Raw genomic sequence first — 55,697 nt, forward strand, 5'->3', positions numbered from 1 at the left:
CCCCGGCACCGCGTCCATTCACTGGTCCGCGCGGACTAACGTCAGCATTCGACGAGATTCACCGACACGTTCACCGCGAGACCGCCGGTGGAGGTCTCCTTGTACTTCGAGCTCATGTCGGCGCCGGTGGCCCGCATCGTCTCGATCACCTGATCCAGGCTGACCCGGTGGGTGCCGTCGCCGCGCAGAGCCATCCGGGCGGCGTTGATCGCCTTGCCCGCCGAAATGGCGTTGCGCTCGATGCACGGAATCTGCACCAGGCCGCCGATGGGATCACAGGTGAGACCGAGACTGTGTTCCATCGCGATCTCCGCCGAGTTCTCCACCTGCTCCGGGCTGCCGCCGAGGATCTCGGCGAGCCCGGCGGCGGCCATGGACGCCGCGGAACCCACCTCGCCCTGACAGCCCACCTCGGCCCCGGAGATCGAGGCCCGTTCCTTGTACAGGGATCCGATTGCGCCTGCCGCCAACAGGAATCGCACCGACGTTCCGTCCGGGTCCGCCTTTCCGGCGGGGGTGTAGTGCAGCGCGTAATGCAGGACCGCCGGGATGATGCCGGCCGCCCCGTTGGTGGGGGCGGTGACGATGCGTCCGCCGGAGGCGTTCTCCTCGTTGACGGCGAGGGCCACCAGGTTCACCCAGTCCTCGGCGAACGCGGGATCACGACCCGGATCCTCCAGATTCAGCCGCTCGTACCAGCCGCGGGCGCGGCGGCGTACCCGCAGACTGCCGGGCAGGTACCCGTCCCTGCTGATTCCGCGGTGCTGGCACTCGACCATCACGTCCCGGATGTGCAGGAGCCGCGCCCGGACCGCCGGCTCGGGCCGGAGGGCGCGTTCGTGCTCGAGCATGACCTCGCTGATCGTGAGCCCGTAGTGCTCGCTGAGGTCGAGCAACTCGCGCGCCGACCCGAACGACAGCGAATTCGCGCCCGCGGCGACGGGCAGCTCCGGTTCGGCGCCGGTGACGACGAATCCGCCGCCGATCGAGAAGTACGTCTGCGCGTGCAGTTCACGGCCGGTCACGCCGGTGGCGGTGAGGGTCATGCCGTTGGGGTGAAAATCCAGGACCGTCAACGGGTGCAGCACCATCTCGTCTTCGGCGAGCGGGATGTCGACCGTCCCGCCGAGACGGATCCGCCGACTCGCCCGCACCTCGTCGAGTCGCGTCTCCATCTCCTCCGTGGCGATGGTCTCCGGCCGATACCCCTCGAGACCGAGGAGGATCGCCGACATGGTGCCGTGGCCGGCGCCGGTGGCCGCGAGCGATCCGTACAGATCGACACGGACACCGGCGACGTCCCCGAGAAGGCCGAGTGTGTCGAGGTCGTCGACGAACGTGCCCGCTGCCCGCATCGGCCCGACCGTATGCGAACTCGAGGGTCCGATACCGACCGAGAACAGGTCGAACACACTGATCGTCACGAGTTACAAGCCCGGGTAGAGCGGGTACTTGTCCGCGAGCACCCGGACCTGGGCGGCCAACCCGGACGTGTCCGCGTCGGCGGGCGCGAGCAGTGCCTGGGCGATCAGGTCGGCGACCGTCACGAAGTCGTCCCGGCCGAAGCCGCGGGCGGCGAGTGCCGGGGTGCCGATGCGCAGACCGGACGTCACCATCGGCGGCCGCGGATCGAACGGGACGGCGTTGCGGTTGACGGTGATTCCGATCGCGTCGAGGCGGTCCTCGGCCTGCTGCCCGTCGATAGCGGCATCCCGCAGGTCGACCAGGACGAGGTGCACGTCCGTGCCGCCGGTGAGGACGCTGATTCCGGCTTCCTTGACGTCGGGTCGGCTGAGCCGTTCGGCGAGGACCTTCGCACCGTCGAGGCAGCGTTCCTGACGCTCCGCGAAGTCGGGTTCGGCCGCCATCTTGAATGCCGTTGCCTTGCCTGCGATCACGTGTTCCAGTGGGCCGCCCTGCTGGCCGGGGAACACTGCGGAGTTGATCTTCTTCGCGATGGCGGCGTCGTTGGTCAGGATGATGCCGCCGCGGGGTCCGCCGAGGGTCTTGTGCGTCGTCGACGTGACGACGTGTGCGTGCGGGACGGGGGACGGGTGGAATCCGGTGGCGACCAGACCCGCGAAGTGGGCCATGTCGACCATCAGGTACGCGCCGACCTCGTCGGCGATTTCCCGGAAGCGGGCGAAGTCCAGGTGCCGGGGGTAGGCGGACCAGCCGGCGATGATCAGTTGCGGCCGGTGCTCGCGTGCCGCCTTCGCCACCTCGTCCATGTCGATGCGGTAGTCCTGTTCGGACACCCCGTAGGCGGCGACGTTGTAGAGCTTGCCGGAGAAGTTGAGGCGCATGCCGTGCGTGAGGTGGCCGCCGTCGGCGAGGGACAGTCCGAGGATCGTGTCGCCCGGTTTGATCAGCGCGTGCATCACCGACGCGTTCGCGGTGGCGCCGGAATGCGGTTGCACGTTGGCGTATTCGGCGGCGAACAGCGCCTTGACGCGGTCGATGGCGAGCTGCTCGATCGTGTCGACGTGCTCGCAGCCGCCGTAGTAGCGCCTGCCCGGGTACCCCTCGGCGTACTTGTTGGTCAGCACGGACCCCTGCGCCTGCATCACCGAAAGCGGTGCGTGGTTCTCCGACGCGATCATCTCGAGGCCGGTGCGCTGGCGCCCCAGCTCCTTGCCGATCAGTGCGGCGACGTCCGGGTCGAAATCCGCGAGGTCGCGGTTCAGGACGCTCATGCCTGCACCCCGTTCTTCTCGGCATACTCGGCCGCAGTGAGGAGCTCGCCGGCGGCGGACGGCTGGACGGCGAACAGCCAGCCCTCGCCGTACGGGTCGGAGGTGACCAGTCCCGGGTCGTCGACGGCGGCGGTGTTGATCAGGGTGACCCGGCCGCTCACCGGCGGATACAGCTCGGACACGGTCTTGGTCGACTCGACCTCGCCGCACGATTCGCCGGCGACGATGGTCGCACCGACCTCCGGCAGGTCGACGAAGACGAGCTCGCCGAGCGAGTTGACGGCGACCGAGGTGATGCCGACGCGGACCGGCTCGTCGGGGAGCGTGGCGCCCGGCTCCATCAGGACCCACTCGTGATCGTCGGTGTAGCTGCGGTCGTCAGGGAAGGCGTGCGAAGACATGTGTGACCCTTTCGGGGCTGAAGTGGGTGGGAACGGCTCAGGAGCGGCGGTAGAACGGCGACGGCGTGACCACGAACGGTTCCTTCTTGCCGCGGATGTCCACGGTGAGTTCGGTGCCGGGTTCGCGGAACGCGACGTCCACGAAGGCGAGCGCGATCGGATGCCCGAGCGTCGGGGACAACGCCCCGGACGTGATGGTGCCGACCGCCGATCCGCCGGACGCGTCCAACACGGTGTACTCGGCGCGGGCGGCCCGGCGCCCGCTTCCGGCGAGGCCGACGAGCACCCGCTGCGGGGCCTGATCCGACAACCTCTGCAGGGCATCGCGGCCGACGAATTCCTTGTTCAGCCGGACCACCTTGCCGAGCCCGGCCTCGTACGGATTCGTGCCGAGGTTCAGTTCGTGGCCGTACAGCGCCATTCCGGCCTCGAGGCGGAGGGTGTCGCGGCAGGCGAGGCCGGCGGGGACGCCGCCGCGGGTCGTGGTGGCGTCGAGCAATGCGCGCCACAACTGTACGGACAGCTCGTTCGGCACGTACAGCTCGAAGCCGTCCTCCCCGGTGTACCCAGTACGGGCGAGGAGGACGTCGATGCCGGCGACCACCGCGCGCGCGACCGCGTAGTACTTCAACTCCGCCACAGTGTCGACCTGCTCGGCGGGAACGAGGGACTGCACGATGCCCTGCGCGGCCGGTCCCTGCACCGCGATCAGTGCGGTCTCCGCGGACTGATCGTCGACGTTCGCGGAGAAACCCTCGACGCGTGCCGCCAGTTCGCGGTGCACCGTCGGCGCGTTGGCCGCATTGGCCACCACGAGGAAATGCTCGTTGGCGAGACGGTAGACGACCAGATCGTCGATGACTCCGCCGTCCGCATTGCACAGGAGGGAGTACTTGGCCCTGCCGACGCCGATCTTCGAGAGTTCGCCGGCCAGAGCATAATCCAGGACCGCTCCGGATTCGGGTCCGGTGACCGCGATCTCGCCCATGTGCGAGAGGTCGAACAGTCCGGCGGTCTTGCGGACGGCGTGGTGCTCGGCGAGTTCGCTGTCGTACTTCAGCGGCATCTGCCAGCCCGCGAAGTCGGTGAAATGGGCTCCCAGCGCGCCGTGCTCGCCGAGCAGCGGGGACGCGGGCGTCGTGGTGAGGGTCATGCGAAGGCCTCCTCGGGGGTCTCGGCGATGGCCGAAGTGTCGATGTCGGTGGTGTTCTCGAAGGCCTCGGGCGCCGGGCACGAGCAGACGAGGTTGCGGTCGCCGTGGACGCCGTCGATGCGACGCACCGGGGGCCAGTACTTGGCGGCGCGAAGCGACGCGACGGGGTAGGCGGCGAGGTGGCGGGGGTAGGGCAGGTCCCATTCGTCCGCAGTCACCTGTTCGGCGGTGTGCGGGGCCTGACGCAGCGGGCTGCGCTCGAGCGGCCACACACCGTCACCGACCAGGTCGATCTCGCGGCGGATCGAAATCATCGCCTCGATGAAGCGGTCGAGTTCGGCCAGATCCTCGGACTCGGTCGGTTCCACCATCAGCGTGCCGTTGACGGGGAACGACAGGGTGGGCGCGTGGAAGCCGTAGTCGATCAATCGCTTCGCGACATCCTCGGCGGTGACGCCGGTCGCCTTGGTGACCGGGCGCAGGTCGAGGATGCACTCGTGCGCAACCAGACCGGACGGGCCCGTGTACAGGACCGGGAACTGCTGATCCAGTGACCTGGCGACGTAATTGGCGGCGAGCACCGCGGTTTCGGTGGCGCTCGTCAGCCCGTCGGGTCCCATGAGTGCGATGTACGCCCAGGTGATGGGCAGGATGCCGGCCGATCCGTAATTGGCGGCCGACACCGGGGTGCCGAGGTCATCGCCGCCCAGCGGATTACCGGGCAGGAACGGCGCCAGATGCTCGCGCACCGCGACAGGCCCGACACCGGGACCGCCGCCGCCATGCGGGATGCAGAACGTCTTGTGCAGGTTCAGGTGTGACACGTCGCCGCCGAACTTACCTGGCTGTGCGAGGCCGACCAGCGCATTGAGGTTCGCGCCGTCGACATACACCTGCCCGCCGGCCTCGTGCACTAGATCGCAGACCGTCCGCACGTCGCTCTCGTACACGCCGTGCGTGGACGGGTAGGTCAACATGATCGCGGCCACCGTGCCCTCGTGCGCCGCGATCTTCGCGCGCAGGTCGCCCACGTCGATGTTGCCGTTCTCCGCGGTCGCGACGACGACGACCTTCATGCCCGCGAGAACCGCGGACGCCGCGTTGGTGCCGTGCGCGGACTGGGGGATGAGGCAGACGTTGCGTCCGAAGTCGCCGCGGGATTCGTGATAGCCGTGGATCGCGAGCAGGCCGGCCAGCTCGCCCTGGGATCCGGCGTTAGGCTGCAACGACACCCGGTCGTAGCCGGTGATCTCGCCGAGCCAGCGTTCCAGGTCGGCGACGAGCTCGAGGTAGCCGGCCGTCTGCGCGACCGGGGCGTACGGGTGGATGGACGCGAAGCCGGGCCAGCTGATCGGTTCCATCTCGACAGCGGAGTTGAGTTTCATCGTGCACGATCCGAGCGGGATCATGGTGCGGTCGAGCGCGAGGTCCTTGTCCGACAGTGTGCGCAGGAAGCGGAGCATCGCGGTTTCCGAGCGGTGATCGTGGAACACGGCGTGCTGCAGGTAGTTCGACGTCCTGGCGAGTGCCGACGGCAGTTCGGCCGCCGCGACGGTCGTCGGCTGCGCACCGAACACGGCGACCACCCGCCGGACGATGTCGTCGGTGGTGCACTCGTCGCAGGCGATCGCAACGTGATCGGCGTCGACGAGGCGGAGGTTGATGCCGTCCCGATCGGCCGACTCCACGATCGCCCCGGCACCCGCCGGGACCCGCACGAGAACCGTGTCGAAGAAGCTGTCGTGGACGATTGTGTGACCGGCGGCGCGCAGGCTTCCGGCGATGGTCGTCGCGTGGGCGCGCACCCTATTTGCGATGGCGCGCAGCCCTTCCGGACCGTGGTAGGCGGCGTACATTGCGGCGACGTTCGCGAGCAGCGCCTGCGCCGTGCAGATGTTGCTGGTCGCCTTGTCACGCCGGATGTGCTGTTCGCGGGTCTGCAGAGCCAGCCGGTAGGCCGTCTTCCCGTCGACGTCGACGGACACTCCGACGAGACGGCCGGGCAGCATGCGCTCGAGCCCGCCGCGCACGGCCATGTAGCCGGCGTGCGGTCCGCCGAAGAACAGGGGCACACCGAAACGCTGCGCCGACCCGACGGCGATGTCGGCACCCTGCTCGCCGGGCGGCGTCAGGATCGTCAGCGACAGCAGGTCCGCCGCGACCGTGGTCAGCGCGCCGCGCGCCTTCGCCGCGGCGATCATCGGAGCGAGGTCGCGCACCGTGCCGCTCACACCGGGCGCCTGGAAGACCACCCCGAACATGTCACCGTCGGGCAGTTCCCCGGACAGTTCCGCGACCACCACCTCGATGCCCACCGCCTTCGCTCGTCCCCGGACGACGGCCAGCGTCTGCGGCAGGCAGTCCGCGTCGAGGACGACGCGGTTGGTGGCGGACTTCGACTTGTTCGCCCGCCGCATCAGCAGCACCGCCTCCATCACGGCGGTCGCCTCGTCGAGCAGCGACGCGCCGGCCAGGGGAAGGGCGGTGAGATCCTCGATGACGGTCTGGAACGTCAGCAGCGCCTCCAGCCGGCCCTGGGAGATCTCCGGCTGATACGGGGTGTAGGCGGTGTACCAGGCGGGGGACTCGAGCATGTTCCGCCGCAACACCGCGGGCGTGATGGTGTCGGAGTACCCGAGGCCGATCATCTGGACGCGGATCTCGTTGCGCTCCGACAGTGCCCGCAGGTCGGCGAGCACCTGCTGCTCGGACCGCGCCGCGGGCAGATTCAAGGGCTGTGAGCTGCGGATCTGGTCCGGCACCGCGCTGTCGATCAGGTTCGCGAGACTGTCGTAACCGAGGGCGTCGAGCATCCGCCGCGACGCGGAGGCGTCAGGACCGATGTGGCGGGACGGAAAGTCGCTGGTGAGGGGCACGCCGTGGGTGGCGGTGCGGGGTTCTGCTGGCACGAGGTGACTCCGGTTTCGTTGAGTCCGGACCGCACCGGACATCGACAAGGGGGCACCTCCCCGCTCTGTCCTGAAACCTGAGAGTTTGGGCGCACCGCAACTACGGCGTGCTCTTCACCTTCGGTAAGTTCCGGCTTTACGGCCGATACTTTCTCCAGAGTTGCCTCTGCGCTGCGGTACTGGGGCCTGAGAGATTCCCGGGGAGGAAGTTGCTCCTACGGCGCCTCCGAAACGGAGGTTCTCCCGCTGCGCGTCAACGGCGTCTTCAGTTGTGATTGGCCAAACAGTACACAGACGCCGCGGGTTTGTCTCCTCGGACCGACGGTCTTGCCAAAAGTCCTCGTCGTTTGGCATCCTCGATGCATCTTCGCTCCGACGTGACCGCACACGCCGGACGATGAGAGCCCAGATGCCCGCAGCCGCAACGGTTGTCGAAGTGTGCTCGCTCTCCCCAATCGCCTGGCCCCGGTTCCGCGCTGTCCACCGCGCGGGTCCGACGACGCATACCGACCGGTTTCGACCGGCCCTAGGAGTTCCCCACATGACTGCACAGCCTGACGGCCGCCGACTGCTCCGCCTCGAAGTCCGCAACGCTCAGACCCCGGTCGAACGCAAACCGTCGTGGATGAAGGTGCAGATGCGGACAGGCCCCGAATACCGGGACCTCGCCGCCCTCGTCGAACGCGAGAACCTGCACACCGTGTGCCAGGAAGCGGTATGTCCCAACATCTTCGAATGCTGGGAGGACCGAGAGGCGACCTTCCTCATCGGCGGAAGCCAGTGCACCCGGCGGTGCGACTTCTGCCAGATCGACACCGGCCGGCCCGCCGCACTCGACCGGGGCGAACCCAGGAGGGTCGCGGAGTCGGTGCAGACCATGGGCCTTCGGTACGCCACCGTCACCGGGGTCGCCCGCGACGATCTGCCGGACGGCGGCGCCTGGCTGTACGCGGAGACGGTCCGGCAGATTCACGAACTGTGCCCGGGCACCGGCGTCGAACTGCTGATCCCCGATTTCAACGCCGATGCCGCGCAACTACGCGAGGTGTTCGACACCCGCCCGGAAGTACTCGCGCACAATGTGGAGACTGTTCCCCGGATATTCCGTCGTATCCGCCCTGCCTTCACGTACGAGCGGTCCCTCGAGGTGATCACACGGGCTCGGGAGGACGGCCTGATCACCAAGTCGAACCTGATCCTCGGGATGGGGGAGACCACGGACGAGGTGATTCAGGCCCTCCGGGACCTGCACGCGGCCGGCTGCCAGTTGATCACGATCACGCAGTATCTGCGGCCGTCGGCCCGGCACCATCCGGTGGCACGGTGGGCGACGCCGGACGAGTTCGTCATGCTCGACGGGATCGCCCGCGAGATCGGCTTCCTCGGCGTCCTATCCGGTCCGCTCGTGCGCTCCTCCTATCGGGCCGGCCGCCTCCACGCGGAGGCCGTCGCCGCAACCGCAGTTCACTGAACCCCACCCTCTTCCGTTCCAGCAAGGAGTTCCCATGTCCCACCGATCTGCAGATGTCGTCATCCTCGGCGGCGGTTCCGGCGGCTACGCGGCCGCCATCCGCTCGGCCGAACTGGGCCGTTCGGTCATCCTCGTCGAGGAGAACGAACTGGGCGGCACCTGCCTGCATCAGGGGTGCATTCCGACGAAGGCGCTGCTGCACTCCGCCGAGGTCGCGGACAGTGCCCGCACCGCCTCGCAGTTCGGTATCGACGTCACGTTCGACGGTGTCGACCTCGAGAAGGTCCTGAGCTACCAGAACACCATCGTCACCCGACTGCACAAGGGACTGCAGGGCCTCGTCGACTCGTACGGCATCACCGTCGTCAACGGCCGCGGCCGGTTGGTCGGACCCAACGGAGTGGAGGTCGACGACGAGCTGATCACGGGCGCCGCCGTCGTCCTGGCAACGGGGTCGTCGCCGAAGACGCTGCCCGGCATCAGCATCGGTGGCCGGGTCGTCACCAGCGACGAGGCTCTCGTGTTGCCGTCCGTCCCGAAGAAGGCGATCATCCTGGGCGGCGGCGTCATCGGCGTCGAATTCGCCAGTGTCTGGGCGTCGTTCGGTGCGTCGGTGACGATCGTCGAGGCGATGCCGCGGCTGGTGCCGAACGAGGACGAGACGAGCTCCAAGTACCTCGAGCGGGCATTCCGTCGTCGCAAGATCGTCGCGAAGACAGGTGTGCGGGTGACGGAGGTGACGCAGGACGAGGATGCGGTGTCCGTCACCCTGGACTCCGGCGACGTGCTCGACGCCGACGTCGTGCTGGTCGCAGTGGGGCGCGGACCCAACACCGCGTCCATGGGGTACGAGGAGACCGGAGTGATGCTCGACAAGGGCTTCGTGGTGACCAGTGATCGACTGCGCACCACGGTCCCGAACGTTTTCGCGGTCGGCGACATCGTCCCCGGGCTCCAGCTGGCCCACCGCGGGTTTCAGCAGGGCATCTTCGTGGCGGAGGAAATCGCCGGGCTCCGTCCGGAGGTCATCGACGAGACCGGCATCCCGCGGGTCACCTACTCCCACCCCGAGGTCGCGTCCGTCGGGTTGACCGAGACCGCGGCCCGGGAGAAGTTCGGCGAGACCGTCGAGACCGTCACCTACGACCTCGCCGGCAACGGCAAGAGCCAGATCCTCAAGACGTCGGGGGCGGTCAAACTCGTGGTGGCGCCGACCGGGGTCGTCGTCGGCGTGCACATGGTCGGCGACCGAGTCGGTGAGCTGATCGGTGAGGCGCAGCTGCTCTACAACTTCGAGGTCGACGCCGCGCAGGCGGCGAAGTTCGTGCACGCCCACCCCACGCAGGGCGAGGCGCTCGGTGAGGCACTGATGGCAGTGGCCGGCAAGCCACTCCACGTCCACGGCTGACCCCCATGTGAGTGGCAAAGTGTGCTGGCGCACGCTTTGCCACTCACATGGGGTGTTCGGTATGCGAACGCGCACTGGCGATTTCCGACCAGGAACTGTTGTGAGTTAACACGCCGGAACGGTGAAGTCATGCTTTCGTAATACGTCTGCGGAACAGTACGTCCCGAGTCAGTTCGATTCGGAACCATCTCGATGGTTTCTCCCTATGAGCCTGGCTGGAGAGTTCCGGGACCGAGTCCCGGGCGCCGAAGGAGCAAGTACCCACAAACTCTCAGGCACCAGGACAGTCCGGGTCGGGAACTCTGGAGAGCAGCGTGTCGCCTGTAACGGCACGTTCACCGACGGGGCACGATGACCACTCGCACGAGTGTGTCTCCAAACTCTCAGGTTACGGAACAGAGCGGGTGTCAGCCGAGGTGATCCACCGGATCACCCTCACATCGCTCGAGTGATCGTTTTGCCGGTTGCTCACTCTCCCTGGGAGATCCATGAATGTGACTGCTAGTGGGGCATCCACGGACATCATGGCTGTCGCCAACTCGCCTGTTCTCTGGGTGGCCGTTGCCGGCATCTTCGTCGTCATAGTCGTGCAGTCGGCGATCTACATGACCGCGGTCCGCAAGGTGGCACCCGTCGCGGACATGTCGCCGGAAGACATGAAAGTCTCGTTCCGCTCTGGCGCCGTCTCGGCGATCGGACCGTCTCTGGCGGTCTGCCTCGTGGCGATCGCCCTGCTCGCTCTCTTCGGCACGCCCGCCGTCCTGGCCCGCATCGGCTTGATCGGTTCCGCCGCGTACGACGTGTCCGCGGCCAGCATCGCCGCCGACTCCATGGGCGCGAAACTCGGCGCCGACACGTACACCCAGAACGTCTTCGTCGTCGCATTCTTCGCGATGAGCATCGGCGGCGTGATGTGGATGCTGTCCGCGCTCGTCCTCACTCCGCTGCTGAAGCGGGGTGACGCGAAGATTCGCACGGTGAATCCGGCGTTGATGGCGGTCGTTCCGTCCGCGGCCCTGATCGGCGCGTTCGCGTCGCTGGGCTTCCAGGAACTCACGAAGTCCAGCTATCACATCGTTGCGTTCGCCGCCTCCGCGGCCGCAATGGGGATCTGCCTGTTCGTGGCCCGGACGTTCGGCAAGGGCTGGCTCCGTGAATGGGGGCTGGGTATTTCGATCCTCGTCGCCCTCACCGTCACCTACCTGGTCACCTCCTGATTCACGACACGCACGGAAAGGACTTTTCGATGACTACCGACGAAGCCGTAACGGTGTCCACCGGCGCGCGTGCACTCGCCGAGTTCGACAAGACGACGTCCCGCTGGGGTCGGATCACGATGATCGTGGGGCTGCTCCTGTCGATCGGTGCGCCCCTGTACCTGGTGTTCTCGGGTGAGGTGGACGTCACCGCAGGCCAGTTGTGGACCGCGTTCGCCGCGGTGGCCGGGACATTCTTTATCATCTGGCTGGTCGAACCCCTGACCTATTTCCCCATCCTCGGCCCGGCCGCGATGTACCAGGCGTTCATGATCGGCAACATCGCGAACAAGCTGTTGCCGGCCGCGCTGATCGCGCAGACGAACATCGGAGCCAAACCGGGAACCAAGCGGGCCGAACTGGCTGCGGTCCTGGCGATCTGCGGCGCCGCGATGGTGCACCTCGTGTCCCTGGCCGTGTTCGTGGGGCTGCTCGGCACCTGGCTGATCAGCGTGATTCCCGCCGACATCGTGACCGTCACCCGTTCCTACATCCTTCCCTCGGTCCTGGGGGCGGTCCTCGTGCAGGCGATCGTGTCGATGAAGCAGCCCCGGGCCACAGTGGTCGCGCTGCTGGTGGCCGCGGTCATCACGTTCGTCGTGGTTCCGGCGATGCCGAGCCTCGCGCTGTCGTCCACCGCCATCGCGGTGATCGTGACGGCGGTCCTCGCCTGGTTCCTGCGGAACAAGAACGACCAGAGCCCGGCCGAGCTCGCGACCATCGAGTAAGAACCGATACGCGGAGATATCCCACATTCACCTGATTCGAAAGAAGGCTCCATGACCGACCTGCCGATCGCGCTCACCGACGAGCTGCGGACGAAGATGCACGACCTCTACTACCACCTGCACGCGCACCCGGAACTGTCCATGCAGGAACACAAGACCGCCGAGCTGATCCAGACTTCCCTCGTCGCCCTCGGGATCGACACGTTCGTCTGCGGCGGCACCGGAGTGGTGGGTGTCCTGACCAACGGCGAGGGCCCCACGGTGGCCTTCCGCGCCGATTCCGATGGGCTGCCGATCGCGGAAGACACCGGCGTCGACTACGCCAGCGCCGCCACCGGACACCTCGACGACGGCACCGAGGTGCCAGTGATGCACGGCTGCGGCCACGACACACACGTCGCCACCCTGCTCACCGTCGCCGAACTGCTCGCAGGCGCGCGGGAGGCGTGGGCCGGAACGATCGTGTTCCTCTTCCAGCCCGGCGAGGAAACGGCGGCCGGGGCGAAGGCGATGGTCGAGGACGGCCTGTGGGACCGGGCACCCAAGCCGGAGATCGTCTTCGGGCAGCACGTCGGGCCGATGTTGGCCGGCACCGTGCACGTCACGAGTGGCGACGCGATGGCCATGGCCGATTCGCTGAAGGTCACCGTCTACGGCCAGGGTTCACACGGCTCCCAGCCGCAGGATTCGATCGACCCGATCATCCAGGGCGTCAACATGATCAACCGAATCCAGACCATTGTGTCCCGCGAAGTGCACCCCCTGAAGCCGGCGGTCGTCACGGTTGCGACGTTCCATGCGGGGCTGAAGGAGAACATCATCGCGGACCGGGCCGAGTTCACGATCAACGTGCGCACCCTCGACCCCGAGGTGCGTGAGCAGGTCAATGCCGCGCTGCGCCGCATCATCTACGCCGAGGCCGACGCGTCCGGGGCGCCGAAGCCGCTGATCGAGGAGCTGTACACGTTCCCGCGCAACTACAACGATCCCGACGCCACCGCCGAACTCGTCGCCGAGCTGCAGAAAGTGCTGGGCGAGAACAACGTCACGCCGTCGTCTCCGATGATGGGTTCGGAGGACTTCGGTCTGCTCGCCGAGGTGATCGGTGTGCCGTCGGTGTTCTGGATGTTCGGTGGCCACACCGCGGAGACCCTCGAGAGCGGAAAGCCTGTGCCGGTGAACCACTCACCGTTCTTCGCCCCCGTCGCGGAGCCCACCCTGTCCACCGGCGTCCAGGCGGCGATGACGGCGATCCTGTCGAAGGTCGGGATCTAGGCCCTCCGGGCCCGTGCGCCTTTCTGGTTGTTCCAGCAACCAGAAAGGCGCACGGGTGGCGGAGCCGCCTCAGTGGGTGGTCAGCGGCGCATCCGCGGTGGCGTCCCCGGCGTCCACGCCGGTCTTCTCGAACCGCAGTCGCGACACGGCGAGTCCGGCGAGGACGAAGGACACGGCCACGAGGATGTACAGCTGGGTGGGCGACCAGTCGCGGTCGAGGAGGGCGCCCGCGACGATCGGGGACGCGATGGCGCCGACGCGGCCGATGCCGATGCCCCAGCCGACGCCGGTCGCCCGGACGGCGGGCGAGTAGACCGACGGCGTGATCGCGTACAGCCCGGCGATGCAGCCGTTGGCGAAGACGCCGATCAGGGCGCCGAGCCCGAACGCGATGACGATGGACGCGGTGGCGGGAACGAAGACGACGAGCAGTACGCCCGCGATCGCCATGTAGGCGATGAGCACACGCTTCAGGGCGAAACGTGCGGACAGCGCCCCGAGCAGGGTGGCGCCGAAGATGCCGCCGAGGTTGAGGAGCACTCCGCCGGTGACGCCCTGGTTCGCGGACATGCCCGCCTCGACCAGCAGTTTCGGGGTCCAGCTGGTGACGAAGTAGAAGCCGAACATCGCCATGAAGAACGCGAACCACACCAGGAGTGTGCTGCGCCGGCGCTGCGGTGACAGCAGGACGCGCATCGCGAATCCGGCGTCGGCGGTGGCGGCGGCACGCGGTGCGGGCAGCTCGTCGAGTCGCGGCTGACCGACCCGCTGGGCGAAGGCATTGATCCGGTCGAGGGCGTTGGCCGGTCGCCGGACGAGCAGGAAGTCGATTGATTCGGGGAGCCGGGCGTAGACGACGGGGATGATGGCCGCCGTGCACAGTCCGCCGAACAGGAACACCGAGCGCCAGCCGAGCGAGTTCTGCAGGACGACGGCGATGATTCCGCCGAGGGTGGCGCCGACGGCGTAGCCGGTGGAGTTGAGACTCACCGCGAGCCCGCGCCAGCGGTTCGACGCGTACTCACTGGCGATGACGTTGCTGCTGGCGAGGATTCCGCCGATGCCGACGCCGGTGAGGGCGCGGAGCAGGCCGAGTTGCATCGCGTTCTGGCTGACCGCCGACAGCAGCATGCCCGTCGACGCGAGTGCCAGGCACAGCAGGATCATGGCGCGGCGGCCGATGGTGTCAGCCCACGGCGCCAGGAACAGCGATCCCGCGGCCATGCCGAACAGTCCGGCGCTGAGCAGGAGGCCGACGACCGAGCCGGACAGATCCCACTCCTGCGATACCGACTGGGCGGTGAACGCCATGACGAGGACGTCGAAGCCGTCGAGCACGTTGAGTAGACCGCAGATGGCGATGGCGCCCCATTGGTAGCGCGTCATCGGGCTGTTGTCGATGCGTTCGCGTAGGTCGAATTGCATGCGCGGGACCTGTTCTTCCTCGGAGGTGGGCTGTGATGTGGCTCACGACTCACCTACCGTGGCGGACGGGTCACTCGTTTCCAACTTCGCTTCCGAATGTCGGAATACAGAAGTGGCGGTTGCACGCGGTACTGGGCCATGATTTCTCTGTTGACAACTGGAAGGGTCCGGGCGACCGGCGGTGGGCGAAAGGTCCATGGATGTGACTGGCTCGGGTTTCGGTAATTCCTGGTCGGCGGAGCGGTTGTTCGCCGGGCCGGGCGAGACACGGGAGCGGCTACGCCGCACCGATTGGGCGGCCACGCCGCTGGGCCCGGTCGAGACCTGGTCTGTCGAGTTGCGGGCGGCGGTACGCACGGTGCTGCCCTCCGAGGTCCCGATGTTGCTCTGGTGGGGTCCTGAGCTCGTGCAGATCTTCAACGACCCGTACACCCGGGTCCTCGGCGCCAAGTATCCCGCCGCGATCGGCGAACCCGGGGCGCAGTGCTGGGCGGAGATCTGGGACGAGGTGGGACCGCTCGCCGAGCAGGTGATGTCGGGCGGCGCGGCGACCTACACGGAGAATCAGCCGCTGTACCTGCTGCGGCACGGGTACCTCGAGGAGACGTACTGGACGTTCTCCTACAGTCCGGTGCAGGACGAGGACGGGAACGTCGCCGGCATCTTCGTGGCGACGACCGACGTGACCGCGACCGTGCTCGGGGAGCGGCGACTGGAGACGCTGCGGCAACTGGGCACGGTATCCACCGCGGGCGGCGACGATCCGCTCGTCGACGCCTGCCGTGCGGTCGTGCGGGTACTCGGCGACAGCGGACAAGACGTTCCGCTGGCCGCGATCTACCTCCGCCGGGAGGTCGCCGGCGGCTCGGGCGACGACGCCGCCGACGACCTCGTGCTCGTCGGTGCCGTCGGAGTGGACGACGACGGCGAGTTCAGGCCCGCCCGGATCCCGGCGACCGACGTCACCAGCCACCGTGTCCGGGTGCCGGGCGAGTTCGAGTCCGCCGGGTCGAAGGCGGTGACGGAGGTGCGGCTGTGTCCGTTGATCGTGACGGGTCACGCGGAGCCGGTGGGTGTGCTCGTGCTCGGGATCAGTCCGTATCGCGCGTTCGACGACGCGTATCGGGGCTTCGCCGAGTTGGTGACGGCGAAGGTGTCGACGCTGATCTCGGACGCTCTGGCCTACGAGTTCGAACGGGACCGCGCGGCTGCGCTGGCGGAACTGGACGCGGCGAAGACGCGGTTCTTCCAGAACGTCAGTCACGAGTTCCGTACCCCGTTGACCTTGCTGCTGGGCCCCCTCGAGACTCTGCGAGAGCGGACCGGGGACGAGTCGCCCGCAGATCAGCGTGACGCGATCGCGGCCGCCCACCGGGCAGCGGTCCGGCTACAGCAGCTCGTCGACGACCTTCTCGATCTGTCCAAGGCGGAAGCCGGCCAGCTGCTGCCCCGCCCGGAGCCGACCGATGTCGGCCGGTTGACCGCCGAATGCGTGAGCATGTTCGATTCCGCCGCCGTGCAGGCCGGACTCGCGCTCCGGGCCGACATCGACGAAGGCGCCGGTCCGGTCGAAGTGGACCGCGAGATGTGGGTGAAGATCGTGCTGAACCTCGTGTCGAACGCGGTCAAGTACACCCGGTCCGGATCCGTATCCGTGGCGCTCCGCCAGGATGCCGGCCGGCTGGTGCTGAGCGTGACCGACACGGGTGTGGGCATTCCCGCCGAAGAACGGGAACGCGTATTCGACAGGTTCTATCGCGTCGAGGCCGGCGGATCAGGCGGCGTCGGCATCGGGCTTTCCCTGGTGGCCGATTTCGCCGCTGCACTCGGTGGTTCCGTCGATCTCGACAGCGCACCGGGCAGGGGCAGCACCTTCACCGTCCGCCTACCGCGGGTCCCGGCGCCGGACGGCGTGACCCCGCGGGCAGACGACCGACCCGTCGGCGCGGTGAGGTCCTTCGGCGACATCGACCAGCGGGAACCGTTCGCCGAGGTCGCGCCGTCGACCGAACCCGGAGCGGACCGCCGCCGCATCCTGCTCGTCGAAGACCATCCGGACCTGCGGGCCTATCTCACACGATTGCTGCACGAGCAGGGCTGGCACGTCGACGCCGTCGCCGACGCGGAGTCCGCGCTGAAGCGCGTCGCCGTCCGCACGCCGCATCTCGTGCTCAGCGACATCATGCTTCCCGGTCGCGACGGCATCGACTTCCTCCGCGAGCTGCGATCGGAGCAGTCGACGGCACGGCTCCCGGTCGTTCTGCTCACCGCCCGAGCGGGAACGGAGTCGACCATCGACGGACTGAACCACGGCGCCGACGACTACATCGTCAAACCGTTTCAGCCGAGCGAACTCGTCGCGCGGGTGCGTGTTCATCTCGAAATGTCGTGGCTTCGTGAAACTCTGGTCACGGACAGCGAGCTCGAAACGGAACAACTGCGCAAAGCACTGGATACGCGAACAACCCTCAGCCAAGCTGTCGGGCTGACGATGGCCGCCTTCCAGTGCGACGCCGACACCGCCTTCGACAAACTCGCTTCCTATTCGCAGAACCGCAACGTCAAACTTCGGGAGATCGCGGCAGAGGTCGTCGCGAACTTCACCGCAGGCACCGACCGCGAATAAGGCCCCAGTTTCCCCGACCTGCGTTCCGGGTAGGCGTGACCGATGAACGACGATCAGCACGCCGAACCGGAACCCGACGATCCGCGTAAGCCGGATTCGCCCGCGGACCTGACGAAACCGTCCTGGTGGTACGTCATCAGGAAGACGGCGCACGAGTTCACGCGCGACCAGTGCACCGACCTGGCCGCCGCTCTGACGTACTACGCGGTCCTCTCGCTGTTTCCTGCGCTGCTGGCGCTGGTCTCGTTGCTGGGAGTGTTCGGTCAGGGACAGCGCACCACCGACGCGGTCCTGCAGATGGTCGACGACCTCGGGCCGTCCTCCGCCGTGGACACGTTGCGCGAACCCATCGCGCAACTGGTCGCAGCACCGACCGCGGGAATGGCTCTCGTCCTCGGCCTGCTGGGTGCGGTGTGGTCGGCGTCCGGCTACATCGGGGCGTTCGGACGCGCGATGAACCGCATGTACGAGGTCGAGGAGGGGCGTCCCGTGTGGAAGCTCCGGCCCCAGATGCTGGCCGTCACCATCGTCGGCCTGGTCCTGGTCGCGGCCGCTGCGGCGATGCTCGCCCTGAGCGGCCCCGTCGCACGCTCGGTGGGTGACACGATCGGATTCGGCGACACCGCCCTGACCGTGTGGAACATTGCCCGCTGGCCGTTCGTCCTCGGCATCGTCGTGGTGGCCGTGGCCATCCTCTACTACGTCACGCCCAACGTGAAGCAACCCAAGTTCCGCTGGATCAGCGCCGGCGCGTTCCTCGCCATCGTGACGTGGATCGTGGCGTCGGTCCTGTTCGGTCTGTACGTCGCCAACTTCGGCAGCTACAACAAGACGTACGGCTCCCTGGCCGGCGTGATCGTGTTCCTGCTCTGGCTCTGGATCACCAACCTGGCGTTGCTCTTCGGCGCCGAACTGGACGCCGAACTCGAACGCGGACGGGAATTGCAGGCCGGCATTCCGGCCGAGGACGAGCTGCAATTGCCGGCCCGCGATACGCGGGTCTCCGACAAAAACGCCGAGAAGTACGAGCAGTACGTGCAGGAGGGCAAGGCGCTGCGCGAGAGCGAGGCCGCGGGCCCGTGAGTACTTGTTAACCGCGGGCGGTTAACAAGTACTCACGGGCGGAACGCCATCGCGTCGTCCAGGATCTTGCCGTGCCGCAGTGCAACCAGGTCGCGGAAGTAGTTCATCCGCAGCCGCCACGGCGCTTTCGAACCCTGCTTCGGGAAAGATTCCACCGACCGCAGCACGTATCCGGCGGCGAAGTCGAGGAACGGCTCCTCCTCGACCGAACTGTCGCGCTCCGGGGCGCACTGCGTGAAGCCGTTCGCGTCCATGTGCGCGAGCAGACGGCAGACGTACTCGCACACCAGGTCGGCCTTGAGCGTCCAGGACGCGTTGGTGTACCCGATGACGAACGCGAAGTTGGGCACCCCGCTGAGCATCATTCCCTTGTACGCCATGGTTTCGGTGAGGTCGATGTCGTGGCCGTCGACGGCGAGCGTCATCCCGCCGAACGCGAGCAGGTTCAAACCTGTTGCGGTGACGACCACATCGGCGTGCAATTCCTCACCGGACTTCAGCGTGATCCCGGTTTCGGTGAAGGTGTCGATGTGATCGGTCACAATCGACACCTCGTCGTTCCGAATGGCGCGGAACAGATCCCCGTTGGGCACCAGGCACAGTCGCTGATCCCACGGGTTGTATCGGGGCGTGAAGTGGGTGTCGATGTCGTACCCCTTCGGCAGCCACTTCTCCTGGAGTTGCCGGATGCGGCCCTTCATGAATTCCGGGTATCGCTGGCACAGTTGGTAGATCGCGGTGGCGACCGATGCGTTCTTCAGGCGGGTGAGGTCGTAGGCGAGCTTGGCGGGCAGGTGACGTCGCAGCCTGTTGGCCAGCTTGTCCTTCGCCGGCATCGAGATGATGTAGGTGGGCGACCGCTGCAGCATCGTCACGTGTGCGGCGTCGGCAGCCATGGACGGCGCCAGCGTCACCGCGGTGGCGCCGCTGCCGATGATGACGACCCGCTTGCCCGCATAGTCGAGGTCCTCGGGCCACTGCTGCGGGTGCACGACGCGACCGCCGAAGCGGTCGAGCCCGGGGAACTCGGGGGTGTAGCCCTCGTCGTAACGGTAGTAGCCGCTGCAGGACATCAGGAAGTCGGCGGTGAGCCGGACCGTCTCGCCGGTGTCTGTGCGCTCGGCGTCGACCGTCCAGCGCGAATCGGCGGTGGACCACTCGGCACGAACGACCTTGTGCTGGAACCGGATGTTCCGGTCGATCCCGTGCTCGGCGGCGGTCGTGCGGACGTACTCGAGAATCGACGGCCCATCGGCGATGGACTTCTCACCCGACCACGGCTTGAACCGGTAGCCGAGGGTGTACATGTCGGAGTCGGAGCGAATGCCGGGGTAGCGGAACAGGTCCCAGGTGCCGCCGATCGATTCGCGGCTCTCCAGGATCGCGTAGGTCCGTCGGGGAAAATTGTCCTGCAGGTGGTACGCGGCACCGATCCCGGACAGTCCGGCCCCGATGATCAGCACGTCGACGTGTTCGACGGGAGCCTTCGCGCCGGTGGTCTCGGCGGCGGTATCGGTGTGTGACATGAACACTCTCTCGCTGGCGGGGACTGGTGGTTACTTCGGGTCTACGGCGACGTCGCCGAGAGCGACATTACGTGCGCTGGTGGACCGGCCGAGCTTCGCGACCTCCTCGTCCATCAGCGGAAGGATGCGGGGGACGTGGGGCAGCAGGCTGCGATCCCCGATCGGCGACGTCACCACCGCCTTCAGCCAGCCGACGAGCTCGACCCACCGCGGCACGTAGACCCGGCGCTTCCGCCCGGCCAGGCCGTCCACGAACGCGTCGACGCACGAGTCCACCGACGTCGTCTTGCCCAGTGGTCCCGGCAGAGCGGCGAGAAGTTGGTTGAACGCGGTGAGGTCGGCTTTTGCATCCTGAACGAGCGGTGTGTCGATCCACGACATGTGGGCCGAGCCCACGGTGACGCCGTGGTGCGCGACTTCGAGACGAAGGGTGTTGGCGAAATGTTCGATGCCGGCCTTGCTCGTGTTGTACGCAGCCAGCCCGGGTGCGGGCGCGAACGCGGCGAGCGACGACACCACCAGGATGTAGCCCTTGCGGTCGATCACAGACGGAAGCGCAGCTCGGACGGTGTGGAAGACGCCGAGGATGTTGATGTCGATGACCCGCTTGAACGTGGCAGGGTCGACGTGCATGACCGAGCCGTAGCTGGCGATGCCGGCATTCGCGAGCACGAGGTCGATGCCGCCGAACTTCGCGACACCGGCGTCGACTGCCTTCTGCACGGCGGCCAGATCGCAGACGTCGGCGGTCGCGGCGAGCGCGACGTCGTCGCCGAGTTCGGCGGCGAGGGCATTCAGCGGCTCGGCGTCCAGATCGATCAGAACCAGTTTGACGCCCTTGCGGGCGAGGGCGCGGGACGTTTCCGCGCCGATGCCACGCGCGGCTCCGGTGACGAGTGCGACTTTGTTCCTGAGCGTGGGCATGGGATCTCCTGGCGTGTGATCTGGCACCGTTCGGTGTCAGTTTGTATCTGGAACTGTGCGGTGTCAATATGGGGGCGTGAGTTCGCCCAAGCTCGACCAAACGGGCCGCACCTACCGCGGTGCGGGTCCACGCCAGCGTCAGGAAGAGCGCCGCGTGCGCCTCGTCGACGCGGCCGTCGAAGTGTTCGGGACCAGCGGATACCGGTCGGCAACGGTCGGCAAGATCTGCGAGACCGCCGGGCTCACCAAGCGCTACTTCTACGAGTCCTTCGACGGCAGCGAGGCCCTGCTCCTGGCCGCGTACGCGAGTGTGACCGACCGCCTGCGGGACAGCGTCCTGCGTGGTGCGGGGGACGGCGGCGCCGATCTCGACGCGCGGGTTCGCGGTGCGCTGACCGCGTTCTTCCGATCCGTCGCCGACGACCCACGAATCCCGCGGATCGCATTCCAGGAGGTCCTCGGTGTCGGGCCGGAGGTCGACAACGCCTATCGCCGCGTCACCCTGTCGTTCGTGGACGCCGTTCTCGTCGTCATCGGTCCGGCCGTCGACCGGACCGCCTTCCCCGACTTCCACCTGCGCACTCTCGCGACCGGACTGGTGGGAGCCGTGCTGATGATCGCCCAGCAATGGGTGCTGTCGGAGAACCCGCAGCCGATCGAGTCCGTCATCGGCAGCGCGCACACCATCCTCTCGGCCGTCCTGGGCCAGCTCGGTCCCCAGCCCATGTGAGTGGCAAAGCGTCCGGGGGCACGCTTTGCCACTCACGTGCGCTGACCTGGGATTGCATTGCGCCGGCGGCAATCCGGGCAAACCCCAGACACCATCACATATATGTTGTTAAATACCTGACATGCCCGGTGCTGTGCACTGCCAATCACCGTGGGTCCGCACCACGACGATCCGCGCGGTGCTCGTCGCGCTGCTCGGGGTGGTCGCGCTCGTGGCGCCGACGCCGATCGTCGCGCACGCCACCGACTATGAGGGCCTGCTCGACATCACACCGGCGAACGCGGCGGCGGAGACCATCGGCGGACTCGACCCCCGGCTGCCCACCGATTCCGCCGTACTCGGCGCCGCGCTGGCGGTCGCCCGCTCCGACGGTGTCGCTCCGACGCGGTATTCCGCTCTTCTGCAACAGTATTGGCTCGCTCAAGGATCCGAGGCGTCCGGCATCGACCTGGCCGCCTGGGATCCGAACGCAGGGCTGATCGCCAACGCAGCGGTGGTCGATCGGGTCTACGAGAACTACGGCCGGTACCAACTCCAGCGCACCGAGCTCTACTGGTCCGGCATGGCCGGGCTGGCGGGAGGGTCGTTCGCCGCCGGCTTCTGGGACCTCGACCTCGGCCGCACCGTGCTCGGAGTCGATGCCGTCCACACGCTCGGCAACGCCGTCGCGTCCACGGTCCGTGGGTTGCCTGGCCAGGCGATGACGCTCCTGCCTGCGGACCCGAGAACGCTCGCCACCGTCGGCCCGGCGATGACCGCCGACGACATGGACTGGTACCAGAAGCGCCTGCTGATGATGCAGAAGCACATCTACTTCGACATGGTGCCCATGCACGAGGCGTACCTGAACGAGGGCAGGGCCGCTGTCGAGGAGATGGCCGCCGCCGGACTGCTCGACGAGAACGCCGAGATCGCGTGGAGGGCCATCTTCTCCGGCACTCCGGCGGGGTACGCGGACGCGCTGTTCCGGATGGCGTCGCGCGAGCAGAATCAGATCATCGCCGATCAGTGGGACGTCACCGCGGCAGCCCGTGACGGCGTCGGTCGCGCGCTCACGTACGCCACCACCGTCGCGGCGCAACCGTCGGTTCCCGGCTCGCGCGCACCGGGTCAGGTTTCACCGATGTCGGTCGACGGCGACGTGAACGGCTCGGCCTATCGCCTCCGCACGCCCCTGCCCGGCTTCAACTGGGCCGATCGCGAACCGCGCTGGCAGTACATCGTCAGTGACATCGCGTCGTCCTACCAGCGGCTGGCCGAGGGTCGTCCGGGAGAGTTGCGGGCCCTGCTGGCCATCCCGTTCCGCGACTTCGTCGAGAGCCAGCGGGTGCTGCGGCGGGTGCCCGACCTCGCCCGCGACATGAGCACCGGCTGGGAGTTGTCCCCGGCGCATCCGTAGCCGTTCCCGGACGAACGGGACGCTCGTTCGATCTGACGCAACGACCGTCCCGTTCGTCCGGGGCGCGAGGCCGGCTTTCCAATGGATGGATGTGACGTTGCGCACGCGTAGGCGTGATTGGCACGTTGTGTCACACCATGTCAGGCCCGATCGCAGGAGAGTCGATGAACGTATCCGCCGTCACGCACGACAGCCCGACGACCGCGACACCCACCGAGGTCGCGAAGACGCCGAAGAAGGCGGCGCTCGCGTCGTTCCTCGGCAGTGCGCTCGAGTACTACGACTTCTTCATCTACGGATCCGCCGCCGCCCTCGTCTTCGGGCACACGTTCTTCCCGGTCGGCAACGACGCGATCGGCACGGTCGCCGCGCTCGCGACGTTCGGCGTCGGCTACGTGGCCCGTCCCGTCGGCGGAATAGTGCTGGGACATTTCGGAGACAAGCTGGGCCGCAAGAAGATTCTGCTGCTGACCCTGCTCATCATGGGCCTGTCGAGCCTCGCGATCGGATTCCTGCCCACGTACGAGCAGATCGGCATCGCCGCCCCGATACTCCTCGTGCTGTGCCGTCTCGCGCAGGGGTTCTCCGCGGGCGGCGAGGCCGCCGGCGCCAGCACTCTCACGCTCGAGCACTCACCCGAGGGGCGGCGGGCGTTCTTCACCAGCTTCACCATGACGGGATATGCCGCCGGGATGGTCCTCGCGACCCTCGTCTTCATCCCCGTGGCCGCGCTGCCGAAAGACCAACTCGACAGCTGGGGTTGGCGAATTCCGTTCTGGTGCAGTGCGGTGATGCTCGTGGTGGCCTACTTCGTGCGCACCAAGCTCGACGAGACCCCGGTGTTCGAGGAGTCGCGCGAGCACGCGGAAGTGCAGAAGCTGCCGGTCGTCACCGTCGTGACCACTCAGTGGCGGGACGTCCTGCGGATCGCGCTGTGCTCGCTGTTCGCGGTCGGGCAGACCGTGTTCACGGTCTTCGGGCTCGCCTACGCCACCGGACCCGACGTCGGCATCGACCGCACCACGATGCTGTGGGCGTCGTCGGTGTCGATCGCGGGCTCCATCGTCGCGATCCCGCTGCTCGCCAAGCTGTCGGACCGCGTCGGACGCCGCCCCGTCTGGATCACCGGCGCCCTCGGGTGCGCCGTGACGATCTTCGGGTACTTCTGGGCCATCTCCGTCGGCTCCATTCCGCTGATCTTCCTCGCCGCACTGCTCACGATGACGCTGTTCTACTCGATGGTGAACGGCCTGTGGCCCAGCTTCTTCACCGAGATGTTCGCGGCGCCCGTGCGCTACTCCGGTTTCGCGGTCGGTACGCAGATCGGCTTCCTCATCGCCGGTTTCGCCCCGGCGATCGGCTGGGCGCTGCTCGGTACCGGGGTGAACGCGTGGGTCCCCGTGGCGGTGTTCACGGCGCTCTGCATGCTGGTCTCGTCCCTCGCCGCCTTCACCGCCCGCGAGACGTACCGGGTGCCGCTGGCCGAACTCGGGCGTCCGTCGACCCCTCGGCAGTAGCCGGAGGACAATAGGGCGATGTCACGGACACCGACAGGAGAATCGGTCACTGCCCGCGTCGTGAGGGTCTTGTCCTCATTCGACGCGGACACACCGTCCCTGTCGGTGTCCGACATCGCGCGTCGATCCGACCTCCCCGTCGCGACGGCGCACCGCATCGTCGGGGAACTCGTGAAGTACCGACTCCTCGAACGCAACGACACCCGCATCAGCATCGGCGTGCGGATGTGGGAACTGGGCTCCCGCGGCTCACACACCCTGAGCCTGCGCGAAGCCGCGATGCCGTTCATGGAAGACGTGAACGCCGCGATCAAGCAACACACCCAACTGGGCATCCTCGACGGCAACGAGGTGCTGTTCGTCGAACGGCTCTCCACCCGCGGGTCCGTCGTCAACGTCACCAAGATCGCCGGACGTCTGCCGGTGCACGCCTGCTCGTCCGGTCTGGTCCTGATGGCCAACGCGTCCCGCGACGTGCAGGACGAACTGCTGTCGCAGCCGCTCGAGCGCTACACCGACGCCACGGTCACCGACCCCGAGCAGATGCGACGTCTTCTCGCCGAGGTCCGGCACCAGCACTTCGCGGTAGCCGCAGGTCTCATCACACCCGGAGCGACGGGAGTCGCTGTGCCCGTGCGGGACACCGACGGCGGCAGGGTGATCGCCGCCCTGTCCGTCGTCATACCGCACGATCAGGCCAACCCGCAGTCGGTGGTCGCGGCGCTGACGACGGCGTCGCGCGGCATCACCCGGGCGATGACGCGCGGATCGCGGCACTGACAGAAACCCTTTCCATCCATTGGAGTCGCGCTGTGACTCGGGTCTCGGGTCGGTCAGAGTGATTGTCACGAACACACCGTCACCGATCACGCATCGCGATCCGAAAGTCACTGCACACCAGAACTTTCGCAGATGCCTGATCGAGTGCCGACTCTCCAGGGAAGGTCCAAGCATGAGCTCGAAGACTGTCAAATGCGACCTGTTGGTCATCGGATCCGGGGCCGCAGGCATGGCCGCCGCACTCAAGGCGGCGAGCGAGGGGCACAGCGTCATCGTCGCCGAGAAGTCGCAGTGGCTCGGCGGCACCACCGCGATCTCGGGCGGCTGGGCATGGGTTCCCGGCAACAAGCAGGGCGTCGCGCAGGGTGACACCCGTCAGGACATCGAAACCTACATCCGCGCCCTCGCCAAGGACTGCTACAAGGCCGAGATGGTCGACACGTTCCTCGACGAGGTGCCCGAGGCCATCGACTGGCTCGAGCGCGACACCGACGTCGAATTCGTCTATCCGGAAATGGCTCCGGACTACCAGATGGACGCGCCGGGCGCGAAGCCGTCGGGGCGCGCGATCTCCGGCAAGGTGGTCGACGCGCGCACCCTCGGCGAGAACCGGCTGCGGTTGCGCCCCTACCTCGACACCTACACCGTGTTCGGTTACATGCCCGAGGTCGGGCCCGACATCGCACAGTTCCTCCACGCCAACCAGTCGTGGAAATCGTTTGCCTACGTGTCGAAGAAGCTCCTCGAGACGTGGGTCGAGACGGTCCTCTGCCGCCGATCGTTCGACCGGACCAACGGCAATTCGCTCATGGTGCGGATGGTGTCGTCCGCCGCGAAGCTCGGCATCCGGATGTGGACCGAGACGCCCGTGACGAAGATTCTGCAGTCGGAGAACGGCGTCGTCACCGGGGCGGTGCTCGGGGGAGTGCACGCGGGAACGGTCGAGGCACGGCTCGGCGTCGTCATCGCGGCCGGCGGCTACTCCTCGGATCCGGCGCTGCGAGCCGAGTACTGGGGTCACGATCCGCACGGCGACAACCACTTCACTCCCACGGTCGGGCACGACGGCGACAACGTGCGACTGGCCGCGCCGCTCGGCGGGCACGTCGACACCGACGTCCACGAGCCGGCCGCGTGGGCCCCGGTGACGGTGTTCACCGGTCTGCGCGGGCAACAGCGGATCTTCCCGCACCTGCGGGCATTCGGACTTCCCGGACTGATCGCGGTGAACCGCAAGGGCGAACGCTTTGCCAACGAGTCGAGTTCCTACCACGACTTCGGCATGGCGATGATTCAGGACAACGACGGTCAGGACGCGACATTCGGCTACATCATCGCCGACTCGAAAGCCATGAACAAGTACGGCATCGGCTACGCCAAGCCGTGGCCGATCCCGCAGGGCTACTTCAAGAAGACCGGTTTCCTCCACAAGGCCGACACGGTCGAGGAACTCGCCCTCGAGATCGGTGTCGACGCCGCCGGGCTGAAGAAGACCCTGGCCGAGTTCAACGCGGGAGCCGCCAAGGGCGAGGACCCGAAGTTCAACCGCGGGTCGAACTGGTTCCACCACTTCAAGGGCGACATGGAACACCAGCCCAACCCGAACCTCGAGCCACTCGACAAGGGACCGTACTACGCCGCGAAGATCGAGATGGGCGACCTCGGAGCCTATTCCGGTCTGGCCGTCAACCGGCACAGCCAGGTCCTCGACGACGACAACCAGCCGATCCCCGGCCTTTTCGCCGCCGGTTCCGCGGCCGTGAGTATCTTCGGCGGCGGCTACCCGGGTTACGGCGCCAACATCGGGCCCGCCCTCGTCTTCGGATACACCATCGGCCGGGACGCCGAGATCCTCGCGTCGCTGCGCAGTGAGTCCGTCGAGCCCACCGTCCTGGAAGAGGTCTGACGTGCCGTTCTTCCTCGTCCGCTACGTATACACCGGCGACACGGCCGGCCGGGACGAGCACCGTCCCGAACACAAGATCCACCTGCAAGCCGCCGCCGACCGCGGACTCATCCTCGGGTCCGGACCGTTCGCGGCAGGAGAAGAACCCGGCGCGGCGATGATCTACGAGGCCGCGGGCAAGCACGACGTCGTCGACGTCGTCGAGGGCGACCCGTTCCGGACGCGCGGGTTCGTCGCGTCGTACGACATCACCGAATGGAATCCGATGATCGGCCCGTGGGCCGTCGCTGCAGTGGGAGGTAGGTCATGACGGGTCGAGTGGCAGGGAAGGTCGCCGTCGTCACGGGGGCGAACGGTGACCTGGGTGGCGCGACCGCGCGGATGCTCGCACGAGAGGGCGCGCTGGTCGCGGCCCTCGACCTCAAAGTACCGGATGCGCCGTGGGATTTGACGGCGATCACGTCGTTCGCGGTCGACGTCACCGACGAGGCCAGCGTCGCCGAGGCCGTCGCAGCGGTGGTGGAGACTGTGGGTGTTCCCGACATCCTGGTCAACTGCGCCGGCATCATCGGGCGGCCCGCGCCGTCGCACGAGGCGTCGGTCGCCGAGTTCGACCAGATCTTCGACGTCAACGTCAAGGGTGTCTGGTTGATCACCAAGCACGTCGTGCCCCACATGATCGGCCGGAAGAAGGGCAGCATCGTGAACTTCTCGTCGATCCACGGGTTGACTGGCGGCTCCAACGTCCCGCTGTACCACGCGTCGAAAGGTGCTGTGCGACTGCTGAGCAAGGCGGACGCCGTCACGTACGGGCCGCACGGAATTCGCGTCAACTCGATCCACCCCGGATCGATGCGGACGGCAATGAGTCAGCGGTCGGCCGAGGGCAGCGCGATCGGACCGGAGGAGTACTACCGTCAACTCGTCTCGGGCAACCCTCTCCCGCGGCAGGGGGAACCCGACGAGATCGCGTACGGGGTGCTCTACCTCGCCTCGGACGAGTCCGGCTTCACCACCGGCACCGAACTCGTCGTCGACGGTGGGTACACGGCGCACTGACCCGGTTGTCGCGCTCAATGTCACACTGGTTCAGTCCGACTGCACCGGTGTGACATTGGGTGAGCACGTCAGTCGAAGTGTCGCACCAGACGGCGGTGCCGGTGGGCGAAGAACGCGCCCAGGACGCGGGCGAGCACCGGCGTCAGCGGCACCAGCGGCAGCCTCGGCTCGAACGTGATCCGGTCGTGGACGCCGGTGCTCCCGTCGTCGAAGGGCCGCAGCGTCCGTTCGTGCTCCCACCGGCGCATGCTCAGCATCGTCGACTTCTCGTGGAACCGCCGACACGGTTCGAGCTCGGCGATGGTCAGATCGTCGTAGTCGAACGGGACCAGCCCGAACAGCCGCAGCCACGCCCGCCCGAGCGGCTCACCGATCGGGACCGAGTCGATGGTGATCGACTCCCGACCCCGCGGAATGCTCATCGTCATCCACGGACGCATTTCGTCGTTGATCCCCTCCGGGTCGACGACCCTCGCCCACACCTGCCCGATCGGTGCGCCGACGACCGAGCTGCGTTCGATGATCACCGTTCCATCTTCGTTCGACCTCGCATGGGTGTGCAAGCCGCCCTGAAGCCCGGTCCGGTCCTCGGCGCGGCACCGGACCGACCGGGTCTATGCCGGCGACTGGCGGGCTTCTGGGCTGGGGTGAGACGCGCGGGCGCAGTGCGTTGCCGTCGCACCCGGTCTCGCGTCGCCGCCGACGTGGCCTATGCCGCCGACACCGTCGACAGAGAGGGGAGCGCGCCTATTCGTCGTCCACGCTGAGTCGGTGGGTGTGGGTGATCGGGCACTACGACGCGGACCGCGTGCCTGCAGAGTCCTGCAGCGGAAGCTTGGTTCCCTCGAACCTGTCCGGGGATCCGACGGCACTGAACCGCCGCGGCCGATCCAGGACGCCGCGGGCTGCGTTGCGGGTGGAGGACATCGTCGCCCTTGTGTCCACTCTGCCCGGCAGGCTGTTACTGGCTGGGCGGTGGGGTCCACGAATGGATCTCACTGCGAACGACGATACGGTCGACGATTATGGCAGCAAACTCCCATTACGGATTCTCCCACTCTCACTATATGGCGGGGAGTGGGGATTGCGGCAAGGCCCCTGACGTGCTGCACAATCGTCCGACGAGAACAACGGATGGGGTTGTTGTGACGAAACCTTTCGAAGTGCACGAGTCGGGCGCGCTCTTTCACGGCACCAAGGCAGACCTTTCGGTGGGTGATGTGCTGGTGCCCGGGTACCTGTCGAACTACGGCAGGGGGCGCCTCTCGAACCACGTTTATGTGACGCAAACATTGGATGCCGCAGTGTGGGGAGCGGAGTTGGCTCTAGGCGAGGGCAGGGGGCGCATCTACATCGTGGAACCGGAAGGCGCATTGGAGGACGACCCCAACGTGACGGACAAGAAGTTTCCCGGAAATCCGACCCGCTCCTACCGCACACGGGAGCCCGTGAGAATAGTCGGCGAGATCACGGACTGGGTGGGGCATTCACCCGAACAGCTCCAAACCATGCGGGACGGTTTGGCCGACCTCGAGCGCCGGGGACTTGCCGTCATCTACGACTAGCTCCCGGACGCGCCGATCGAGTGGGCGCCGGGGGCCCAGGGGAGGGTGTGGAGTTTGGTGTTTGTCCTATGAGCGCCAGGTGATGATGATTAGGCGCCCCTGTCCGGGGTAAACACCGCTTACGCACCCCGCCGGGAACGGTTCCGTGATGTATCTCGCCGCCCACCGACGCCGAGGTGCGGGGTGACAACTCGGCAACTGCGGGTGAGGGTGATGAAAACCAAAGGTCGTTTGGTGGTGGCGGTCGGGGCCGGCTTTCTACTGAGGGGCTGGACCGCGAAGCTCGCGAGTTCCCCGGAGGTCGCCAAGCTGACCGAGTCTATTCGGGGAGAGCTGATGAACGCCGCGAAAGCCGCGGCGGTCACCGCGACCAGCTCGCGCATCGATTCGCTGAACAACCGCCTCCAGTCGAGCGCCGGACACCTCGTGGGTGGCGTGGCCGAGGAGGCCGGCACCAAGCGGAGGTCGGGCGAGAACCGCGACCTCCGCGTAGTCGAGCCGGAAAAGAGCGAGGAAGAACCTGCGGGTGACGAGTCCGCGGAGGACGAACAGGTGTGGGACGGCGGAGAGTTGCCGGAGGACGAAGGAGACGAGCAACCCGAGGTGACGGGCGAGAACGACGAGGGCGAAGAGACCGAGCAGCCCGAGGAGGAGGAACGGCCGACGCGCCGTTCCCGCACTCGACGGCCCCGGGGCGGGGGCACGGCCAAGGAAGTTCGGGAATGGGCAGTCCAGCAGGGCTACGAGATCTCCTCGCGCGGCCGGATACCCGCGGACATCGAGCAGGCTTTCCTCGATGCCCACTGACGACCGAGCGGACCTCACCGGACTCGACCTCGCGGTGGGCGCGCATCGTCTCGAACTGCACATCGGTCTGGTGCTCGGCAGATTCCTCGGACTGTTCCCTAGTCTCTGACGCCCGCAGTACAACCGAGACCTTCGGTTGCAGCGGCAGTCGTTTCCCTGTGCGACAGGGCGCGAACTCGTTGCATTCCGGTCGAATCGGTCCGAGCGTCGGTGTCACCGAGAGTTCACGAGCACGGTAAAGGAGGAGTGTTGTTGTGAGAGCGACCAAGTCGAGCGGAAGTGCCACCGCGGCGGGGCTGTTGGCGATTGTGTTGTGGAGTTCGATGGTCGGAATGATCCGTCTGGTCACCGATAGCCTGGGGGCGATCGGCGGCGCTGCGATGAATTACTCGTGCTGCGCGATTCTGTTGTCGGTGACTGTCGGATGGCCCAAGTTCAAAGACTTCAGTCGGACGTATCTCGTCACCGGTGCCGTGATGTTTGCCGCGTACGAGGTGTGCTTTGCCCTCGCAATCGGACTGGCGGACACTCCGAGGCAGGCAATCGAAGTCGGAATCGTGAACTATCTGTGGCCGAGCCTGACGGTGGTGTTCGCGATCGTGTTCGCCGGACAGAAGGCTTCGCGCCTGATCCTGCCCGGCATCGTGCTATCGGTAGTCGGCATTGCCGTCGTTCTCGGCGGTGACGCCGGACTGGACGTCGCAGGCACCGTCGACAACGTGCGCTCGAATCCTCTGAGCTATGGGCTCGCGTTCGCCGGCGCAGTGATCTGGTCGGGCTACTGCACCGTCACCAAGATGTTCGCGAACGGGAACAACGGCATCACCCCGTTCTTCGTGCTGACGGCTGTGGCGTTCTGGTGCATGTACCTGTTGTCCGGTCGCGAGCCGATGCACCTGAGCTTCCCCGCGATCGCGGCGACGATGGTGGCGGCGTGCGCGATCGGCTTCGGCTACGCCTTGTGGAATGTCGGAATCCTCCGCGGAAACATGACCTTGCTCGCCGCTGCCTCGTACTTCACGCCTGTACTGTCCGCCGCATTCTCGTCGTTGATGTTGGCCACGGCACTCGGCCTCACGTTCTGGGTGGGAACCGCTGTGGTGTGCCTCGGGGCAATCCTGTGCTGGTGGGCGACGCGCGGACCGAAGGCGCCCGTCGAAGTTTCCGAAGAGGTCGGGTCGCTCGACGAGCAGAGCATCGAGGAGCAGTTTCTCGACGAGAAGACCATCGGCGAGCTCACCGGCGTTCGTTCACTTCTCGGTACGCGAGTGGAATGCGTGGTAACCATCGCCAGTGATCACCGTTCGGCGCCTCGTGTGCCGATCGACGTCGGGTCGGGAAGCTAGCGAGGCTGCGAATATGGCCGCTGTTCCAAGTGATTTCACCGGGACAATCGATTCCTCCGTCGATGATCGGTCGGCTCGACGTACACGGTGCGGGTAGAGCGGCACCTCAGACCGCGCGAGCCGAGCGTTCGACTCTGCACGATCGTAAGTAGTGCCCCCACGTGGCCCGTTCGCCCATCGTGGTGTCGACATAGTCGACGCACCGAGGAGCAGGCACGTGAGCAGTTCAACGATCGAGGCCGAGGCAGTGACCGACCGCGAACTCGAAGACCGGTTCCATCCGATCTTCGACCGGATCGCCGAGGGCGCGCTGGGCCGGGAACGGGATCGCCGGTTGCCGTTCGACGAGGTGGGTCTGCTTCGCGACGCGCGGTTCGGTGCCCTGCGCGTTCCCGTCGAGTTCGGCGGGTTCGGCGCGTCGGTCCGACAGCTGTTCGGTCTGCTGATCGACCTGTCTGCCGCGGAATCCAATCTGCCCCAGGCGCTTCGGGTGCACTGGAGCTTCGTCGAGGACCAGCGCCTCGCCGCCCCGACGGTCAACCGCGAGCGGTGGCTGCGCGCGGCGGCGGAGGGGACACTGGTCGGCAACGCCATCACCGAACCCGGGGTAGGAGCCGCCGACCGGTACCAGACGACGCTGCGCCGCGGCGACGACGGCACCTGGGTCCTGGACGGCGTGAAGTACTACAGCACGGGCAGTCTCTACGCCGATCACATCCTCGTCGCGGCCGACCGCGACGGCGAGCGGGTGTCGGTGCTGGTGGACGCCGACGCTCCGGGCGTGACCCAGACCGACGACTGGGACGGTTTCGGACAGCGGCTCACTGCAAGCGGCACGACCACGTTCTCGGGTGTCGTGGTGCCCGAGGACCGGATCCTCGGGCCCGGATACGGCGCGCCCGGCCGCACCTATGCGACGTCCTACCTGCAACTCGTGCAATTGGCCGTCCTCGCCGGGATCGCCCGCCGTGCGGAAACGGACACGGCGGAATGGGTTCGTGCCCGTACCCGCACGTTCACCCACGCCGCCGCCGACCTGCCCCGGCACGACCCGCTCGTGCAGCAGGTGATCGGCAGGCTGTCCGCCGCTGCATACGGCGCCCGCGCGACCGTGCTCGCCGTCGCCGACGAACTCGACCGCCTGCTCGACGCCGGTGGTGAGGACCCTGAACTCCTGGACCGTGCCGAGGCCGCCGCGGCTCGCGCACAGTCCGTGGTGATCGGCACCGTCCTCGACGCGACCGCGCAGTTGTTCGAGGTGGGGGGCGCGTCGATCACCTCGTCGGAACTCGGCCTCGACCGGCACTGGCGCAACGCACGCACCATTTCGGCCCACAACCCTCTGATCTACAAGCAGCAGTCGGTGGGGGCGTACGTCCTGAACGGTGACCCGCTGCCGTACGCCTGGAGCGCCGGGCAGCGGCAGAGCGTGCGCGACGCGGACGCGCCGGCATGACCCGGCAGATCCGCTTCAACGCCTTCGACATGAATTGCGTCGCCCACCAGTCGCCGGGGCTGTGGCGGCACCCGGACGACCAGTCGCACCGCTACACCGACCTCGGCTACTGGACCGACCTCGCCCGGCTCCTCGAACGCGGGCTGTTCGACGGACTGTTCATCGCCGACGTGCTCGGCACCTACGACGTCTACGGCGGAACCGACGAGGCCGCGCTGCGGCAGGGCGCCCAGATCCCGGTCGCGGACCCGTTGCTGTTCGTCTCGGCCATGGCAGCGGTCACCGAACACCTCGGTTTCGGCATCACCACGGGGACGGGATTCGAGCACCCGTATCCGTTCGCGCGCCGACTCTCCACCCTCGACCACCTCACCGGGGGACGGATCGGGTGGAACGTCGTGACGGGCTACCTGCCGTCCGCGGCCCGGAACTTCGGTGACGCCGACCAACTCGACCACGACACCCGGTACGACCATGCCGACGAGTACCTCGAGGTGCTCTACAAGCTGTGGGAAGGTTCGTGGGAGGACGACGCCGTCGTGCGCGACACCGAGCGCGGCGTGTACGTCGATCCGGAGAAGGTGCACCACATCGGCCACCGCGGAACGCATTTCACGGTCCCAGGCATCCACCTGTCGGAACCGTCGCCGCAGCGGTCGCCGGTGATCTACCAGGCGGGGGCGTCGCCGCGCGGTGTCCGGTTCGCCGCCGAGAACGCCGAGGCGATCTTCGTGGGGCCGCCGTCGAAGCGGGTGCTGAAGGACACCGTCGCACGGATCCGCCAGGCCCTCGTCGACGCCGGCCGCGACCCCTACTCGGCGCGGATCTACGCGCTGTCCACCGTCATCACGGGCAGCACCGACGAGGCCGCGGCCGCGAAGCAGGAGGAGTACCGGCGATACGCGGACCTCGAGGGCGCACTGGTCTTCACGTCCGGCTGGATGGGGATCGACCTGTCGCGGTACGACCTCGACGACCCGATCGGAAACGTCGAGAGCAACGCCATCCAGTCGGCCGTCGCCGCATTCCAGGAGGCCGCCGACGACGGTCGCGAGTGGACGGTGCGCGATATCGCGGAGTGGGCGAGCATCGGCGGTCTCGGGCCGCGGTTCGTCGGCTCCGGCGAGACCGTCGCAACGCAGTTGCAGGAGTGGGTGGCCGACACCGACGTCGACGGGTTCAACCTGGCGTACGCGATCACCCCGGGTTCGTTCGAGGACGTCGTCACCCACGTCGTGCCGGCACTGCAGGCCCGGGGTGCCTACCCGACCGGCTACACCGACGGGACCCTGCGTCACAAGCTGTTCGACAAGGGCGACCGGCTTCCCGCCGACCACCGGGGCGCGCGGTACCGCCTCGGCGGCGACCTCTCGACGCGGACCGACCGCTACCGCGCGTACACGAACACCTGAACGACCACCACAACCACCGGGAGGACCCATGAGTACACCCCGCACCGCCGCCGTCGTCGGAGCCGGATTGGCCGGCACCACTGCCGCGCTCGGTCTCGTCGACGCCGGTTTCACCGTCACCCTCTACAGTGACCGCGACCGCGACGCCTTGCGCAACGACGTCCCGGCCACCGGCACCGCCGTCTACTTCGGTAAGTCCCGTGAGGCCGACGCCCGCATCATCGAGGACCTCTACGCCGACGGTCCGCACTCGACCGGGATGAGCACCCGCCTGCACACAGGGGAGGGCGACACCCGCGCCGACGTCCTCGAGTTCGACCCCGACTTCCGGTACGTCGCGCAGGGCGTCGACGTGCGGCTGCGGGCCGACGACCGGCTCGGCCGGTTCCTGGACCGCGGCGGCCGCTTCGAGGTCCGGGCGGTGGACCCCGACGCCCTCGACGCGATCGCCGCCGACCACGACCTGACGCTCGTGGCGACCGGAAAGGGCGGGCTGTCCACGCTGTTCCCGGTGGACACCGAACGGACCGTGTACAGCGAACCGCAGCGCCGACTGCTGCTGGTGACGTTGCAGGGCCTCGGACACGGCGCGGACACCTTCGGCTACCGGTCCGCGGCGGGCGGCGCGCACAATCTCTTCAACCTGCACACCGACTTCGGTGAGGCCTGGCTCGGCCCGTATCTGCACAAGGACGCCGGCGCCACATGGAGCTTCCTCGGCTTCGCGAAGCCGGGCAGCCCGTGGGAGGAGCGGTTCGAAGCGGTCACCGACGTGCACTCCGCGCGGCAGACCGTCGTCGACTTCTACCGCGACTACTTCCCGCACGACGCCCCCGAGATCGAGCAGTTGCAGGTGATCGAGTCCGACCCGCACTCGTGGCTGAAAGGGGCGGTCACCCCGACGGTGCGCCGCGCGGTCGGGACGACCAGTAGCGGCCACGTGGTCGCGGCGATCGGTGACACCGCGATCGCGTTCGACCCCCTCGCCGGACAGGGAGCCCAGAACACCGCCGTGCAGGTGGCCGCGCTCGTCGACGCGGCGCGTGCGCACGACGGCGAGTTCACCGCCGACTGGTTGACCGAGCAGTTCGAGAAGCACTGGCACACAAGGGGTCACGCTGCCGCAGAGGTCACCCGGTTGTTCCTCGGCGATCCGAAGTACGCGGTCCACGCCGAATTGCTGTTCCCGGCGGCGACCGTGAGCGAACCCGTCGCCGCGGCCCTGTTCGGGTTCCTCTCCGAACCCGACACGCTGATCGGTATCGACACCCGGGAAGACGTTCTCGCGTTCATCGCCGCCAAGGCCGGGGAACCGGCCGAGGACGTGCTGGCACGGTTCGCGCCGAGCGCCGGGTTCACCGCGTCTCCTGCGGCGGCCCGAGCCTAGGCAACTCCTCGCTGTTCCCACGCGATGACCCGGCGCCGGTGGTGGGGGTCGTATCGGCATCGACTCCTCACCTGGCGTCTGTGGGGCCCGTTCCGGGGCGATCCTGCTGTTCGCGACGACGTCGGGCGCGAAAGTTCGCCACGTTGACACGGTTTCCGCACACCTGGGGCATGCAGAACCGGCGCCGTCCCGCCCGGCTAGTGTCGACGAAAATTCCGTTGCACGAGGGGGACTCGCACGATCGGAATCGGTTCGGCCCCAGCGAAGCCACGGTTCCGAGCAGGCCCGTTCCGATGACGACGGCCAGGTCGTCGGCGAGCGTCGACTCGGGTGGGGTCTCGAGGTGCCACGTCCATGTGCCGTCGTGGCGCCCGAGGAAGGGGACGGTGTGGGCGACGCGTAGGAGTTGGTTGGCCCCGTCGACGATCGCCTCCTCGTTCGGCGCGGCCACGACGTCGCGCACCCGTGTCCGGAGCGCACGGACCTCGTCCAGATCGGTGCCGGTTGCCTGCCGGTCTCCGAGGACGATGCCGTGCTCGGTGAGGAAAGCGTGCAGCGACTCGCCGTCGGTGAGGGCGTCACCGGTCGCGACGAGCACCTCCGGGGCGGTGAGGACCAGCGCCGTCGCCACCGCTGCCCCGAAGGTGTAATCGGTGAAAGTCAGTTGCATCACTTACATCCTTCCTCTAGCGTAATGGTTACCAATCCAGTTTAACCATTACGTCGCGGGAGGATGATCATGACTCGACAGCAGATCTCCAGCACGGTCGACACCGACCGGTGGCGCCTGCCCGACCGGCTGACGGTGGACGGCGCCACCATCGCGGCCGGAGTCTTCGGCGACGGACCGCCCGTCGTTCTCGTGCACGGCACGCCCTCGTCGTCGTATCTGTGGCGCGCGGTGATTCCCCGCCTCGCCGAGCGGAACACGGTGTATGTCTGGGATCTCCCGGGCTACGGTGACTCCCCATCGGTTCCCGGCGAGCCGGTGGCGATCCGCACGCACGCGCGCGTGCTGGCCCGGCTGGTCGAACACTGGGGACTGGAACGGCCTGTGCTGGTCGGCCACGACATCGGTGCGGCAACGGTGCTCCGGGCACACCTCGTCGAGGGAGTCCCGGTCCGGCGCATCGGACTCCTCGACGCGGCGGTGCTCTCGCCGTGGGTGACGCCGGTAGCGCAGCACCTGCAACGCCACCTCGACGTGTACCGCACGATGCCGACGCACATCTTCCAGCGGATCACCGAGGCACACCTCGACACCGCGACCCGCCGTCGGCTGCCGGCGTCCGTCGCTGAGGCCTACCTCGGTCCTTTCGCGGGCGCGAGCGGGCAGCAGCGTTACCTCGACCAGGTCCAATATTTCGACGAACGCGACACCGCCGACGTCGTCGAGAAACTCGGCACCGTGAAGGTGCGGGTACAGGTCCTGTGGGGTGCCGACGACGATTGGCTGGACCGGTCGTTCGCCGACGATCTCGCGCGCCGCATTCCCGGGGCGCGAGCGACACTCGTGCCCGGCGCCGGGCACTTCCTCACCGAGGACGAGCCCGACCTCGTGGCGCAGGCTCTCGCCGACTTCCTCGTGCTGTGATGGCCGGTGTCATGGTCGGTCGGGAGTGTGCAGCGGGTCGGTAATGGTGATCTCCGTCGTCGGCGTCAGGACGTTTCGGTGGTAGTCGGAGATCGAATCGACGAGTGCCGACACTGCCGGCGCGGCGAAGTGGTCGGGCTCCCAACCCGCATAGAGGGTGACGGCGAGAATGCCCTCAGGGATCCGGATCGGCACACGGACGAGGTTGAAGAGGGGTTGGTCGGTCAGCACGGCAACCCCCTGGCCCGATGCGGCGAGTGCTCTGGCCACAGACGTTACCGACACGACCCGCGGGTCGACGTAGGCGAGGCCTTGGCCGGCGGTGGCGGTATCGAATGCGAGTCGGGCAGCGTTGTTGCGGTGCATCAGGATGAGCGATTCTCGAACGAGGTCGGCTAAGGCGACTTGGGTCTGTCCGGCCAGGGGATGTTCCGGTGCCGTCAGTGCGCACACCGGGGCGCGGCCGATTACCCGGGTCTCCATCGACCCGGGTGGCGGGAACGTCGAGATCCCGATGTCGGCATCTCCGCGTTGGACCACGTCGTACACGGTGCGGGTGTCCCGCTCGATGATGTCGTTCAGGCCTGACCGCAAGTATCGACCAGCGAGATACGGTCCGAGGACGTCGGCGATGGTTGTCGCCGGCGCTGCGATCGTCAGCGGGATGTCGTCGCCTCGGGCGAGGTGCCGGAGTACTGAGCTCGCCTGGTCGGCCCGCGCCACGAGGTCGCGGGCGAGCGGCAGGAAGCGTTCGCCTGCGACACTCAGACGCAAAGCGCCCGGTCCGCGGCGAAACAACTCGACACCCAACTTCTGCTGCAAACTGTGGAGTTGCCGGGAGAGCGAGGGTTGCGCCACTCTCACCGCGCGGGCGGCCGCCGTAACCGACCCGTGGTCGACGACCGCGAGGAAGTACCGAAGTACACGAATCTCCACCATGCCTCCTAGGCATTGGCCTGCTGCGAAATGGATATTGGACGGTTATAGCAGCACTCTTCACACTTATCTACACGCACGTGACTGTGAGCCGGCTCATGGCTCCGTTTCTTTCGAGGAGAAGGCATGAACGCTATATCCGGCCCGGGTTCCGAGGCCGTCCCGAACCTTCGCGGGGCTCGGAGAGCAGGCTTCGGCGCGCTGATCGGCACCACGGTGGAGTGGTACGACTTCTTCATCTTCGGTACCGCGGCCGCACTCGCTTTCGGGCCCGTGTTCTTCCCGTCGGCATCGCCGACCGTGGGACTGCTCGCCTCGTTCGCGACGTTCTGGTCAGGGTTCCTGGCCCGTCCACTCGGGGGTGTGGTCTTCGGCCACCTCGGCGATCGGATCGGCCGGAAGAAGACGCTGATCACCACCCTCGTCCTGATGGGTCTGTCCAGTACCGCCATCGGACTTTTGCCTGGCTATGCGTCGATCGGCATCGCCGCCCCAGTTCTGCTCATCCTGCTCCGGATGGTTCAAGGACTCGCGTTGGGCGGCGAGTGGGGTGGTGCGGTGTTGATCGCCGCCGAGCACGCGCCGCCCGGCCGACGGATGCTGTTCGGTGCTTTCGCGCAACAGGGATCGCCCGTCGGCAACATCTTGGCGACCCTCGCCTTTCTGGGCGTCAGCACACTCCCGGCGGACGATTTTGCCGCCTGGGGCTGGCGGATCCCATTCCTCTTCTCGGCGGTACTGCTTCTGGTCGGGTTGATCATTCGAATCGGCGTAGAGGAATCACCGGAATTCCTTGCAGCGAAGGAGCATGGGGAAATTTCCGAGGCGCCGGCACTCGAAACCATCCGAACCGCTCCCGTCCCGCTCCTTCTCGGAATCGGAGCCGCGGCGATCGGTGTCGGTGGAGCCTATTTCATGGGCACGTTCATGGTTGCGTGGACGACCACGGACCTGGGTGTCAGCCGATCGACGATCTTGTCGGCTTTGCTGCTGGCAACGGTCGTGCAGTTCTTCGTCCAACCGATCGGCGCACTCCTGGCGGATCGCTTCGGGGGGACGCGAATCATGGTGACGGCGCTGGTCGCCACGGTGATTTTGACGCCGCTTGTTTATGCGCTGGTCAGCACAGGGGACATTGGTCTGATCTACGTCGGCCTCGCCCTCGGTGCTCTGACGAGTCCGGCGTACTTTGCCGTGTTGGCCGGCTTCCTCGCACAAGCGTTCGACGCCCGGATCCGCTATACCGGTATCTCTTTGGCTTACCAGTTGTCGGCAACGTTGATCGGCGGAATGGTGCCGTTCATCGCTCAGTGGCTCCTCGCCGGCAGCGGTATCGCCATGGTGGCGTTGTACCACGTGGCCCTCACCTTGCTCACCTTGGCGTGTGTGGTCCTGCTCGCCCGGCGAACGCGAACTCAGCCCGCCCCTCACTCGGAACACACAGATGTCAGCCTCAACGTCGCGACCGAGCGTCACGTCGTTGCCGAAGTCGACTGAACACCACCATCACCATCACGATCTAAGGACCATCTCATGAATACACCCGCACGACCGCGCATCGTTCGCGGACGTCGAATCCTCACCTCCGCTGCGGAATCCGCCAACGCGATCGCGATGATCGGTGACCGTATCGTTGCGCTCGGCGACTCCGACGATCTGCACCGACAATTCCCCACCGCATGGGTCGACGACAGGGGAGACGCCGTGATCTCACCCGGATTTCACGACGCACACCTGCACCTCGCTATGGCCGCCGAGAACGAACTGAAGCTCGACGTGTCACCCTCGCAGGCATCCACGCTCACGCAGCTACTCGACAAAGTCGGTGCCGCGGCCAAGGACGACCCTGCACAGGGCTGGGTCCGTGCGGTGGGCTACGACGACGCAAAGATGCCCGAAGGTCGGGTTCTGACCCGCTGGGACCTGGACACCGTCACCGGGAACGTTCCCACGATCGTCCTCCATGTCGCCTGTCATTGGGGAGTGGTCAACTCCGCAGCGCTCGCCGCGGGAGGCATCACCGACAATTCGGAGCCGCCCAGCGGAGGTGACTTCGGACGGGACGGAACTGGTCGGCTCAACGGCATTCTCTATGAGCGCGCTCTCACCGATTTCGCCTACGCCCAGGGCGACGTGGACGGGAGGACGGTCGTACCGGAGTTGGGGCTCGACGAACGGATAACAGCGCTGGGGAATGTAGTTCGCCGTTGGCACGCAGCAGGGTTGACATCGGTCTGCGACGCCTTTGCCGGGCCCGCCGATATTCGCCTGTTCGAGGCAGCTCGCGAGCAGGGCCTGTTGACGATGCGTGTCGGATTCCTTCTCGCCGCCGAGCACTACGACTCAGTACACCGGCTCGGCCTACGCTCGGGTTTCGGGGACGACTACCTGCGCTTCGTCGGAGTGAAGGCGCTCGTCGACGGCGCTGTCGGGGGACGAACCCTCCTGCTGGAAGAGCCGGACCACGACACCGGTCATCACGGCATCCAGGTGCTCACCCGTGAGGAACTCGCGGAGGTGGTCCAGAAGGTGCACGGTGACGGCAACCGAGTCTGCGTCCACGCCAACGGCGACCGCGCCATCAGGCTCGTCCTCGACGAATTCGAAACCGCGCAGAAGAAAATGCCGCGACCAGGACTGCGGCACCGCATCGAACACTGCAGCGTGGTGGACGAGGGCATCTTGCGACGCATGAACGAGCTTTCCGCGATCGCGGTCCCCTTCGGCAACTACGTCCATCAACATGGCAGCCATCTGATCGACTGGTACGGCGAGGACCGGGTAGAGCGGATGTTTGCCCACCGGGCGTTCCTCGATGCCGGAGTCGCAGTGGCGGGGTCCTCCGACTTCCCCTGTGGAGCAGTGGAACCACTCCTGGCGATGCAGAGCATGGTCACTCGAACCGGGTGGGACGGTGCCCTCGTCGGGTCGTCGCAACGTGTCTCGCCGACCGAAGCCCTCGCGATCTACACAGCAGGATCAGCGGTTGCCACCGGCGAGGAAGACCGCAAGGGCACACTCGCCGCAGGCCGGCTCGCTGACTTCGTGGTCCTGGACGAGGATCCGCTGGAAGTGCCGCACGACCAGATCTCGAAAATCGGTGTCCAATCAACGTTTGTCGGGGGCGCGGAGGTGTACGCGCGAGACTGAGACGATGAGCCGGCGGGGCGAGTGAACCATCGCCTTGCCGGTTCTGTCAGGAGTCGATGCTCTCGGTGCGCACCCTTCCACGCTGTCCTGGCTCGGCACGGTGATCGCGATTCCCGCATTGTGGCTGGTCACTTGCATCGTTGCCATGCGATATGGGGAGACGACCCATCACTGGCGTCCACTCGACGATTCGATGTTCCGGTACCAGGCCGTGGATGACGAAGGGATCGTGTGTGAAGAGTTGTGCCACCGTGTCGGTGGTGTCGGACTCCACGAGGATGAAGGCTCCGCTGTCATCGGCGTACGGACCGCAGGCGATGACGATCCGGCGGTCGACCAATTCGGAGAGCCATGCTCGGTGTTCGGATCGGTACGTGTCACGTCCTGCGGCGGTCTGGGCTGAGTAGGTGTATTCGACGACGAAGTGCGGCATGGTTTCTGATTCCTCGCGGGTTGCCTCAGGGGGTGGATGCAGCAGTCGAGCGGCACACTGCGGTGTGCAGTGTGCCGCCCCATGTCGGTGTCAGCCGAGCAGTTCGTAGATCAGCAGGCCGGACAGGGACAGGATCGAGAGGAATCCCAGGGCGCCGATGATGTTCTTCCACCAGGTGTTGCGGAGGTTGCCCATCAGCTGACGGTTGTTGCTCATCACGAAGAGCAGGAGTCCGAGGAACGGTGCGATCAGCACGGTCAATGCCTGGGCGAAGATGATTAGCTGGACAGGGGATTTCGTGAACAGGATCGTGATCAGGAGTCCGAAGCCGAGGATCACGGCGCTGGTACGTTTGGCTGTCGGTGTGCTGGGCGACGGTCCTTTGCCGAGCGCGTCGGAGAGCATGGTGCCTCCGGCGGTGGCGTTGGCGACCATCGCGGAGAACGCGGCCCCGGACAGCCCGAGCGCGAAGATCGTCGATCCGATAGGGCCGGCGATGGGTTCGAAGATCTTGGCCAGGCCTGCGAGGGTGGTTGCTTCGGTGTTCTGCCGGCCGAGGACGGCGGCGGCGACGATGATCACGAGCGAGGTCATGATGCCGGGTGCGACGATGCCCGGGATGGTGTCGGCGATGGTGGTTTGCCGGTATTCGGCTGCGGTGCGCTTGCGTTCGTGGGTGCCGTAGGACGTGAAGAAAGCGGCGTTGAGGGAGAAGTTGGTGCCGACGAGGGCCACGACGAGCAGTTGTCCACCCGGCGGGATGCTCGGGACGAGTCCGTGCACGGCCTGGAACCAGTCGGGTTGGGCGATGACGGCACTGAAGACGAAGGTGGCCGCGAGGAGGGCGACGATCACCAGCAGGACGCGTTCGACGGTTCGATAGACGTTGCGGAACAACAGGATCAGTCCGACGAAGACTGTGCAGACGGCGGACCACACTATCGGGGACCCGCCGAAGACCATCGACAGTCCCAGGCCGGATCCGACGGCGTTGCCCACGGAGAAACACAGGGTGATGATGAAGACACCGATGCCGGCGGAGACGCCGACGCGTCGGCCCAGGATGTCTTTGACCGAGCTGATCATCGATACGGGCGTGCGGATGCCGAGGCGGACACTCATGTCGGCGTAGACCAGCATGAAGATCGTCGAGACGGCGATCACCCAGATCAGGGAGTAGCTGTACTCGCTGCCGGCCTGGACGGCACTGGCGAGGTTGCCGGGCCCGAACTGCCAGGCTCCGGCGATGAATGCGGGACCGGCCATGGCCAGGGTCCGAACCCAGTACCGCCGCTCGGGCCGGACGCGACCTCCGGGCGGTGGAGGGGTGTCTGCGACCACTGAACCGCCTCCGAGGGGATCGGCTGATGTGCGAGATGGCTGACTCATCGGTGAGCCTACTTTCTGGTGTTCGAACCGCAGACGAGGAGTGTGGCGCAACTGACGATGGGGCATCCGACGCTGCCGGCTCGGGAGGGGCGAACGGAACCTGCGGCCGGGAGTGGGCCGGGTCTGCTGCGGGCGGTGCCGGCCGGCCCGGGGTGTCCGGGCCGGGCGGCAGAACCGGCACGCGGCGCGGTGGCACCGCGTGCGGCGGATTCGGTGAATCCGACGTGACGGGTCGAGCGGGGTCAGGCGTGGGCGACGACCGAGGTCAGCTCGGCCGACTGCAGCGCGGCGGCGATTTCGGCACCAGCGCCCTCGGCGAGCGGCAGCAACGGTGAGCGCACGGTGGCGTGTTCGAGGATTCCGCGGGCGACGAGGCCTTCCTTGAGGGCGACGGTGCCTTCCATGTGCGAGCCGCGGTGGTAGACGTTCGCCGTCACCGGCAGGAGGCGGTCGTGGATGGCCCGGGCCGCGGGGTAGTCCTTGGCCTTGCCTGCCGCGATGAGTTCGACCAGCGGCTCGGGCGCGAGTCCGCCGTAGCCGACGAGCAGGCCGTCGACGTCGAAGATGGTGTGCAGAAGGTACTCGTCGTGGCAGCTCAGGATCTGCAGGTTGGGGTTCTCGCGGCGCAGGACCGGGATCTCACGGTCCCAGCGGCGCATGTTCCGCACGCCGTTCTTGGTGGCGAACACACCGGGCTGGGCGGCGATCTCGAGCTGGGTGTCCAGGTTGTACGTGGCCTTGGTGGCGTCGGGGTACTGGAACAGGATCAGCGGCAGCCCGGACCCTTCGTGAATCGCCTTGTACCGATCCTGCGGGGCGCCGTCCTGGTAACCGAACCGCAGCCATCCGTGGGAGGGGTACACCAGGCCGGCCGAGGCGCCCGCGTCGACTGCGCGGCGGGCCTCCTCCACGGAGACTGCGGTGCCTTCGCCGGTGATGCCGGCGATGATCGGCAGCCGGCCGTCGACGGACTCCTTGAAGGCGGCGATGACGCGAACCTGCTCGTCCTGGGTGAGGAAGGTGCCCTCGCCGGCGTGGCCGAGCACGACCAGGCCCTTGACGCCGTCGACACTGCCGAGCCACGAGCCGAGGCGCTGGATGGCGTCGTAGTCGACGGCGCCGTCACGGGTGAAGGGTGTCACCGGCGCCGGTGTGAGGCCGCGGAGGTCGAGTGTGCTCATGATCGCTCTTTTCCATCGAAGAAGACTTTTGCAAACGTTCCCGGGAACGTTCCCGTGAACGATTTCATCGTGCGATACGATCGAGTCTGTGTCAAGGGTCACGTTCTGAATCGGATGTGATCAGGCCTTACCTCACGCGCGGAGGGCCGGGCCGAGGCGGTAGAGAGGAAGACCATGGAAGCCAATGGGAGCGCGCCCCAGCGGGCGCGGGACGGTAAGCACGTCGTGACGCTGCGTGAAGTGGCGGACGCGGCGGGGGTGAGCACCTCGACCGTCAGCCGGGTGCTCGACGATCGCGTTCCGCCGTCCCGCTCCGCGACCGCCGAACGAGTGCGGGCGGTCGCCGATCAACTGGGCTACCGGCGCAACACCTTCGCCTCCAGCCTGCGCCGCGGGCAGACCGCGACGATCGGCGTCCTCGTCCCACGGTTGAGCGACACCGTCATGGCCTTGATGTACGAGGCGATCAGCCGGGCCGCGACCCGCCTCGGCTACTTCACGGTCGTCGCCACGATAGGGGACAACCCCGCCGACGAGTCCGACGCGGCGAGGACGCTGCTCGCCCGGAACGTGGACGGCCTGATCGTCGCCTCGAGCCGGCGCGACGACCCGCTGCCGCGCGAGCTGCGGGAGCGCGGCGTGCCGCACGCGCTCGTGCTCAGGACCGACGGGATCAGTCCGTCCTCGGTCGGCGACGACGAGGCGGGCGGCTATCTCGCCACCCGTCATCTGATCGATCTCGGGCACACCGACATCGCCGTCCTGTCGGGCCCGTTGTTCGCGTCCACCGCCGTCGGTCGTCTGGCCGGGGCGCGAAAGGCGCTGCGGGAAGCGGGAATCGCGGAAGTGCCCGAGTGGATCGTCGAAACGACGTTCGGCATCGAGGACGGCGAGGAGGCCGGGAACCGGCTCTTCCGCTCCACGTCCCGTCCGACCGCCGTATTCGCCGCCAACGACAACCTCGCGCTCGGAGTCGTGGCCGCCGCGCACAGATGCTCGTTGACCGTCGGCGACGACGTCGCCCTGGTCGGCTACAACGACATCCCACTGTCGCAACGTCTTCCGGTCCCGCTCACCTCGGTGCGCACCCCGTTCGACCAGATCGCAGCCACCGCGCTCGACCTGATGCTCGCCGCCGCCACCCCCGTCGACGATCCGATCCGGCGCGCGATGCCCACCCTGATCCCGCGGCGCTCGTCCGGATCGCACCGGGCCACGACCGCGGCGGGCCCGCAGACCGCCGGTAATGTGCACCACGGCGAATAGTGACTGACGACTGATGTCGGCGAGGCTGGTCCGTGGGATGGATCGAGTCGGGCACTCCGAAGGAGTCCCGAACGACTGCTCACATGATGGTGAAGGACGGCGGTGCCCAGCGTGCGCGCTGCCGTGGAGATTCGCTGGGTGCGGCACCTGACAAAGAGGAGCGGACCATGACCGATGTTGCCGTGCAGCGTCGGCCACGAAACCGCAAGCAGCTCATCGTCGCCGCTGCGGCGAAGCAGTTCGAGCGCCGGGGTTTTCACGATGCCGCGATCACGGACATCGCGGCCGATGTCGGTATCACCGGTTGTATCGCCATTTCCGAGGTAAGCAGAATCTGCTCGCCGCGGCGGTCGTTCGAGATCGAGGGGCTCGAGGCGGCCTACGCTGCCCCGCAGCCGGGGCTTCGGAACCTGCTCGAGTATGCCTCCGCTGCGCGACCATTCGCCCGATCGGGCCGTCGGACGCCAGGAGACGCTCGTGTCCGACCACATCCGACAGTTCGGACGGCCGTAGGCGGTCCGCCGGCGGACGCGAAGTGTCGTCCACGTCGAACAACGACGGAGCCCTTCCACAGCCATCAGTAGCGGTAGATGTCTGTCCGCTCAGGTCGCCGATCACAATGATCAGTCACGTCGGTCCATTCTTGTGATCGGCGGCGGCCGCCGCCCGCCCGGCATCGGTCGTATTGGAGCACGCACAAATAGGACTTGCCCAGGGTACCGGGACACGTTCGTGAGGTGTTCGACCACAAGGCGCGGATGCCGCTTGCCGACAAGGCCGGAGCGATCATCACCAATGCCGAGTAGGTCTCCGCTACTCTGGTGCACAACGGCTCCATCGACCTCCATCGAGATGCGGCCAGATTGAATTCTTCACCCGCCCTGTGCGGTTAAAAGGTGCGTCGGGTACGCCAGGTCTTGCTCCGGCGGTAATCCGCGGCAGTGCGTGACAGATGCGACCCGTTGTTTGCTGGGGCGCGCTGAGTGTCGGGTAACCGACCCGATCTGACGTCTTCCTCGGTGCCCGCGGTCGGAAGACCCAGTGTCTGGCCCAGGTCTGGCGCGGGCCAGACCGCATCACCGGGAACACAGGTCAGCAGGTTCGATTCACTTCGATCGTGGTGATGCAATTCTGCACATCCCCATTGCAGGTTAGGTGATTCCACGATCATCCATACGCGGGCACACTGATTACCGTTCCCGGCGGAGAGCGACGCGAAGCGCCATGATCCCCGGGGTTCATCCACGAGCCGTTTGTTCGAATCGATGCCCCAGGTGGGTTTTCTCGGCCCCGTGCGTGGAATGTCGGCTACCACATCGCTAGGAGTACACGATGAGCAAGATCGCTTTCCTCGGGCTCGGTAACATGGGCTTGGGTATGGCCACGAATCTGGTGCGCAACGGCCACACGGTCATCGGATTCGACCCCTCCCCGGCGGCAGCGGAGAAGGCGGCATCACGCGGAATAGGCTCTGCTGCATCGCTTGTGGATGCAGCAGAGCGTGTCGACGTGATCATCACCATGCTGCCCAGCGGCAAGCACGTACTCGACGTCTACGCCGATCTGGTCCCGGCCGCAGCGCAGGGAACCCTCTTCCTCGACTGCTCGACGATCGATGTCGCCGACGCGCGGGCAGCCGCTGAACTGGCCGTCGGCGCCGGGCATCGTGCGGTGGACGCACCGGTGTCCGGAGGAACCGTCGCCGCCGACGGCGGGACCCTCACGTTCATGGTCGGCGGCCCGACCGACGCGGTGGACCAGGCCAGCTCACTTCTCGACGCCATGGGGTCCCGTATCGTCCGATGCGGCGACTCCGGAGCAGGTCAGGCTGCGAAAATCTGCAACAACATGATCTTGGGGATCTCCATGATCGCCGTCAGCGAAGCTTTCGCGCTGGGCGCGCAGCTGGGTCTGACCGACCAGGCCCTGTTCGACGTCTCGTCGACCGCGTCCGGTCAGTGCTGGGCGTTGACCACGAACTGCCCGGTTCCCGGACCGGTTCCCACCAGCCCCGCCAACCGCGACTACGCCGGTGGATTCGCGAGCGCGTTGATGCTCAAGGACCTTCGACTCGCGCAGGCCGCCGCGGCGGACAACGGTGTCGACACAGTGCTCGGACGACGCGCCACCGAACTCTACGAACAGTTCGTCGCACAGGACGGCCCCGGTCGCGACTTCTCGGCGATCGTAACGGCGATCCGTGCCGGCGCATACGACGCGCAGGCACAACAGTCGTAGCCCCTCCCACGTAGACCTCACCCCGTGCTGCTGCGCCGGGCGTGGGGCACTGCTCGATGTGAAAGGAATTCGTTGTGCGCATCATCCTGACAGGGCCGCCGGGAGCGGGTAAAGGCACTCAGGCCCAGTTGCTTTCGACGGCGCTGCAGCTCCCCCATATCTCGACTGGTGATCTGTTCCGTAGCCATATCGCGCAGGGCACGGAACTGGGGCAGACGGCGAAATCGTTCCTCGACGCCGGCGAACTGGTCCCGGACGAGGTCACCATCGGGATGGTGGCGGAGCGCCTCGCTGCCGACGACACGGCCACGGGATTCATTCTGGACGGCTTCCCCCGCACCGTGGCTCAGGCGACCGCGCTCGATGAGCTCCTCAGCCGGCAGCTGCGCCAAATCGACGCCGTCCTGGATTTCTCGGTAGCGGACGATGCAGTCGTCGAACGGATGCTGGCCCGTGGCCGCGCCGACGACACCGAGGACGTCATTCGTCGACGTCTGCGGGTCTATCACGACGAAACCCGACCGCTGCTCGACTACTACTCGCCGCTTCTTCTGTCCGTCGATGCAGAAGGCGAGGTCGACGAGGTCTACGCCCACGCGATCGGCGCGCTGTCCGAACGCGGAAGCGTCGCTCCGTCCACCTAGCACTGTTCCCTGCACCGCAGCAGAGCCATCCGTATATCAAGGAGATTCCGACATGACCTCCACCCAAACCTCACTCGCCGAGCTCCACATTCCCGACCCCCGCGACTACCCCATGTTCGTCGACGGGGCCTGGGTGGAAGCCCTGTCCGGTCAGTGGAGTGAGGTGACCACCCCGATTCTGCGTGAGCACGTGATCGGCCGCGTCCCGTCCTCGGGCACCGAGGACGTCGATCGCGCGGTGCGTGCCGCGCAGAAAGCCTTCCCTCGGTGGCGGTCTCAGCACTTCACGGCGCGAGGCCGGATCCTGAGCCAGATCGCCGACGCCATCGACGCGCGGGCCGAGGAACTGGCCCGTCTCACCGCCCTCGACACCGGCAACGCGCTGCGCACCCAGGCGCGTCCGGAGGTCGCCACCCTGGCGAACCTGTTCCGGTACTTCGCCGGTGTCGCCGGCGAGATCAAGGGCACGGTTCTGCCCGCCGGTGACGATCAGCTTCAGTACTCGCGGCAGGAGCCGCTCGGCGTCATCGGATGCATCCTGCCTTGGAATTCCCCGCTGATGATCGCCGGTTTCAAGATCCCTGCCGCCCTCGTTGCAGGGAACACCGTCGTGGTCAAGGCGGCTGAGGCGGCCCCGCTGAGCGTGTTGCTGCTTGCCGAGATCTGCGCCGAGTTCCTGCCCGCCGGTGTCCTCAACGTCATCACCGGATCCGGCAGGGTCGCCGGCGAAGCGCTGGTCCAGCACCCCGACGTCGACAAGATCTCCTTCACCGGCTCGACCGAGGTGGGGCGACGAGTGGCCCGTGAGGCCGGTGGCCGGTTGGCGCACGTCTCCCTCGAACTCGGCGGCAAGAATCCCTCGATCGTTTTCCCCGACGTGGACATCGACGACGACTTCATCAATCAACTGCTGCTGTCGACCCGGGTACACCGGCAGGGACAGAGCTGCACCGCCGGCTCCCGGTTGTTCCTTCACCAGGACATCTACGACGAGGTCCTCGACCGGCTGGTGAACACGTTGGCCGACCTGAAGGTCGGGAACCCGCTGGATGAGTCCACGGACATGGGCGCCATCATCAACGAGACGCAGTTCGCCTCCGTCTGCGGATTTCTCGACGACGGTCTGAGTTCGACCCAGGTTGCCACCGTCCTCGACGGCTCCCCCGCCAAGGTTCCGAACTCCGACGGCTACTACATGGGACCGACCGTATTCTCCGGCGCCGACAACTCCTGGCGCCTGTCCCGTGAGGAAATCTTCGGGCCCGCGCTCGTCGCGATCCCGTGGAACGACCACTCTGACGTCATCGAGATGGCCAACGATTCGCACTACGGTCTGGCCGCCTACGTGTGGACGCACAACCTCGATCTGGCGCTGTCTACCGCACACGCCCTCGAAACCGGGTGGGTGCAGGTCAACCAGGGCGGCGGCCAGATGGTCGGCCAGTCCTACGGCGGATACAAGCAGAGTGGTCTCGGCCGCGAAGTGTCGCTCGAGGGCATGATTGCCGGATTCACCCAGACCAAGCAGGTCAACGTGCGCCTGCGCACACTCTGAGAAGGGAGCACGCCATGACTGTCGGACCACTGAGCGACATCCTCGTGCTCGACCTCTCCCGCGCTTTGGCGGGGCCCATCGCCGCAATGATGCTCGGTGACCTCGGTGCCCGCGTGATCAAGGTCGAAGCCCCGGGCACCGGCGACGACTCCCGCACGTGGGGGCCGCCGTTCGTCGGGCCGGCCGACGACCCGCAGTCGTCGTACTTCATGTCGGCGAACCGGAACAAGGAATCGATCGTCCTCGACCTCAAATCCGAGCACGGCAAGGATGCGCTGCGCCGCCTGATCCGGCGCGCGGACGTGCTGATCGAGAACCTGCGGCCGGGCGCGTTCGACCGGCTCGGCTTTGCGGCCGACGTGCTCGAAGAGCTCAACCCGCGCCTGATCACGTTGTCGATCACCGGCTTCGGGCATGACGGGCCGGAGGGATCCCGCGCCGGCTACGACCAGATCGCCCAGGGCGAAGCCGGGCTGATGTCGGTGACCGGAGACCCCGACGGGGAACCGACGCGGATCGGAGTCCCGATCGCGGACGTCCTCGCCGGTGTCCACGGCGCCACGGGTGTCTCGGCTGCACTGGCATCGAGGGAAAAGACCGGCAAGGGCATGGTCGTGCGGACGTCCCTGTTGGCCGCCGCGATCAGCGCCCACACCTTCCAGGGCACCAAGTGGACGGTCGGCGAGCAGGTCGCGCAGCGGTCCGGCAATCACCACCCGCAGATCGCACCGTACGGAAGCTTCCGCTGCGCCGACGGCTACGTTCAGATCGCGGTCGGCAGCGAGGCGATCTGGGCGAAGTTCGCCCCGGTGGCCGGTCTGTCGGCCCAGGATCCGCGGTTCGCGGTCAACCGGGACCGGGTCGCGGCGCGGGAGGCGTTGATCGCCACGATCGAGGCCGACTTCGCCGACCGCACGCGGGTCGATGTCCTCGCCGCGCTCGAGGCCGCGGGTGTTCCGGCGGGGTCGATCCGCACGATCGACGAGGTCTACGAGTGGGAGCAGACCCGCAGTCAGGGTCTGCTGGTGCAGGTCGAGCACCCTGTGGTGGGGCCGGTGCAGTTGCCGGGTCCGTCCTTGCGGATGGAAACTGCCGACGGTGCGTCGCTGGTGCGGACCGCGCATGCTGCGCCGCCGGTGCTCGGACAGCACACCGAACAGATTCTCGACTGGCTCGACTCGGTCGACGCCACCGATCCGCTCGATGCGATGGTGCCCGCGCGGGCATGAATTCGGTGAGAGTCCGATTGGCGCACCGGTCAGCGGCGTTGCAGGAGTCTGCGTCCTGCGGCGCCGCCCCTGGTGCGCCCGGCAACTACACAGTGGGGACCAGTTCGTCTCGCCGACTGCGCGCCTCTTCCTGAATCGCCTGCCGGACTGCCTGGACCGCGGGATTGGTGAGGCTTTCGCGGCGCGCGGCCAGGGAGAAGGCGAGCCGAACATCGACCGCATCGGGCAAGATCCTGCGCAGATCGGCGTGCTGGTCCGCCATGAACGCCGGCAACAGCCCGATGCCGCCGCCGGAACGCGTGGCAGCAACATGAGCGAAGATGTTGGTGGACATGAACTTTGCCGCGACACCGGGCAGATGCCGGCTCAAGTCGAGATCCCCGACCTGCAGCAAGGAGTCGACGAAGAAGACCAGCGGGTGCGCTGTCAGCTCGTCCAGACTGCCGGGTTCGCCGTGCTCGCGAAAGTACTCCTCGCTGCCGTACAACCCGAGCGAGTACTGGCACACACGTTCGGAGACCAGCCGACTGGTGATCGGTGTGCCCACCGCGACCGCGAGGTCGAACCCTGATTGATAGAGATTCAATTGCCTTGTATCGGTGATCAACTCGACGACAAGGTGTGGGTGACTCATTCGCAGCTTGGCCAGTGCGGGAGCGACGAACAACGATCCGAATCCGTCCGGGGCGGTGATCCGGATGGTTCCTCGGAGTGCATTCTCACTGATCCCGAGGACCACGTCGGCGGTTTCCTGAACGGCTTCCTCGATCAGTCGTGCTTTCTCCGCGATCGATCGGCCGACATCGGTCAGCTCCCAGCTGTCGGCACTGCGCTGCAGCAGACGGACACCCAGGGCCTTCTCGAGGGCGCGTATTCGCCGCGAGACGGTGGTGTGGTCGACACCCAGGTCCAGTGCCGCGGATTGGCGGCGACCGGTTCGCGCGACGGCGAGCAGGTACCGAAGGTCATCCGAGCGGATGTTGCGTGCGTCGATCACGGCCGGCCTCCTGATAGCTCGACCGCCGTGGTGTGGCGTCCGCCCGGTGCAGCGGTCGATGCACGTCGGGTGGCCGAGAGGAGCTGTTGCAGGTCCTCGTGGAGACGGTGCATGACCTTCGGGTCCGCGAGGGCGACGGCATCGAGGGCGCGGGTCGCCGAGGTTGCCACCTCGCGACCCTTGTCGGTGATCGTGACGAGGGTCGAACGGCGATCGGCGCGATTGATCGTCCGTAAGGCCAACCCGGAACCTTCGAGCCCGTCGATCAGCGTTCCGATCGTGGTGGGATGCCTGTCCAGAGCGCGGACGATCCGCACCATCGGCAGTGGGCCGTGCGCGGCGACCAGCATCGCCAATACCTCGTACCGGGCGAAGGACAGCCCGAGCGGACGCAACGCAGAGTTGAGTTGATGGCTGATCAGCTTCTGCGTCTGCAGGACGGCGGCGATCAGCGACGTGTACGGCGCCACAGAGTCGGCAGCCGGCGCCGAGTGGGGTGGTTGCGCGGTGGCCACCGGAAGCCTCCTAGTTGTCCGGAATGGGCATCGAATGAACACCCTGAGTGTGTATTTCGCGAAACTCGCGTTCAGGTGGACGGGACTGTGTCGGCACTTCCCGTGTCGAAGCGGTTCCGTTTTGGAGTGGGTCACACCCACTGGCAATTTGCGTGGATGTCCAACTATAGTACTTCCAACTTCCCCGATCTGAAAGGGTCTATATGTTCACCTTGACCGATGACGAGCGGGCGATCAGCGACACTGCCCGCGACTTCGCGGCCGAGCATCTCGCGCCGCACGCCGTGGAATGGGATCAGGCCAAGCATTTCCCGGTGGACGTCCTGCGTAAGGCGGCGTCGTTGGGGATGGGTGGGATCTACATCCGCGAGGACGTGGGTGGATCCGAGCTCACTCGTGTCGATGCCGCCCGCATCTTCGAGCAGCTCGCGAAGGGGTGCCCGTCGATCGCCGCCTACATTTCCATCCACAACATGGTCACGTGGATGATCGACAGGTTCGGCACCGACGAGCAGCGCCGCGCGTGGGTGCCGGGGTTGTGTTCGATGGATCAGCTGGGCAGTTACTGCCTGACCGAGCCGGGTGCCGGTTCGGATGCGGCGGCGCTGAGTACCCGGGCGGTCCGCGACGGCGACGACTACGTCCTGAACGGGGTCAAGCAGTTCATCTCCGGTGCCGGCACCTCGGATGTGTACGTGGTGATGGCCCGCACCGGGGAGGGCGGGCCGCGGGGGATTTCGGCGTTCATCGTCCCCAAGGGGTCGCCGGGTCTGTCCTTCGGGCCGAACGAGGTGAAGATGGGCTGGAACGCCCAGCCCACCCGTCAGGTGATCTTCGAGGACGTGCGGGTGCCGGCGGCGAATCTGCTCGGTTCCGAGGGCGGTGGCTTCCGGATCGCGATGGCCGGCCTCAACGGTGGCCGGCTCAACATCGCGGCGTGCTCGGTGGGCGGCGCGCAGACCGCGTTGGAGCGGGCCGTCGCCTACCTGACGGACCGGAAGGCGTTCGGTTCGCCGCTGATCGACTCGCAGGCGCTGCAGTTTCAGCTCGCCGACATGCGCACCGAACTGGAGGCGGCCCGCACCCTGCTGTGGCGGGCGGCGGCCGCGCTCGAGGACGGCGCTCCCGATGTCGTCGAACTGTGTGCGATGGCCAAACGCTTCGCCACCGACACCGGTTTCGAGGTGGCCAACAAGGCGCTGCAACTGCACGGCGGTTACGGCTATCTTGCCGAGTACGGAATCGAGAAGATCGTCCGGGACCTGCGGGTCCATCAGATCCTCGAGGGCAGCAACGAGATCATGCGGGTGGTCATCGCCCGGAGCGTCGTCGGAAATAGTGGAACGGCAGGGTGACCTACGTGAATTCTGAATCTGAGGTAATTGTCGAGAAGCGGGACGGGCTGGGCCGGATCGTGCTCAATCGGCCCAGGGCGATCAACGCCCTCAATCATGCGATGGTGCGGCAGATCGCGGCGGCCTTGGCCGGGTGGTCCGGCGACGACGAGGTGCGTGCGGTGGTGATCACCGGTGCGGGTGAGCGGGGCCTGTGCGCCGGCGGCGACATCGTGTCGATCTACCACGACGCCAAGGACGGGGGCACCGGTTCGCGGGAGTTCTGGCGCGAGGAGTACATCCTCAACGCGGCCATCGCGGGGTACGGCAAGCCGTATGTGGCGATCATGGACGGCATCGTGATGGGCGGTGGGGTCGGGGTGTCGGCGCACGGCAGCGTGCGGATCGTCACCGAGCGGTCGATGATCGGGATGCCCGAGACCGGGATCGGTTTCGTCCCCGATGTCGGGGGCACCTACCTGCTCGCCCGCGCCCCGGGCGAGTTGGGCACCCACATCGCCCTGACCACCGCCCGGCTCAGTGCCGGCGACGCGATCGCGTGCGGGTTCGCCGACCACTTCATCCCGTCGGAGAAGATCGAGCAGTTCCTCGACGCGCTGTCGACCGCGTCGGTTCAGGACGCGCTCGCACAGTTCACCGAACCGGCTCCGGTCTCGGAGTTGCTGGCGCAGCAGGGCTGGATCGACGCCGCGTACTCGGCGAACAGTGTCGCCGACATCGTCGCCCGGCTGCGCGGCAGTGGGGTGCCCGAGGCGGAGAAGGCGGCCGAGCAGGTGCGCTCGAAGTCGCCGACCGCGTGCGCGGTCACCCTGACATCGCTGCGCCGCGCACGGCAGGCCGGCAGCCTCGAGGAAGTGCTCAACGACGAGTTCCGGGTGTCCGTCGCCTGCCTGAGCTCGCCCGACCTCGTCGAGGGCATCCGGGCGCAGGTCGTGGACAAGGACCGCAACCCGCAGTGGTCGCCCGCCAC

Annotated in this window: 45 protein-coding genes, 1 pseudogene and 3 riboswitches; of the genes and pseudogenes, 30 read left to right on the plus strand and 16 right to left on the minus strand. The window is 67.0% G+C overall.

Annotated elements, in window-relative coordinates:
• Positions 1-41: 41 nt before the first annotated feature.
• The 5 genes from ACNJ7E_RS24295 to gcvP are packed head-to-tail and all read right to left on the minus strand — an operon-like array spanning position 42 to position 7,126.
• The gene (locus ACNJ7E_RS24295) at positions 42-1,424 is read right to left on the minus strand and encodes an L-serine ammonia-lyase (protein ID WP_280784756.1); all 1,383 of its coding nucleotides are present in this window, start codon (positions 1,422-1,424) and stop codon (positions 42-44) included.
• 3 nt (positions 1,425-1,427) lie between these two features.
• Positions 1,428-2,696: a serine hydroxymethyltransferase gene (gene glyA, locus ACNJ7E_RS24300; protein WP_418341150.1), complete on the minus strand. Its 1,269-nt coding sequence runs from the start codon at positions 2,694-2,696 to the stop codon at positions 1,428-1,430.
• Positions 2,693-3,097 carry a glycine cleavage system protein GcvH gene (gene gcvH, locus ACNJ7E_RS24305; RefSeq protein WP_418341151.1) on the minus strand — a complete coding sequence of 135 codons (405 nt, stop codon included), beginning with the start codon at positions 3,095-3,097 and terminating at the stop codon, positions 2,693-2,695. The genes glyA and gcvH overlap by 4 nt, the downstream gene beginning before the upstream one ends.
• 37 nt (positions 3,098-3,134) lie before the next feature.
• Positions 3,135-4,250, minus strand: coding sequence for a glycine cleavage system aminomethyltransferase GcvT (gene gcvT / locus ACNJ7E_RS24310; protein ID WP_418341152.1), 1,116 nt, complete (start codon positions 4,248-4,250; stop codon positions 3,135-3,137).
• Complete coding sequence (gene gcvP / locus ACNJ7E_RS24315; RefSeq protein WP_418341178.1) at positions 4,247-7,126, minus strand: aminomethyl-transferring glycine dehydrogenase; 2,880 nt, start codon at positions 7,124-7,126, stop codon at positions 4,247-4,249. Before gcvP ends, gcvT begins: the two co-directional genes overlap by 4 nt.
• 197 nt (positions 7,127-7,323) lie before the next feature.
• Positions 7,324-7,415: riboswitch (glycine riboswitch) on the minus strand.
• Between the two features lie 285 nt (positions 7,416-7,700).
• Between gcvP and lipA the strand changes: the two genes are divergently transcribed.
• The 5 genes from lipA (at position 7,701) to ACNJ7E_RS24340 (ending at position 13,297) form a co-directional block, all read left to right on the plus strand.
• Positions 7,701-8,630: a lipoyl synthase gene (gene lipA / locus ACNJ7E_RS24320; RefSeq protein ID WP_418341153.1), complete on the plus strand. Its 930-nt coding sequence runs from the start codon at positions 7,701-7,703 to the stop codon at positions 8,628-8,630.
• A 34-nt stretch (positions 8,631-8,664) separates the two neighbouring features.
• Complete coding sequence (gene lpdA / locus ACNJ7E_RS24325) at positions 8,665-10,038, plus strand: dihydrolipoyl dehydrogenase (RefSeq protein ID WP_418341154.1); 1,374 nt, start codon at positions 8,665-8,667, stop codon at positions 10,036-10,038.
• A 205-nt stretch (positions 10,039-10,243) separates the two neighbouring features.
• Positions 10,244-10,335: riboswitch (glycine riboswitch) on the plus strand.
• Between the two features lie 3 nt (positions 10,336-10,338).
• Positions 10,339-10,439: riboswitch (glycine riboswitch) on the plus strand.
• 87 nt (positions 10,440-10,526) lie between these two features.
• On the plus strand, positions 10,527-11,255 hold the full coding sequence (locus tag ACNJ7E_RS24330) for a DUF5058 family protein (RefSeq protein WP_418341155.1): 729 nt from the start codon (positions 10,527-10,529) through the stop codon (positions 11,253-11,255).
• Between the two features lie 29 nt (positions 11,256-11,284).
• Positions 11,285-12,022 carry a hypothetical protein gene (locus ACNJ7E_RS24335; protein WP_009475681.1) on the plus strand — a complete coding sequence of 246 codons (738 nt, stop codon included), beginning with the start codon at positions 11,285-11,287 and terminating at the stop codon, positions 12,020-12,022.
• Between the two features lie 51 nt (positions 12,023-12,073).
• Positions 12,074-13,297: an amidohydrolase gene (locus tag ACNJ7E_RS24340; protein WP_280784749.1), complete on the plus strand. Its 1,224-nt coding sequence runs from the start codon at positions 12,074-12,076 to the stop codon at positions 13,295-13,297.
• Positions 13,298-13,366: 69 nt separating this feature from the next.
• Here the strand turns inward: ACNJ7E_RS24340 and ACNJ7E_RS24345 are convergent, their stop codons facing one another.
• Positions 13,367-14,722 (minus strand): MFS transporter, encoded by a 1,356-nt coding sequence (locus tag ACNJ7E_RS24345; RefSeq protein WP_280781124.1) that lies wholly within the window; start codon positions 14,720-14,722, stop codon positions 13,367-13,369.
• Between the two features lie 196 nt (positions 14,723-14,918).
• On the opposite strand from ACNJ7E_RS24345, the gene ACNJ7E_RS24350 reads away from it, so the two are divergent.
• Both ACNJ7E_RS24350 and ACNJ7E_RS24355 read left to right on the plus strand, forming a co-directional pair.
• Entirely contained in the window at positions 14,919-17,348 is a 2,430-nt protein-coding gene (locus ACNJ7E_RS24350; protein ID WP_418341156.1) for a response regulator, read from the plus strand.
• A 42-nt stretch (positions 17,349-17,390) separates the two neighbouring features.
• Positions 17,391-18,431, plus strand: coding sequence for a YihY/virulence factor BrkB family protein (locus ACNJ7E_RS24355; RefSeq protein WP_280781126.1), 1,041 nt, complete (start codon positions 17,391-17,393; stop codon positions 18,429-18,431).
• 32 nt (positions 18,432-18,463) lie between these two features.
• Here the strand turns inward: ACNJ7E_RS24355 and ACNJ7E_RS24360 are convergent, their stop codons facing one another.
• Positions 18,464-19,957 carry a flavin-containing monooxygenase gene (locus ACNJ7E_RS24360; protein WP_418341157.1) on the minus strand — a complete coding sequence of 498 codons (1,494 nt, stop codon included), beginning with the start codon at positions 19,955-19,957 and terminating at the stop codon, positions 18,464-18,466.
• A gap of 30 nt (positions 19,958-19,987) precedes the next feature.
• Entirely contained in the window at positions 19,988-20,881 is an 894-nt protein-coding gene (locus ACNJ7E_RS24365; protein WP_280781128.1) for an SDR family oxidoreductase, read from the minus strand.
• 76 nt (positions 20,882-20,957) lie between these two features.
• On the opposite strand from ACNJ7E_RS24365, the gene ACNJ7E_RS24370 reads away from it, so the two are divergent.
• From ACNJ7E_RS24370 to ACNJ7E_RS24400, 7 genes are all read left to right on the plus strand, one after another.
• Positions 20,958-21,611 carry a TetR/AcrR family transcriptional regulator gene (locus ACNJ7E_RS24370; protein WP_418341158.1) on the plus strand — a complete coding sequence of 218 codons (654 nt, stop codon included), beginning with the start codon at positions 20,958-20,960 and terminating at the stop codon, positions 21,609-21,611.
• A gap of 121 nt (positions 21,612-21,732) precedes the next feature.
• Positions 21,733-23,010: a hypothetical protein gene (locus ACNJ7E_RS24375; protein WP_418341159.1), complete on the plus strand. Its 1,278-nt coding sequence runs from the start codon at positions 21,733-21,735 to the stop codon at positions 23,008-23,010.
• Between the two features lie 164 nt (positions 23,011-23,174).
• Positions 23,175-24,527 (plus strand): MFS transporter, encoded by a 1,353-nt coding sequence (locus ACNJ7E_RS24380; RefSeq protein WP_418341160.1) that lies wholly within the window; start codon positions 23,175-23,177, stop codon positions 24,525-24,527.
• A gap of 18 nt (positions 24,528-24,545) precedes the next feature.
• A complete protein-coding gene (locus tag ACNJ7E_RS24385; RefSeq protein WP_005575358.1) occupies positions 24,546-25,307 on the plus strand; it encodes an IclR family transcriptional regulator in 762 nt (253 codons plus the stop codon).
• 172 nt (positions 25,308-25,479) lie between these two features.
• The gene (gene chcC2 / locus ACNJ7E_RS24390; protein WP_418341161.1) at positions 25,480-27,213 is read left to right on the plus strand and encodes a 4-oxocyclohex-2-ene-1-carboxylate 5-dehydrogenase; all 1,734 of its coding nucleotides are present in this window, start codon (positions 25,480-25,482) and stop codon (positions 27,211-27,213) included.
• 1 nt (position 27,214) lies between these two features.
• A complete protein-coding gene (locus ACNJ7E_RS24395) occupies positions 27,215-27,523 on the plus strand; it encodes a YciI family protein (RefSeq protein ID WP_418341162.1) in 309 nt (102 codons plus the stop codon).
• Complete coding sequence (locus ACNJ7E_RS24400; RefSeq protein ID WP_418341163.1) at positions 27,520-28,272, plus strand: SDR family NAD(P)-dependent oxidoreductase; 753 nt, start codon at positions 27,520-27,522, stop codon at positions 28,270-28,272. Before ACNJ7E_RS24395 ends, ACNJ7E_RS24400 begins: the two co-directional genes overlap by 4 nt.
• 68 nt (positions 28,273-28,340) lie before the next feature.
• On the opposite strand, the gene ACNJ7E_RS24405 is transcribed toward ACNJ7E_RS24400, so the two are convergent.
• Positions 28,341-28,799: an SRPBCC family protein gene (locus tag ACNJ7E_RS24405; protein ID WP_025433389.1), complete on the minus strand. Its 459-nt coding sequence runs from the start codon at positions 28,797-28,799 to the stop codon at positions 28,341-28,343.
• A 540-nt stretch (positions 28,800-29,339) separates the two neighbouring features.
• On the opposite strand from ACNJ7E_RS24405, the gene arr reads away from it, so the two are divergent.
• The 6 genes from arr (at position 29,340) to ACNJ7E_RS24435 (ending at position 36,245) form a co-directional block, all read left to right on the plus strand.
• Positions 29,340-29,837, plus strand: coding sequence for an NAD(+)--rifampin ADP-ribosyltransferase (arr, locus tag ACNJ7E_RS24410; RefSeq protein ID WP_418341179.1), 498 nt, complete (start codon positions 29,340-29,342; stop codon positions 29,835-29,837).
• Between the two features lie 213 nt (positions 29,838-30,050).
• On the plus strand, positions 30,051-30,644 hold the full coding sequence (locus ACNJ7E_RS24415; RefSeq protein ID WP_418341164.1) for an Lsr2 family DNA-binding protein: 594 nt from the start codon (positions 30,051-30,053) through the stop codon (positions 30,642-30,644).
• A gap of 254 nt (positions 30,645-30,898) precedes the next feature.
• A complete protein-coding gene (gene yddG, locus ACNJ7E_RS24420) occupies positions 30,899-31,990 on the plus strand; it encodes an aromatic amino acid DMT transporter YddG (protein WP_418341165.1) in 1,092 nt (363 codons plus the stop codon).
• Positions 31,991-32,207: 217 nt separating this feature from the next.
• The gene (locus ACNJ7E_RS24425; protein WP_418341166.1) at positions 32,208-33,446 is read left to right on the plus strand and encodes an acyl-CoA dehydrogenase family protein; all 1,239 of its coding nucleotides are present in this window, start codon (positions 32,208-32,210) and stop codon (positions 33,444-33,446) included.
• On the plus strand, positions 33,443-34,858 hold the full coding sequence (locus ACNJ7E_RS24430) for an LLM class flavin-dependent oxidoreductase (RefSeq protein ID WP_418341167.1): 1,416 nt from the start codon (positions 33,443-33,445) through the stop codon (positions 34,856-34,858). Before ACNJ7E_RS24425 ends, ACNJ7E_RS24430 begins: the two co-directional genes overlap by 4 nt.
• Positions 34,859-34,886: 28 nt before the next feature.
• Positions 34,887-36,245 carry a styrene monooxygenase/indole monooxygenase family protein gene (locus ACNJ7E_RS24435; RefSeq protein WP_280781138.1) on the plus strand — a complete coding sequence of 453 codons (1,359 nt, stop codon included), beginning with the start codon at positions 34,887-34,889 and terminating at the stop codon, positions 36,243-36,245.
• A gap of 67 nt (positions 36,246-36,312) precedes the next feature.
• Here ACNJ7E_RS24435 and ACNJ7E_RS24440 read toward each other — a convergent pair whose 3' ends face one another.
• Positions 36,313-36,915 (minus strand): CGNR zinc finger domain-containing protein, encoded by a 603-nt coding sequence (locus tag ACNJ7E_RS24440; protein WP_418341168.1) that lies wholly within the window; start codon positions 36,913-36,915, stop codon positions 36,313-36,315.
• A 69-nt stretch (positions 36,916-36,984) separates the two neighbouring features.
• Between ACNJ7E_RS24440 and ACNJ7E_RS24445 the strand changes: the two genes are divergently transcribed.
• Entirely contained in the window at positions 36,985-37,839 is an 855-nt protein-coding gene (locus ACNJ7E_RS24445) for an alpha/beta fold hydrolase (RefSeq protein WP_418341169.1), read from the plus strand.
• 9 nt (positions 37,840-37,848) lie between these two features.
• On the opposite strand, the gene ACNJ7E_RS24450 is transcribed toward ACNJ7E_RS24445, so the two are convergent.
• Entirely contained in the window at positions 37,849-38,778 is a 930-nt protein-coding gene (locus tag ACNJ7E_RS24450; RefSeq protein WP_280781141.1) for a LysR family transcriptional regulator, read from the minus strand.
• Between the two features lie 123 nt (positions 38,779-38,901).
• Here ACNJ7E_RS24450 and ACNJ7E_RS24455 point away from each other — a divergent pair, with 123 nt between their 5' ends.
• Together ACNJ7E_RS24455 and ACNJ7E_RS24460 are read left to right on the plus strand one after the other, a co-directional pair.
• Positions 38,902-40,272: an MFS transporter gene (locus ACNJ7E_RS24455; RefSeq protein WP_280781142.1), complete on the plus strand. Its 1,371-nt coding sequence runs from the start codon at positions 38,902-38,904 to the stop codon at positions 40,270-40,272.
• 36 nt (positions 40,273-40,308) lie between these two features.
• Positions 40,309-41,925 carry an amidohydrolase gene (locus ACNJ7E_RS24460; protein WP_280781143.1) on the plus strand — a complete coding sequence of 539 codons (1,617 nt, stop codon included), beginning with the start codon at positions 40,309-40,311 and terminating at the stop codon, positions 41,923-41,925.
• Positions 41,926-42,082: 157 nt separating this feature from the next.
• Here the strand turns inward: ACNJ7E_RS24460 and ACNJ7E_RS24465 are convergent.
• From ACNJ7E_RS24465 to ACNJ7E_RS24475, 3 genes and pseudogenes are all read right to left on the minus strand, one after another.
• Positions 42,083-42,358, minus strand: a pseudogene (locus ACNJ7E_RS24465) (YciI family protein); the annotation flags it as partial.
• 90 nt (positions 42,359-42,448) lie between these two features.
• Complete coding sequence (locus ACNJ7E_RS24470; protein WP_280781145.1) at positions 42,449-43,624, minus strand: Nramp family divalent metal transporter; 1,176 nt, start codon at positions 43,622-43,624, stop codon at positions 42,449-42,451.
• Positions 43,625-43,989: 365 nt separating this feature from the next.
• Positions 43,990-44,928 carry a dihydrodipicolinate synthase family protein gene (locus tag ACNJ7E_RS24475; protein ID WP_418341170.1) on the minus strand — a complete coding sequence of 313 codons (939 nt, stop codon included), beginning with the start codon at positions 44,926-44,928 and terminating at the stop codon, positions 43,990-43,992.
• 174 nt (positions 44,929-45,102) lie between these two features.
• Between ACNJ7E_RS24475 and ACNJ7E_RS24480 the strand changes: the two genes are divergently transcribed.
• The 5 genes from ACNJ7E_RS24480 (at position 45,103) to ACNJ7E_RS24500 (ending at position 51,860) form a co-directional block, all read left to right on the plus strand.
• A complete protein-coding gene (locus ACNJ7E_RS24480; RefSeq protein ID WP_418341171.1) occupies positions 45,103-46,194 on the plus strand; it encodes a LacI family DNA-binding transcriptional regulator in 1,092 nt (363 codons plus the stop codon).
• A gap of 1,332 nt (positions 46,195-47,526) precedes the next feature.
• Positions 47,527-48,432: a 3-hydroxyisobutyrate dehydrogenase gene (gene mmsB / locus ACNJ7E_RS24485; RefSeq protein ID WP_418341172.1), complete on the plus strand. Its 906-nt coding sequence runs from the start codon at positions 47,527-47,529 to the stop codon at positions 48,430-48,432.
• Between the two features lie 74 nt (positions 48,433-48,506).
• Positions 48,507-49,076, plus strand: coding sequence for an adenylate kinase (locus ACNJ7E_RS24490; protein WP_418341173.1), 570 nt, complete (start codon positions 48,507-48,509; stop codon positions 49,074-49,076).
• A gap of 52 nt (positions 49,077-49,128) precedes the next feature.
• Positions 49,129-50,631 carry an aldehyde dehydrogenase family protein gene (locus ACNJ7E_RS24495; RefSeq protein ID WP_418341174.1) on the plus strand — a complete coding sequence of 501 codons (1,503 nt, stop codon included), beginning with the start codon at positions 49,129-49,131 and terminating at the stop codon, positions 50,629-50,631.
• Between the two features lie 14 nt (positions 50,632-50,645).
• Positions 50,646-51,860, plus strand: a complete 1,215-nt coding sequence (locus tag ACNJ7E_RS24500) for a CaiB/BaiF CoA transferase family protein (RefSeq protein ID WP_283351318.1) — start codon at positions 50,646-50,648, stop codon at positions 51,858-51,860.
• A gap of 85 nt (positions 51,861-51,945) precedes the next feature.
• Here the strand turns inward: ACNJ7E_RS24500 and ACNJ7E_RS24505 are convergent, their stop codons facing one another.
• Positions 51,946-52,857, minus strand: coding sequence for a LysR family transcriptional regulator (locus ACNJ7E_RS24505; RefSeq protein WP_283332171.1), 912 nt, complete (start codon positions 52,855-52,857; stop codon positions 51,946-51,948).
• On the minus strand, positions 52,854-53,372 hold the full coding sequence (locus ACNJ7E_RS24510; protein ID WP_280781154.1) for a MarR family winged helix-turn-helix transcriptional regulator: 519 nt from the start codon (positions 53,370-53,372) through the stop codon (positions 52,854-52,856). The genes ACNJ7E_RS24505 and ACNJ7E_RS24510 overlap by 4 nt, the downstream gene beginning before the upstream one ends.
• Positions 53,373-53,575: 203 nt before the next feature.
• On the opposite strand from ACNJ7E_RS24510, the gene ACNJ7E_RS24515 reads away from it, so the two are divergent.
• Positions 53,576-54,727, plus strand: a complete 1,152-nt coding sequence (locus ACNJ7E_RS24515) for an isobutyryl-CoA dehydrogenase (RefSeq protein ID WP_280781155.1) — start codon at positions 53,576-53,578, stop codon at positions 54,725-54,727.
• 5 nt (positions 54,728-54,732) lie between these two features.
• On the plus strand, positions 54,733-55,697 hold a 965-nt coding region (locus tag ACNJ7E_RS24520), incomplete at its 3' end, for an enoyl-CoA hydratase/isomerase family protein (protein ID WP_418341175.1).

Source organism: Rhodococcus mengyinensis, assembly GCF_048381435.1.
GTDB classification, from domain to species: Bacteria; Actinomycetota; Actinomycetes; order Mycobacteriales; family Mycobacteriaceae; genus Rhodococcus_F; species Rhodococcus_F opacus_D.

Bases quoted from the DNA above. Each gene is read 5' to 3' on its own strand.
- glyA (WP_418341150.1), bottom strand. From the start codon at position 2,696: ATGAGCGTCCTGAACCGCGACCTCGCGGATTTCGACCCGGACGTCGCC.
- gcvH (WP_418341151.1), bottom strand. From the start codon at position 3,097: ATGTCTTCGCACGCCTTCCCTGACGACCGCAGCTACACCGACGATCAC.
- gcvT (WP_418341152.1), bottom strand. From the start codon at position 4,250: ATGACCCTCACCACGACGCCCGCGTCCCCGCTGCTCGGCGAGCACGGC.
- lipA (WP_418341153.1), top strand. From the start codon at position 7,701: ATGACTGCACAGCCTGACGGCCGCCGACTGCTCCGCCTCGAAGTCCGC.
- lpdA (WP_418341154.1), top strand. From the start codon at position 8,665: ATGTCCCACCGATCTGCAGATGTCGTCATCCTCGGCGGCGGTTCCGGC.
- ACNJ7E_RS24330 (WP_418341155.1), top strand. From the start codon at position 10,527: ATGAATGTGACTGCTAGTGGGGCATCCACGGACATCATGGCTGTCGCC.
- ACNJ7E_RS24335 (WP_009475681.1), top strand. From the start codon at position 11,285: ATGACTACCGACGAAGCCGTAACGGTGTCCACCGGCGCGCGTGCACTC.
- ACNJ7E_RS24340 (WP_280784749.1), top strand. From the start codon at position 12,074: ATGACCGACCTGCCGATCGCGCTCACCGACGAGCTGCGGACGAAGATG.
- ACNJ7E_RS24345 (WP_280781124.1), bottom strand. From the start codon at position 14,722: ATGCAATTCGACCTACGCGAACGCATCGACAACAGCCCGATGACGCGC.
- ACNJ7E_RS24350 (WP_418341156.1), top strand. From the start codon at position 14,919: ATGGATGTGACTGGCTCGGGTTTCGGTAATTCCTGGTCGGCGGAGCGG.
- ACNJ7E_RS24355 (WP_280781126.1), top strand. From the start codon at position 17,391: ATGAACGACGATCAGCACGCCGAACCGGAACCCGACGATCCGCGTAAG.
- ACNJ7E_RS24360 (WP_418341157.1), bottom strand. From the start codon at position 19,957: ATGTCACACACCGATACCGCCGCCGAGACCACCGGCGCGAAGGCTCCC.
- ACNJ7E_RS24365 (WP_280781128.1), bottom strand. From the start codon at position 20,881: ATGCCCACGCTCAGGAACAAAGTCGCACTCGTCACCGGAGCCGCGCGT.
- ACNJ7E_RS24375 (WP_418341159.1), top strand. From the start codon at position 21,733: ATGCCCGGTGCTGTGCACTGCCAATCACCGTGGGTCCGCACCACGACG.
- ACNJ7E_RS24380 (WP_418341160.1), top strand. From the start codon at position 23,175: ATGAACGTATCCGCCGTCACGCACGACAGCCCGACGACCGCGACACCC.
- ACNJ7E_RS24385 (WP_005575358.1), top strand. From the start codon at position 24,546: ATGTCACGGACACCGACAGGAGAATCGGTCACTGCCCGCGTCGTGAGG.
- chcC2 (WP_418341161.1), top strand. From the start codon at position 25,480: ATGAGCTCGAAGACTGTCAAATGCGACCTGTTGGTCATCGGATCCGGG.
- ACNJ7E_RS24400 (WP_418341163.1), top strand. From the start codon at position 27,520: ATGACGGGTCGAGTGGCAGGGAAGGTCGCCGTCGTCACGGGGGCGAAC.
- arr (WP_418341179.1), top strand. From the start codon at position 29,340: ATGGCGGGGAGTGGGGATTGCGGCAAGGCCCCTGACGTGCTGCACAAT.
- ACNJ7E_RS24415 (WP_418341164.1), top strand. From the start codon at position 30,051: ATGAAAACCAAAGGTCGTTTGGTGGTGGCGGTCGGGGCCGGCTTTCTA.
- ACNJ7E_RS24430 (WP_418341167.1), top strand. From the start codon at position 33,443: ATGACCCGGCAGATCCGCTTCAACGCCTTCGACATGAATTGCGTCGCC.
- ACNJ7E_RS24435 (WP_280781138.1), top strand. From the start codon at position 34,887: ATGAGTACACCCCGCACCGCCGCCGTCGTCGGAGCCGGATTGGCCGGC.
- ACNJ7E_RS24440 (WP_418341168.1), bottom strand. From the start codon at position 36,915: ATGCAACTGACTTTCACCGATTACACCTTCGGGGCAGCGGTGGCGACG.
- ACNJ7E_RS24445 (WP_418341169.1), top strand. From the start codon at position 36,985: ATGACTCGACAGCAGATCTCCAGCACGGTCGACACCGACCGGTGGCGC.
- ACNJ7E_RS24450 (WP_280781141.1), bottom strand. From the start codon at position 38,778: ATGGTGGAGATTCGTGTACTTCGGTACTTCCTCGCGGTCGTCGACCAC.
- ACNJ7E_RS24455 (WP_280781142.1), top strand. From the start codon at position 38,902: ATGAACGCTATATCCGGCCCGGGTTCCGAGGCCGTCCCGAACCTTCGC.
- ACNJ7E_RS24460 (WP_280781143.1), top strand. From the start codon at position 40,309: ATGAATACACCCGCACGACCGCGCATCGTTCGCGGACGTCGAATCCTC.
- ACNJ7E_RS24470 (WP_280781145.1), bottom strand. From the start codon at position 43,624: ATGGCCGGTCCCGCATTCATCGCCGGAGCCTGGCAGTTCGGGCCCGGC.
- ACNJ7E_RS24475 (WP_418341170.1), bottom strand. From the start codon at position 44,928: ATGAGCACACTCGACCTCCGCGGCCTCACACCGGCGCCGGTGACACCC.
- ACNJ7E_RS24480 (WP_418341171.1), top strand. From the start codon at position 45,103: ATGGAAGCCAATGGGAGCGCGCCCCAGCGGGCGCGGGACGGTAAGCAC.
- mmsB (WP_418341172.1), top strand. From the start codon at position 47,527: ATGAGCAAGATCGCTTTCCTCGGGCTCGGTAACATGGGCTTGGGTATG.
- ACNJ7E_RS24495 (WP_418341174.1), top strand. From the start codon at position 49,129: ATGACCTCCACCCAAACCTCACTCGCCGAGCTCCACATTCCCGACCCC.
- ACNJ7E_RS24500 (WP_283351318.1), top strand. From the start codon at position 50,646: ATGACTGTCGGACCACTGAGCGACATCCTCGTGCTCGACCTCTCCCGC.
- ACNJ7E_RS24515 (WP_280781155.1), top strand. From the start codon at position 53,576: ATGTTCACCTTGACCGATGACGAGCGGGCGATCAGCGACACTGCCCGC.